The organism is Latilactobacillus sp., from assembly GCF_033176295.1.
Lineage (GTDB): Bacteria > Bacillota > Bacilli > Lactobacillales > Lactobacillaceae > Latilactobacillus > Latilactobacillus sakei.
Window position 1 is genome coordinate 56,533 of record NZ_JAMQEX010000001.1, and the last position, 57,671, is coordinate 114,203.

Sequence of the window (57,671 nt, forward strand, 5' to 3'; positions counted from 1 at the left end):
ATTCCTATATTGAAGGGTTGGACAAGCAAAATGAAACTAGATAAGTATGCAGTTGGACAACGCTATGCAAAGGCCTTATTTTCCCTTGCAGAACAAGAGCAACAATTTGAAAGTATCCATGATGAGATACAAGCACTCGAGACCATTTTCAATGACAATTCAAAATTAGGCACAGTTTTAACAGATACAACCTTATCTGGGTTGAAACAGCGTAACTTATTAAAATCATTGAGTAGTGATTTTAGTACTTTAATGCAACACTTTTTGAGCTTAGTTTTTGACTATCAAAGAATGGCTGAAATGCCTTATATTATCGCAGCTTATGAAGATCTCTATGATCAACATAAAGGGATTGCACACGCTAAGGTGACTTCAGCAGTTGCTTTAGACGATGATCAATTAGCTAAGATCAGTCAATCTTTCGCCAAACGCGAAGGCTTAAACGAAGTGTTAATCGAAAGTGTCGTTGATCCAGATATTATTGGTGGTATCGTGCTTGAATCGAACCATAAGGTAATCGATGGAAGTGTCAAACACGGCTTAGACCAAATTAAGTCGTTATTATTGAAATAGTCAATCGTTGATAAAGAGGTGAACCTGATGAGCATTAAAACTGAGGAAATCAGTGCATTAATTAAACAACAACTAGCAAATTATAATGAAGAATTAGCCGTTGAAGAAGTCGGTACTGTCACTTATGTTGGTGATGGGATTGCACGTGCTCACGGTTTAGAAAATGCCCTCTCAAGTGAATTGTTAGAATTCTCTAACGGTTCATACGGTGTGGCACAAAACTTGGAAACAAATGATGTTGGTATCATCATCCTCGGCGAATACGAAAATATTCGTGAAGGGGACCAAGTTAAACGGACAGGTCGGATCATGGAAGTACCTGTTGGCGATGCTTTAATCGGTCGTGTTGTTAATCCTTTGGGTCAACCAGTGGATGGACGCGGCGAAATTAAAACAGACAAAACACGTCCTATCGAAAAGAAAGCACCCGGCGTTATGGCTCGTCAATCTGTTTCAGAACCTTTACAAACAGGTTTAAAAGCGATTGATGCCTTGGTGCCAATTGGTCGTGGCCAACGTGAATTAATCATCGGGGATCGTAAGACTGGTAAAACATCAGTTGCGATCGATACGATTATTAACCAAAAAGGTCAAGATATGATTTGTATCTACGTTGCCATTGGTCAAAAGGAATCAACTGTTAGAACACAAGTTGAAACCTTACGGCGTTATGGTGCAATGGATTATACAATTGTTGTCGAAGCTGGCCCTAGCCAACCCGCACCACTCTTGTACATTGCCCCTTATGCTGGTGCAGCAATGGGTGAAGAATTCATGTATAACGGCAAGCACGTTTTAATCGTCTATGATGATTTAAGTAAACAAGCTGCTGCTTATCGTGAAATCTCATTACTTTTAAGAAGACCTCCAGGCCGTGAAGCTTACCCTGGTGATATTTTCTACTTACATTCACGTTTACTAGAACGTGCTGCTAAGTTAAGTGATGAATTAGGTGGCGGTTCAATGACTGCTTTACCTATCATCGAAACACAAGCTGGTGATATTTCAGCTTATATCCCAACTAACGTTATCTCGATCACAGATGGTCAAATCTTCTTGGAAAGTGATTTATTCTATTCAGGAACACGTCCAGCTATCGATGCTGGTTCATCTGTTTCTCGTGTTGGTGGGGCAGCTCAAACCAAGGCTATGAAGAAAGTTTCTGGGACATTACGTCTTGACCTTTCATCATACCGTGAACTAGAAGCCTTTACGCAATTCGGTTCTGATTTAGATGCCGCAACACAAGCCAAACTAAATCGTGGTAAACGGACTGTTGAAGTCTTGAAACAACCATTGCATAAACCATTACCATTTGAACAACAAACGGTAATCCTATATGCCTTAACACACGGTTTCATCGATGATGTACCTGTTGATGACATCATGCGTTATGAAAGTGGTTTAAATGATTATCTAGAAAGTAACGCTAAAGACTTGATGGATGAAATCCGTCAAACAACTAAATTGCCAGACACAGACAAACTTGATGCTGCTATTAAAGCCTTCACAGAAGGTTTTGTACCAGAACAAGCTGCCGATGACAAAGACTCAGATAAGTAAGGGGTGAATTAATTGGCTGAATCTTTAATGGATATCAAACGAAGAATCGCCTCTACTAAAAAAACTGGGCAAATTACAAGTGCTATGCAAATGGTTTCTGGTGCTAAGCTTTCTCAAATCGAAAAGAACTCAGTTGCTTACCAAGTTTATACTGATAAGATTCGAGAAATCGTGACGCATCTAGCTGCAAGTCAATTAATTGACATTGCTCGTCAAAAGAGTAGTTTACAAGCAGAACCTGCTGATTCAACTATTAAAAAGGCGATCAAGCACGAAGTAACGTTGAGTAATTTGTTAGTGGAAAGACCAATTAAGAAAACTGGTTACTTAGTTATTACAAGTGATCGGGGCTTAGTTGGTGCATATAACAGCTCAATCCTAAAAGCAATGGTCCAAATGATTTCAGAAACGCATCAATCACCTGACGAATACGCAATTCTTGCGGTCGGCGGGACTGGTGCTGATTTCTTTAAAGCACGTGGCATGAACTTAACTTACGAATATCGTGGTGTCAGTGATGTCCCTTCTTTTGAAGAAGTTAAACAAATTATTAAAACGGCCGTTGCGATGTATGATAATGGCGTTTACGATGAGTTGTACGTTTGTTACAACCACCATGTTAACTCATTAACATCTGGCTTTAGAGCTGAAAAAATGTTACCAATTACCGACTTAGATGTTTCAGAAGTTGCTGATCAAAATCTAGAATACATTACGGAACCTTCCGTGGATGATGCCTTAGACGCAATTCTACCGCAATACGCCGAAAGCTTAATTTATGGCGCAATGTTAGATTCTAAAACAGCAGAACATGCTGCTTCAATGGCAGCAATGAAGAGTGCGACCGATAACGCGAATAATTTAATTTCAGAATTATCAATTAAATATAACCGTGCACGTCAAGCTCAAATTACAACTGAAATCACCGAAATCGTCGGTGGTGCGGCAGCATTAGAATAAAAATGCGGGAGGAAGAAACAACTATGAGTATGGGAAAAGTTGTCCAAGTTATTGGTCCCGTTGTCGATGTCGAATTTTCTTTAGATACGGATTTACCAGATATCAATAATGCCTTAACAGTCGATAAAGGTAATGATGAAACTGTCGTTTTAGAGGTTGCTCTAGAATTAGGCGACGGGGTAATGCGTACAATTTCAATGGAATCTACTGACGGTTTACGTCGTGGCATGCCTGTTGAAGATGCTGGACGTGCAATTAACGTACCAGTCGGTAAAGAAACTCTAGGACGTGTTTTCAACGTCTTAGGCGAAACAATCGATGGCGGCGAAGAATTTCCTGCAGATTTTAGACGCGACAGTATTCACCGTTCTGCGCCTAAATTTGAGGAATTAAATACAAGTTCAGAAATTCTAGAAACAGGGATTAAGGTTATCGATTTACTTGCCCCTTATGTGCGTGGTGGTAAAATCGGTTTGTTCGGTGGTGCCGGTGTTGGTAAAACCGTCTTAATCCAAGAATTAATCCATAATATCGCTGAAGAACATGGTGGTATTTCTGTCTTTACTGGTGTTGGTGAACGAACACGTGAAGGTAATGACTTATACTTTGAAATGAAAGAATCAGGCGTTTTGGAAAAGACAGCCATGGTTTTCGGTCAAATGAATGAATCACCTGGTGCACGTATGCGTGTTGCCTTGACTGGTTTAACAATTGCTGAATACTTCCGTGATGTTGAAGGCCAAGATGTGCTATTGTTCATTGATAATATCTTCCGTTTCACGCAAGCTGGTTCAGAAGTTTCTGCCCTATTAGGACGGATGCCTTCAGCCGTTGGTTACCAGCCAACATTGGCAACAGAAATGGGTCAATTACAAGAACGAATCACATCAACTAAAAAAGGTTCAGTTACATCTATCCAAGCCATTTATGTGCCTGCTGATGATTATACTGATCCTGCGCCTGCAACAACTTTCGCGCATTTGGATGCCACAACTAACTTGGATCGTAAGTTAACACAACAAGGTATTTACCCTGCTGTTAACCCACTAGAATCATCTTCTAGTGCGCTTGATCCTGAAATTGTTGGCCAAGAACATTACGAAGTTGCTTCTGAAGTACAACACGTCTTACAACGTTATCGTGAATTACAAGATATCATCTCTATCTTAGGTATGGATGAATTATCTGATGATGAAAAGATTATCGTTGCACGTGCTCGTCGGATTCAATTCTTCCTATCACAAAACTTCCACGTTGCCGAAGCCTTCACAGGCCAAGCCGGTTCATACGTGCCAGTTAAGGATACTGTTTCTGGTTTCAAAGCCATCCTTGCGGGTGACTACGATGATGTCCCAGAAGAAGCATTCCGTCTTGTTGGGAACATTGACGCTGCATTAGCAAAGGCAAAAGAAATGGGCTATACACAGTCTGAAAAGGCTGTCGATCAAGACTAGAAAGGGGCGTTAATGATGGCAGAAGAGCAAAAGGTATTAACCGTTAATATCGTAACTCCTGATGGTGTCGTTTATGATCACCATGCTTCAATGTTGGTTGTACCAGCAATGGCAGGACAACTCGGTATTATGGCTAATCATGAGCCAATTATTACCCCTCTAGAAATTGGTGAAATTCGTGTTAAGCGGACGGATAACCCAGGGCATGAAGACGCCATTGCAATTACTGGCGGCTTTATGGAAGTGAGTCATAACATCGCTTCAATCGTTGCTGATGGTGCTGAACGTGCGCGCGATATTAACTTATCACGTGCCCAACGTGCTAAACAACGTGCTGAAGACGCTATTAAGACGGCTTCAGAAAAACATGATTCAGACGAATTACGTCGGGCTCAAATCGCACTTCAACGCGCGATGAACCGGATTGACGTCAAAAATCATTTACAATAGTTATTGCAAGAAGCCCTCACGGCAAAAGTCGTGGGGGCTTTTTTTATTGTGTTATAATACAATCCAATCTTCTTTTATTAAGAAAACAGCTAAATACAGACAAGTGACTTTTCTGTGTGTTACAATGTCCCTATATCCATTCATAGAGGGGCGTTATTGAAGTGCAATCAATTGGATCACAAGCAGTTGTTACCATTATTAGTCATATCGGCTTTATCGTTCTTAGTTTTTACGGTCTACAGTCTTTACGACTTGAACAGCTTTTTAAACCGAATCATATTCGACAGATTCAGATTGTCCTCATGTTTACAGCCATCGTAATGGGTTATTTAGTGAGTCAATTCTTTTTAGAAATTATCGCGCAAGCGCGCAATATCATTTTTTTAGTCCAATAAATTAGCAGTCATATCGGAGGGAAACTCTTGGAAAAATTGATCATACAAGGCGGACAGCCATTAGTTGGTGATGTCCACATCGAAGGTGCTAAAAATGCAGTCTTACCAATCATGGCAGCAGCACTTTTAGCCTCTAAAGGACCAGTTGAATTAACGAACGTGCCAATCTTATCAGATGTTTTTATGATGCAAGATGTTTTGAAGAGTCTGGATGCACGTGTTAAATTTGATGAACAACGTAACTATCTAATGATTGATGCCAATCAACCACTAAACTTTGAAGCGGCATTCGAATATGTTTCAAAGATGCGGGCCTCAATTGTTGTCATGGGACCATTATTAGCAAGATTGGGTCATGCCCGAGTTGCCATGCCAGGTGGCTGTGCAATTGGTTCAAGACCAGTTGACTTACACCTCAAGGGTTTTGAAGCACTCGGCGCAACGATTACACAAAGTCATGGTTACATAGAAGCCAAGGCCGACCAATTAGTCGGTGCAAACATCTATTTAGACTTTCCAAGTGTTGGTGCAACGCAAAATATCATGATGGCAGCAACCTTAGCTAAGGGCACAACAGTCATCGAAAACGTTGCCCGCGAACCAGAAATCGTTGATTTAGCTAACGTCTTGAATAAGATGGGCGCCAAAGTTTTCGGTGCTGGGACTGAAGAAATTCGGATTGAAGGGGTTACTGAATTAAAGGGGACCGAACACAGTATTGTGCAAGATCGAATTGAAGCAGGTACCTTCATGATTGCCGCAGCAGCTACTAAGGGTAATGTTTTAGTTGAAGAAGCTATTTCTGAACATAATAAACCTTTATTGTCTAAACTAGCTGAAATGGGCGCACAAGTCATCGAGGAAGAAAATGGCATCCGGATTATCGGCCCTGATGAATTGAAACCAAGTAATATCAAAACCTTGCCATATCCTGGTTTCCCAACGGATATGCAAGCACAAATGACCGCTTTACAATTGATGGCTCATGGGACGAGTGTCATGACTGAAACAGTCTTCGAGAATCGTTTCATGCACTTAGAAGAATTACGACGTATGAATGCCGATTACCAAATCGAAGGCCAATCTGTCATCTTATACGGTCCTACTGAATTAACGGGTGCTGAAGTGGCCGCTTCTGATTTACGAGCAGCAGCAGCACTAGTGATTGCTGGTTTAGCGGCCAATGGTGAGACGCTTGTCACAAACTTACAATACATGGATCGTGGTTATTATCACTTCCATCAAAAATTACGGGCATTAGGTGCACATATCAGTCGTGCTGATTTTGATGAAGCCGGTCATCGTAAAACAACTCAAAAATTAGCTTAATTAGCAGTGATTAAAGAATGATATTCGTTTTTAGACGGACGTCGTTCTTTTTTAGTGTTAATTTCGTAAACGAAACTTATATTTTATTGATATTAGGCTTGTGGTATAATTGACTATTGAATATGGTTTCTGGAAGGAGCAACACTAAATGGCTAAAGATATCGGAATTGATTTAGGGACAGCCAACGTCTTAATTAACGTTATGGACAAAGGCATTGTTCTTAATGAACCTTCAGTCGTTGCGATCGATACTAAAACAAAAAAAGTATTAGCAGTTGGTTCTGAAGCATACAGCATGGTCGGTCGGACACCCGGCAATATTTTGGCAGTGCGCCCACTTAAAGATGGTGTGATTGCTGATTTTGATATGACCGAAGCAATGCTTGCTTATTTCATTAATAAATTAAACGTCAAAGGTTTTCTATCAAAACCAAACATCTTAATTTGTTGTCCAACAAATATTACATCGATTGAGCAAAAGGCAATTGTAGAAGCTGCAGAAAAATCTGGCGGCGGTAAAGTTTTCTTAGAATTTGAACCTAAGGTTGCGGCCGTGGGTGCTGGGATGGATATTTTCCAACCACGTGGTAACATGGTGATCGATATTGGTGGTGGGACGAGTGATATCGCCGTACTATCAATGGGTGAAGTTGTGACAAGTCGGTCATTACGGCTTGCTGGTGATCGCATGAATGCTGAAATCGCAGCATACGTTAAACGTAAACATAACTTATTAATCGGTGAACATACTGCCGAAACAATCAAGTTGAAGATTGGTAGTGTTTGGCACGCCGATGCAAGTGAACAACTAGAAGTCCGTGGCCGTGATATTGTCGGTGGATTACCAGTGTCAATCACGATTGGTGCGGATGAAGTTGAACTTGCCTTGCACGAAACAATGATGGCCATCGTTGCCGCTGCTAAAGAAGTGCTTGAAGTGACACCACCAGAATTAGCCGGCGATATTATTGATCGCGGGATTATGTTAACCGGTGGGGGTGCGCTATTACGCAATATTGCCAACCTCTTTTCTGAACACCTTAAGGTCCCAGTTGTCTTAGCTGAAAAGCCATTGGACGCGGTTGCCTTAGGTACGGGTGTTTTATTAGAAAATATTGCCCAAAAACGAGCACACTAAATCAGAAGTAAGGGATTGTGAATATTGTGTATCGATCAAATTTTGAAGAGCACGTCAAACCAGTTCTTAAAAAGATCTTACTAGTCATTGTTTTAATGATTTTTGCTGGGTTAATTGGCCAAATGATTGGTTTTGCAATGGGTGGTCGAAACCCATTTGCCGTCTTTTTACCAAGTACCTGGAGTCACATTATTAATTTCTTGCAGTAGGTCAAGATAAGTGGTGATTGCATGCAAAAGATATTAATTGCACTTGTGCGGTTTTACCAAACTGGTATTTCGCCATTCTTACCACCGAGCTGTCGGTATTATCCGACTTGCTCTAGTTATATGATTCAAGCCATTCAAAAGCATGGCGCTATTAAGGGACTGATTATGGGTATCGGCCGTATTTTGCGGTGTCATCCATTTGTAAAGGGTGGTTATGATCCCGTTCCGGACCATTTCACAGTGTTTCGGAATAAGTCTGTTAATGACTAATGTTACAAAATAAGGAGTTTCAAAAAATATGTCTAAAAAAGAACAACGCGTAGAAGTCACAATTGATGATATTAACCGTAACGGCCAGGCAATGACGAGTGTCAAAGTTGGTAAAAATGAAGTCGGTGTTATTGTCGAAGACAGTGCTAAAAAACGGTTCGAAGCAACTGTCGAAGGTACTGGCCAAAGCATCATTACTAAAACACACGACGATGCTGTTAACGAATTACTACGGGAGTATCACTTACACCAAGGTTAATTCTTAAGAATTAATTAGCTTTAGAGTAACCCGGCAGATTTTTGGCCGGGTTATTTTATAATTAAGACAGTTTTTAGTTGAAGGAGACTTAACATGCCAAAGGAATTAGAAAAAGTCGACGATACTTCGCGTGTAGATTACGGGATTGTTTTTTCCGTCTTCATGTTAGCGTTAGTGGGTTTAATGTCGATTTATGTCGCGGTAACGCATGATACAAGTAGTGCCAGCTCAACGCGAGCTGTGCTGATGCAGGCGGCTTGGTACGTCATTGGTGGGATCGCAATTGTGGCCATCATGCAGTTTGATTCGGAACAGCTCTGGCGAGTTGCGCCGATTGCTTATGGCATTGGGATTTTTCTCTTAGTTGCCGTTTTATTCTTTTATAATCGGGTAGTGGCGATTCAAACTGGCGCTAAGAGTTGGTTCTCGTTAGGGCCGATTTCGTTCCAGCCTTCCGAAGTGATGAAGCCGGCTTATATCTTAATGATGAGTCGGGTTGTCACTAAGCACAATACCGAGTATCCAGAACACACGATTAATGCGGATTGGTTATTGTTAGGCCGATTATTAATTTGGACATTACCAGTTATGGTACTTTTGAAATTACAAAATGATTTTGGGACATTATTGGTGTTCGTCGCAATTTTGGGTGGCATTATCTTAGTGTCCGGGATTACTTGGAAGATTCTAGCACCTGCAATGGCGATAATGGCGGCCATTGGTGGGACGGCTTTGACCTTGGCGGTAACAACCCCAGGGCGGGCGATTTTAACCCACTTAGGCTTTAAAACCTATCAATTTAACCGAATTGATGCCTGGTTACATCCGTTTGATAATACGGCCAGCACAAGTTTGCAATTATCCCAAAGTTTAAAGGCCATCGGGTCTGGTCAATTATTTGGTAAAGGCTTCAATCAGATTCAGGTTAACGTACCCGTTCGTGAATCCGATATGATTTTCTCCGTAATTGGTGAAAACTTCGGCTTCATCGGTTCTTGTTTAGTCATTTTATTGTATTTCTTGTTGATCTACCAAATGATTCGGGTCACATTTGATACCAAAAATGAGTTTTATGCCTATGTTTCAACGGGTGTTATCATGATGATCCTTTTCCATGTTTTTGAAAATATTGGGATGAGTGTTGGTCTATTACCATTGACCGGTATTCCATTACCGTTTATTTCACAAGGTGGTTCATCGCTATTGGGGAACATGATGGGGATTGGTTTTATCATGTCGATGCGGTACCATTATAAGAGTTATATGTTCAGCGAATCTGAAGATACTTTCTAGGAGTGAAAACAATTGACAATGAGTAACAATGATTATTTTTGGACAGAAGAAATCGCAGCTTCAATCAGACGAATTGGTTTGACTAAGGGTGCGCAAAATGAATTTGGGTTAATTAAATTTGTAGATGTCCCAGTTGAAGGGCAAAAGATGGCACTTGATATGCCACTTGTTGCAATTGAAGCTGAAAAAATGGTTCAAGAGTTAGATAGTCCTTTAGCGGGTGAATTAGTCAACGTCAATACTGATTTAGCTGATAATCCCGAATTATTAAATGCGGATAATGAAAAAGATGCGTGGATTGCCGATATTCGAATTTCAGATAATTAGACTTGACATCTGGCGTCTGATTAATTAAGATAAGAATTACTTAATACAAGCGATGAAAAGATGAGTAGATAACTTAGTAGCATTTTAAGAGAGTCCGGTCAGGTGCAAGCGGATAATGCGAACGATTTTCGAATATGGTCTTTGAGCAAATTCATTTGGTAAGGTTTAACTGAGCCGAATGCGGGGGTTGCCCGATATAGCGAACGAGTATCGATCCTGGTACTTTGTAAGGCGATTATTGTGAAGTAGTCGTGAAATTAAGGTGGTAACACGCAAATTGGCGTCCTTTCTCTCATTTATTTGAGAGGGAGGACTTTTTTTGTACATTTTTAGTCAAAGGGAGAGAATGCAATGTTAGAACTAAAGCAAGTCGGTAAGGTTTACCAACGGGAACAACAGACATTTACAGCACTCAGCGATATTTCATTGAAAATTGAAGCGGGTGAAATTTATGGGATTATCGGCTATTCAGGCGCTGGTAAGAGTACGTTAATTCGATTATTAAACGGTTTAGAAAAACCAACTAGCGGGGATGTCTTGGTCAACGGTCAATCAATCGTTGGTTTGAGCGAACAAGCAATGCGACCAATTCGGCAGAAGATTGGCATGATTTTTCAACACTTCAATCTACTCTGGTCAAAAACAATTCTTGAAAATATCGCCTTACCGCTTAAATTAGCGGGGGTTGGCAAGAAGGAACGCTTAGCTAAGGCCAAAGAGATGTTGGCATTAGTTGAGCTAACAGACTTGGGTGCCGCTTATCCTAGCGAACTTTCAGGGGGCCAAAAGCAACGGGTTGCGATTGCCCGTGCGTTAATCAGCGAACCGGCCATCTTATTATGTGATGAAGCAACCAGTGCTTTGGATCCTAAAACAACGAATTCAATTTTAAGTCTTTTAGCTAAGATTAATCAGGAAATGGGCATCACGATTGTGCTGGTAACCCACGAAATGGATGCGGTACGCCGGATCTGCCAACGAATCGCAGTGATGGCAGCCGGTCGGGTAATTGAAGAAGGCACAACACAAGCCATCTTCGAAACGCCACAGGCAGAAGTGACGAAAGCCTTTGTCTCAGAATCATTGGTGATTACGCCTAGTGAAACAGCCGCTTCAATCGAACAGTTGTTGACGCGGGTACCAGAGGGCACGATCGTCAAACTCCGGTTTAACGAAGAACAATCCAGTCAACCGGTCATCGGCCAATTAATGCGCCGCTATCCAAGCGTTGAAGTCAGCGTGATTAGTGGCAGTTTACAACAAACGATTAATGGTGCCCTGGGGTATTTATATATTCAGATTCAAGCTAGTCCAGACGATTTAAAACAGGCATTATCCGACTTAAGTCAACAAACTATCGAAGTAGAGGTGTTAAGACATGGCTAATATCAACGGATTTCAATCTTATTTTCAATTTAAACAAATCGACTGGCCAACGATGTGGGAAGCAACAGTCGAAACGGTTTGGCTAACGGCTGTCAGCGTCTTGCTAGTCGCAATTCTCGGTTTCTTGTTAGGGTTAGTTTTATATCAAACAAACGGTAAAATGGATTTTATGAGTCGGTTGTTAAATGGGATTGTCGCTTTATTCGTCAACGTTTTCCGTTCAGTACCGTTCATCATCTTGATCGTGCTTTTGATTCCCATGACTAAGGAATTGATGGGTACCATGATTGGTCCCAAAGCTGCAATTCCAGCATTAATCGTTTCGGCAGCACCATTTTATGCGCGGTTAGTTGAATTAGCCTTTCGTGAAGTTGATAGCGGGGTGATTGAAGCGACCCGCGCACTAGGCGCTTCAAAATGGCAAATTATCTGGCAAGTCCTTTTACCAGAAAGCATGCCCGCACTGGTTTCCGGATTAACCGTCACCGCGATTTCATTACTTGGTTACACGGCAATGGCCGGTGTGATTGGGGCCGGTGGCTTGGGGAACTTAGCCTACACTGAAGGCTTTCAAGCAAACCAAAATACAATTACGTTAGTGGCGACAATCATTATTTTAATCATCGTGTTCATTTGTCAAAAAGCCGGTGACATTATCATCGCTAAAATTGATCATCGTTAAAACAGAGGGAGAAAAGTAGATGCAAAAAAGATATTTAAGCGTACTCGCCGGGCTTTTAATTGTTGGCGTACTGTTGACTGGCTGTCGCGCTAAAAAAACAGATCCCAATACGATTGTGATTGGCGCATCAACCATTCCGCATGCCGCCATTTTAAGACACATTAAACCCGAATTAAAAAAAGAAGGCATCACATTGGATGTCAAAGCGTTCAGTGATTATGTATTACCTAATAAGGCTTTAGCCAGCGGTGAATTGACCGCCAACTATTACCAACATATTCCGTTTATGAAAAAGGCAAACCACGATAATGGCTATCATTTAGTGAGTGCTGGTGGGATTCATCTTGAACCACTGGGCCTTTACAGCAAGCGAGTTAAAAAATTAAGTGCCGTCAAAACCGGCGCCACTGTCCTCGTTTCAAACAGTCAAACTGATTGGGGCCGAGTCCTCTCGATTCTAAAAACGGGCGGCTTGATCACCTTGAAACCAGGGGTCAAAGTTGAAAATGCAACCTTTAATGATATCGCCAAAAATCCGAAGAAGCTCAAATTCAAGTACACGTTTGAGCCGAAGTTAATGCCTGAATTGTTGAAAAATGATGAAGGCACGCTGGTTGCTATCAATTCAAACTATGCAGTTCAAGCCGGCTTCACACCGGAAAAAGATGCAGTGGCAATCGAAAGCCTCTCATCACCATACGTGAACGTCGTCGCTGTTAATAAAGGCGACGAGAACAAACCCGCAATCAAGAAGTTAATCAAAGCACTCAAATCAAAATCAACCCAAGCCTGGATTAAAAAGCAATGGCACGGGGCGGTATTACCAGTTAAATAATGAAGGAAAGGCTCATATGGATGGGCTTTTTTTATTGTGCATAATTTAATTAAGTTGGAAAATAAGCGCTTAATTAGCTATACTAACGGTAATGGTGATTAAGGGGGAGTTAGTATGGCGAAAACATATAATATCGGACTAGATATTGGTACAAATTCAATTGGGTGGGCAGTCGTTGATGACCAGAACCACTTAATGAGTATTAAAGGAAAGTACGGTTATGGTGTTCGATTATATGATGAAGGAAAAACAGCCGAAGAACGTCGGAGTTTTCGAACAACACGTCGTAGATTAAAACGGCGTAAATGGCGATTGAGTTTATTAAGAGAAATTTTTGAACCACAAATCACGCCGCTTGATAACACATTTTTCTTACGTCAGAAACAATCAAGTCTAAGCTCAAAGGATAATCGTAAATTATATCCAGAAATGAGTCTTTTTAATGATCGAACGGATACTGATTTTTATACACAATATCCAACAATTTATAATCTGAGCCGCGATTTAATGACTAAGAATAAGCAATTTGATATTAGAGAAATTTATTTAGCAATGCATCATATTGTGAAATATCGGGGACATTTTTTGAATGAATCACCGGTATCATCATTTAAAAGTAGTGAAATTAAATTAGCTGAAAATTTTGAAACTTTAAACCAAATATTTAACGAACGATTTAATGAATCCATGTTCCAATTAGCTGTAAATGATTTTGATGATTTGAAAGCATTATTGCTAAATGACCAACAAAGTGCTAGTAATCGACAGAAAAAAGCATTGGGAATGATTTATGTTCCAAACGAAAACAAATCACTTGAGAAGCAAAATAAGGCAATTGCCACTGAGTTATTAAAAGCGATTCTAGGCTTAAAAGCAAAATTTAACGTCCTAACCGGAATTGAAGTCGATGACGCGAAGCCATGGACATTATCATTTAACTCTGAAAGTTTCGATGAAGATATTGATAAGGCAGCAACCAATATTGATGATGACAGCCGGGAAATAATAGCAATCTTACAGGGCCTTTATTCGGGTATCTTATTAGCAGGTATTATACCTGAAAATCAATCATTATCGGAAGCGATGGTCGAAAAATATGACCAGCATGCTGCTCATTTAAAGCAATTAAAGTCAATCTACCCACTGTTGAGTATTTCTGATAAAAAAGCAATTCAACAGGCCTACAATTATTATATTGATGGGCAAGATAATGCTAAAGCTTACAGCAGAGAAGATTTTTATGCAGCAACTACTAAAGCATTGAAATCATATCAGGATAACGAAACGATTGCTGAAATTCTAAAGTTAATCGAACTTGAACAATTTATGCCAAAGCAACGAACAAAAGATAATGGTGCAATCCCACATCAGTTGCACCAACAAGAGCTAGAGCGGATTATTGAAAACCAACAAAAATATTATCCTTGGTTGGCAGAACTTAATCCTAACGAAAGTCGGCGTAAAATTGCTAAGTATAAATTGGATGAGTTAGTGGCATTTAGAGTGCCTTATTATGTTGGGCCATTGATCACGTCTGAACAGCAACAACAAAGTTCGAATAAAAAATTTGCGTGGATGATTCGAAAAGCAGAGGGTAAGATTACACCGTGGAATTTTGATGAAAAAGTGGATCGACAAGCATCGGCAAATGAATTTATTAAACGGATGACAACCACTGACACCTATTTATTGGCAGAAGATGTTTTACCTAAACAAAGTTTGGTATATCAACGATTTGAAGTGCTAAACGAATTAAACGGTATTAAGATTGATGATGTACCGATTACAGTTGAACAAAAGCAACGGATTTTTAACGATTTGTTCATGATGCAAGCAAGTGTTTCGGTTAAAAATATTCAAGATTATTTGGTTTCGAAGGGTTATTTTGCTAGTCGGCCTGAAATTACGGGATTATCTGATGAAAATAAGGTTATCAGTAGGTTGAGTACGTACCATGATTTGAAGGCAATCTTGGGCGGAATTGTTGATGAAGCCAACAAACAAGCTGATCTAGAAAAATGTGTTGAATGGTCAACAATTTTTGAAGATGGTAAAATTTTTGTCGAAAAATTAAATGAAATTGAATGGTTAACAGATGAACAGCGGAAACGATTATCTTCTAAACGTTATCGGGGATGGGGCCGTCTTTCCAATAAATTATTAAATCAGATTGTTAATGAAAACGGTCAGAGAATAATGGATTTATTGTGGGATACGACAGACAATTTTATGCGGATTGTTCATTCAGAGGAATTCGATAAATTAATTAGTGCTGCTAACCAAACGTTATTATCCAAAAATGATGTTCAAGATGTGATTAATGATTTATATACGTCACCTCAGAATAAAAAGGCATTACGCCAAATTCTATTAGTGGTATCTGATATTCAAAAAGCAATGAAGAATCAAGCGCCAAGTAAAATTCTAATTGAGTTTGCCCGTGAGGATGAGGCAAATCCACGTTTATCTGTTCAGCGGAAACGGCAAGTCGAGCAAGTTTATCAAAATATTAGTAAGGATATCCTTAGTGATTCTGATGTTAAGGCGGAATTAAAGGATTTAACTAACACAGCATTAGCAAATACGCGATTATTCTTGTACTTTATGCAGGGTGGTCATGATATGTATACTGGAGAAACTTTAAATATTGATCGCTTATCAGAATATGATATTGATCATATTTTACCGCAAGCCTTCATTAAAGATAATTCTTTAGATAATCGGGTTTTGGTATCTGCAAAAATGAATCGGAGCAAATCTGATCAAGTACCGTTAAATGACTATACTGAAGAACGATTTGGCTCAAAAATGCGTGTTCAATGGGAACAAATGTTACGAGCAGGATTAATAACTAAACGAAAATATGATAATTTAACGTTAAATCCCGATCGAATTAGTAAATATGCTATGAAGGGGTTTATCAATCGACAATTGGTTGAAACACGACAAGTGATTAAGTTAGTAACTAACTTATTAATGGATCATTATGAAGATGATGAGGTCCAGTTGATTACAGTTAAAAGTGGTTTGATACATCAAATGCGTGAGATGTTTGATTTTCCTAAAAATAGAAATTTAAATAACCATCACCATGCATTTGATGCTTATTTAACGGCTTTTGTGGGAATCTATCTTCTTAAACGTTACCCTAAATTAACGCCATTTTTTGTTTATGGAAGCTATCAAAAGAATAATACCAATGATAAGTGGCGTAATTTTAATTTCCTTAACGATTTAAAAAAGGAAGAAGTAATAGATTCAGATTCTCACGAGGTTATCTGGAATAAAGCGCAAGGACTTGCTGAGTTGGATAAAATTTATCAATTTAAGAAAATCTTAGTGACCCGTGAAGTCCATGAAAATACAGGTGCACTATACAACCAAACGCTGTATTCTGCTAAAGACGATAAGGCTAGCGGTCAAGGTGGTAAACAGTTGATTCCTGCCAAGCAGGACCGGCCAACTGCATTATACGGTGGTTACTCGGGCAAGACGGTTGCTTATATGTGTATTGTCCGGATTAAGTCTAAGAAAGAAGATACGTATAAGGTTTGTGGTGTTAAGACGAGTTGGGTGGCAGAATTGGAGAGACTATCTGATTCTAATGAACAATTAGCTAGTCTTAAGGCAAAATTGATGCCTAAATTTACGAAGAATAAAAAACAAAAAGGAAAAACAATTCAAGTTACCGAAGATTTTGAAATCATTGTTCCTAGGGTATTAATTAATCAACGGTTTTATGATAATGGACAAGAAATAACTCTAGGATCAGCAACTTATAAGCATAATGAACAAGAATTAATGCTAAATAAAAAGGCAGTTAAACTATTGAATGGTCAATTATCGTTAGTTGAGGCCGAAACATTAGCACCGCAAGTTTACGATGAGATTTTAAAACAAGTGATGAAATACTTCCCACTGTATGATACCAATCAATTTAGAACAAAGTTGAAGATGGGTAAGGAACAATTCATCAAATTACCGTGGAAGAATAAATGGGACGGTAATAAATTGATTCATGTGGGCCAACAAACAGTATTAGATCGCATTTTAATTGGATTGCATGCAAATGCAGCGGTGAGTGACTTAAGTACCTTAAAGGTAACAACACCATTTGGTAAATTACAACAACCATCTGGAATAGCACTTTCCCTAAATACGAAAATTATCTATCAATCTCCAACTGGCTTATTTGAACGACGAGTTGCTTTAAGGGGTTTATAATATAAAAGCTAGCCTGTCATTAGAGTCGATGACAGGCTAGCTTTTTGTTTTGAAGGCATAAAAAAAGGCCTCATAAGAGGCTCAGAATAGAAAACTTGGTCAAAAGACCTTGTTTGATTTTAACTCAGAGTATCAAATCAATGAGTATTTCGGTTGAGTGTATCAAGCTCAACAACGAAATTATAGCATGCATTAAAGTTTAAAACAAGTATGAAGCAAAAATTGGGAGGCGTTTCTATGGGATGGCGAACAGTCGTTATTTCTCAACATGCAAAAGTATCATATTCAGGGCGGAAAATTGTAGTACAAACAAAAGATGCCACACATCAAGTACCTATCGATGATGTTCAGATTTTGTTAGTGGCGACTACGCAGGCAGTAATTACCGCCTCTGCAATTACCGAGTTGAGTGAATCGGGAGCAAAAGTTATTTTTACCGGACGAGATGGTAACCCAAGCTGTGAAACGATGACGGATTATCCTGGTAATCGCAGTTTAGGCTCTATTAAAAAGCAAGTTGAATGGCCAACGGAATTACGTGGAATGGTCTGAACAGAAATTGTTAAAGCGAAAATTGCAATGCAGATTCAATGTGCTCGACAGTTGGGAAAGGAAGTAACGACGTTAGAGAAGGAGGTACGTGCCATTGAATTTGATGATCTAAGTAATCGAGAAGCAGTCGTTGCTCGAAAATATTTCCAATTAATTTTTGATAAAACATTTGTACGAACTGAATTTAATCCAATTAATGCGGCTTTAAATTATGGTTATAGTATTTTATTATCAGCAGTTAATCGTGAGATTGTATGTAATGGTTATTTAACGCAGTTTGGTATTCATCACCATAGTGGTGTTAGTGATTTTAATTTAGGCTCAGATTTAATGGAACCATTTCGACCAATCTTCGATTATTGGATAGCACACCAGCGTTTTAATGAATTGACAACGGATATTAAATTTGGACTAATTGAACTTTTGAATATCGAGCTTCAATACAATGGACAAACAACGATTCTTAGAAATGCACTCACTAAACACGTACAAAATTGCTTAAATTTTATGGCGAATCCAAAGAATGAGTTTGAAGTAAGGGTGGTTATGACAAATGAGGTACCGAATAATGCGATTATTGGTCATGTTTGATTTACCCACGGAAACAAGTGAGGATCGAAAAGCTTACCGCCATTTTAGAAAGGCATTACTTAATGAGGGCTTTTTGATGATTCAATATTCTGTCTATGTGCGAGTTTGTGTTAGTAAACAGTCCGCTCAGTATATTGAAAATAGAATTGCTGGTTACACACCTGCAGCTGGACTTGTCCAGACCCTGATGGTGACAGAACAACAGTATAATAAAATGCATTTCTTAGTTGGAAAGTCTAGTGATGATATACGTAATTCAGCCGAAAGGACATTAATTTTATGAATATTACTTATTATCCGTATGAACCCTTTAAAGTTAACAATAGTAAAATAACGATTCTGAGCACGAGTAGTCCGTCTGTATATACTAAATTAATCGCAGGGGCCTCTGGTCAAGATGATACACTTCATTTAAGCGATGACCATTATCGGTTACTAGAATATATCAAAGGGATGATTTGGATTGGTGAAATTTCAGCGGTTGATTTAAATCATCTTTTTCAAAATAAGTTGATCAAAAAATTTACAGCCGATCTAACGGATGAACAACGACAAAAGGTAGTTAATCTGAATAATGAATTACGAGCCACTATTTTAGAAGCCGCGTTTATGTATGAATTAGCTTTAGATATTGACCATGAGTTAGATTTGCAAAAGTTAATTAAATTTTGCAATTTAAAATTTTCGAATGATGTTCAAGATGATCCATATGGTATAATAGAAAGCATAGTACAAACTGCTATAGAGTTACAAGAAACAAGAATTATCACGTTGATCAACGTTTCGCACTATCTTAGTATCAACCAGTTTAATGAACTGGTAAGACTAGTTGCGACATTGGATGTGAAACTCTTTATCATTGAATTTTCAGAATTGGCAACGCCTGACAGGTACCAAGAATGCTGTTATTATCACATTGATAATGATTATGTTGAATGGCGTTACGAATAAAGTGAGTATTTGATGAAAAAACATCGGTTTTAGAAGAGTATCAAATCAATGAGTGGTTCAACTCAGCCAATGCGTCATAATCAGCTTGCGAGGTTTTAGAAGAGTATCAAATCAATGAGTGGTTCAACTATCCAAGCGATAGTGTACTATTACTTATAGTTTTAGAAGAGTATCAAATCAATGAGTGGTTCAACTTGGCCAAGCATTGAAGCCGTTAAAAGCTAGTTTTAGAAGAGTATCAAATCAATGAGTGGCTCAACTGGGGTCTAATCCATCGTAAGCTTCTTTTAGTTTTAGAAGAGTATCAAATCAATGAGTGGTTCAACGTGCCAATAAGGATCTTGCACGCAAAAGGAGTTTTAGAAGAGTATCAAATCAATGAGTGGTTCAACTTGGTTGAGTTTTTAGAGGCTTATGAGCACGTTTTAGAAGAGTATCAAATCAATGAGTGGTTCAACATGCTCACATGTTGGAAGAAGAACGTATATGTTTTAGAAGAGTATCAAATCAATGAGTGGTTCAACTTAAACGTATTATTGGTATACCACCGCATCGTTTTAGAAGAGTATCAAATCAATGAGTGGTTCAACTTCTTTGGTGGAAAAGATAAATGATTTGGCGTTTTAGAAGAGTATCAAATCAATGAGTGGTTCAACTTACGTCGACCTTTTTAGCAACTTCTTCTTGTTTTAGAAGAGTATCAAATCAATGAGTGGTTCAACAACGGCAATTGGTACGCCTACGACAAAGAATGTTTTAGAAGAGTATCAAATCAATGAGTGGTTCAACAGCGCAACAACAACGCTGATAAGCACGATTGTTTTAGAAGAGTATCAAATCAATGAGTGGTTCAACTGTTAGACCGGTTTGGCGGGTATTATCGTAGTTTTAGAAGAGTATCAAATCAATGAGTGGTTCAACTTACTTCGTTTGTAGACTATAATGAGCTTTGTTTTAGAAGAGTATCAAATCAATGAGTGGTTCAACACAAACATTTGTTTAATTGGATTGTCATAAGTTTTAGAAGAGTATCAAATCAATGAGTGGTTCAACTAACAATGGCATTTTTAACAACAGATTATAGTTTTAGAAGAGTATCAAATCAATGAGTAGTTCAACTGAATACTACGGGTAACCGTTTAAAGACGTGTTTTAGAAGAGTATCAAATCAATGAGTAGTTCAACTGTGCTTCAACCTTGTCCAGGCGGTGCTTAGTTTTAGAAGAGTATCAAATCAATGAGTAGTTCAACAATCTAACGTTTGACTTGGCATTACAGTAAGTTTTAGAAGAGTATCAAATCAATGAGTAGTTCAACTGGTGTTATCGGTGTAAGTCCAAATTGTCCGTTTTAGAAGAGTATCAAATCAATGAGTAGTTCAACACGCGCAATAATAGACACACTTTCGCGCTAGTTTTAGAAGAGTATCAAATCAATGAGTAGTTCAACTTTAATATCTTTGTTAAAATCTCGATAATGGTTTTAGAAGAGTATCAAATCAATGAGTAGTTCAACACAAACCATTGTTAACCACTGCCGTTTTAGGTTTTAGAAGAGTATCAAATCAATGAGTAGTTCAACTTTTATCATCCCAAATTAAACTATTCCATTGTTTTAGAAGAGTATCAAATCAATGAGTAGTTCAACAAGGCCTATAAGTCTAGCGAACGCAACTATGTTTTAGAAGAGTATCAAATCAATGAGTAGTTCAACCAATTGTCGAATATGATAATAAACTGCACGGTTTTAGAAGAGTATCAAATCAATGAGTAGTTCAACAAGAAGTTATTACAATCTGGGACAACGACAGTTTTAGAAGAGTATCAAATCAATGAGTAGTTCAACAGAATACTATTTCACGCCTTAAAGGATTGGGTTTTAGAAGAGTATCAAATCAATGAGTAGTTCAACGCTAATTTATTGGCAGATTCTAGATCAGTAGTTTTAGAAGAGTATCAAATCAATGAGTAGTTCAACATTAAATGGGATTTTTTAAACCGGTGAACAGTTTTAGAAGAGTATCAAATCAATGAGTAGTTCAACGTTTACAGAATAACGCTGGTTACAAGGTTAGTTTTAGAAGAGTATCAAATCAATGAGTAGTTCAACCCTACTATCATTTAACTGGCGACGTTGGGTGTTTTAGAAGAGTATCAAATCAATGAGTAGTTCAACTGAACAGTTTGATGGGTCAGTTAGGATGATGTTTTAGAAGAGTATCAAATCAATGAGTAGTTCAACTGTTCAGGATTAATCTCGCCGCCTTTCGCAGTTTTAGAAGAGTATCAAATCAATGATTAGTTCAACACGGTTCAAGAAGATTTTACAAAGTGGTTTGTTTTAGAAGAGTATCAAATCAATGAGCAGTTCGATCACGCTAATAATCGTAAATTCTTTTAATTTAAGTTTGGGGAGTACCTTTAAAGGGGTACTCTTTTTTATTAGATTTAATGCATATCCTTGATTGATATTTCACGATTCGACTATTGAAAAGCGTTCTCATTTAGCTTAGAATTAAGTCAGCAACAACGTGCTATAATGCGATTTTTGGAGGGTCAGTAATGTCTAAATTAGAAATTATCGATTTACACGTCGGAATTGACGGTAAAGAAATTTTAAAAGGTGTTAACTTAGAAATGAATACGGGTGAGATTCACGCCATCATGGGACCAAATGGGACCGGGAAATCAACCCTTTCAGAAACCATCATGGGTAATCCTAAATACGAAGTGCTTCAAGGTGAAATTAAATTAGACGGTCAAAATATTCTTGAAATGCCAGTTGATGAACGGGCGCGCGCTGGCTTGTTCTTAGCGATGCAATATCCATCTGAAATTCAAGGGGTTACAAACGCTGAATTTATGCGGGCTGCTATCAATGCGCGCCGGGCTGAGGATGATCAAATCTCAATCATGGCCTTCTTGAAAAAATTAGATCAACGCATGGCTGTCTTAGATATGACAGAAGAAATGTCTGAACGTTACTTAAACGAAGGCTTTTCTGGTGGTGAAAAGAAACGAAACGAAATTCTACAATTAATGATGATTGAACCTAAATTTGCTATTTTAGATGAAATTGATTCTGGTTTAGATATCGATGCCTTACAAGTTGTTTCTAAAGGGGTCAATGAAATGCGCGGCGATAACTTCGGTTCATTGATTATCACGCATTATCAACGTTTATTGAACTACATTGTGCCTGATTTCGTGCACATCATGCTGGGCGGTAAAATCGTGACGACTGGTGATGCATCATTGGCCAAACGTCTAGAAGACGAAGGTTACGCCGGTATTCGTGATGAATTAGGGTTAGACATTAAATTAACTGACGATGAAAGTAAATAGGGGGCAGCTTTGATGAAAAAGAAATTAGCCATCACACCTGAACAAGTTGCGGCTTTTTCAATTGCCCATCAAGAACCAGATTGGTTTGCAGCCTTACGCCAAACAGCCCTAGGCCAAATTGAAAAGCTCGACTTACCTATTTTCGAAAAGATTAATTACAAACATTGGCCAATTATGGCTGCGAGTGCGCCGACTTTAACAACTTCTGCGACTGATACACTACCCGAAATGGTCGCTGATTTAACTGCGGATCAACCTTACGTCGTGCAAGTTGGGCAAACAATTGCCAAATTAAATCTGCCTAGTGAATTGGCAGAGCAAGGGGTCATCTTTACCGATATCTTCACTGCTTTACAAGACTATCCTGAATTAGTTCATGAATACTATATGCAAGTGACGGTTAAACCGGATGAAGATCGTTTGACGGCCTTTCACACAGCCTTGATGAACAGTGGGATGTTCTTGTACGTGCCGAAGAATGTGGTGATTAAGCAACCGATTACGGCTTATTATGTCCAAGATAGCACACAGGCCACTGATTTTATTCATCACGTTTTAATTGTGGCGGAACAAAACAGTGAGTTTAGCTATCTAGAAAATCTACAAACAATGGGTGATCACAAGAACCTAGCTAATATGGTGGTTGAAGTGATTGCTAAGGATAATAGTCACGTGCATTTCTCAGCTGTTGATGCGTTTGGTAAGTCTGTTACGACTTATCTGAACCGTCGGGGGCACTTAATGCGGGATGCTCGGATTGATTGGGCACTGGGCTTCATGAATGACGGCAATATCATTGGCGACTTTGATTCTGATTTGGTCGGCGATGGTTCGCATGCTGAAACAAAAGTGGTCGCTATTTCAACTGGGAAACAAATTCAAGGAATCGATACGCGGGTGACGAATATTGGGCCGCGTTCAATCGGCCATATCTTGCAACATGGTGTTATTTTAGAAGATGCGACCCTGACTTTCAACGGGATTGGGCACATCATCAAAGGCGCTAAGGGTGCTGATGCACAACAAGAAAATCGGGTTTTGATGTTATCACGAACGGCCCGTGGGGATGCCAATCCGCTATTATTAATCGATGAAAATGACGTTCAAGCCGGTCATGCTGCCAGTGTTGGCCGTGTTAATGAACAACAAATGTACTATCTCATGAGTCGGGGCTTGTCTAAAGAAGTTGCACAACGCCTAGTCATTCGTGGGTTCTTAGGCGCCGTCCTGACTGAAATTCCGGACAAAAATGTTCGTCAACAATTAACGGACACGATCGAGAGGAAGTTAATTGATGGGCAAAAGTCTGAACACTAGTCGGCAAGATTTTCCAATTTTAGAACAATTGGTTAATGATGAACCCTTGGTTTATTTGGATAACGCAGCGACAACGCAAAAGCCACAAGCGGTGATTGACCAAATAGTGAGTTACTACCAACATGATAATGCCAATGTTCACCGGGGCGTGCATACGTTGGCGGAACGGGCGACTGCGCAATACGAAGCTGCTAGAGTTAAAGTTCAACAATTTATCAATGCCGCTTCTTCAGCGGAGATTGTCTTCACAAAAGGCACCACGCAGAGTTTAAACTGGATTGCCGGTAGTTTTGGGCCAACAGTTGTCCAAGCTGGCGATGAAATCGTCATTAGCTATATGGAACACCATAGCAACCTAGTCCCTTGGCAACAACTTGCTAAAAAGACGGGGGCCAAACTACGCTACATCGATCTATTGCCAGATGGTCAGTTAGATTTAGACGCTGCTAAGCAGGTCATTGGTCCACGGACTAAAATCGTCAGTTTAGTGCATGCTTCTAACGTTTTAGGCGTTGTCAATCCAGTGAAGACGATTGCGGCACTAGTCCACGTACAAGGTGGCTATATGGTCGTTGATGGCGCACAAGCTGTCCCACATATGCCAGTTGATGTGCAGGCGCTCGATGCAGATTTTTATGCCTTTTCAGGGCATAAAATGTTGGGGCCAACAGGAATTGGTGTCTTGTATGGTAAGCAGGCCTTACTCGAACAATTATCACCTGTTGAATACGGTGGTGAGATGATCGATTTTGTTGGCTTACAAGAATCGACCTTCAAAGAACTGCCTTGGCGCTTAGAAGGTGGAACCCCCAATATTGCTGGCGCGATTGGATTAGGAGCTGCGATTGATTATCTGAATCAGATTGGGATGACCAACATCCAGGCACATGAGCAGGCTTTAGTCGCCGAGGCATTACCGGCCTTACAAGCGATTGACGGGTTGACGATTTATGGCCCGCAAGAAGCTAGTCAGCGAACCGGTGTGATTGCTTTTAATCTCGATAATCTCCATCCGCACGATTTAGCAACAGCCCTCGATATGGAAGGGGTCGCTGTTCGCGCTGGGCATCATTGCGCACAACCACTGATGCAGTGGCTAAACGTTGTGGCAACGGCTCGCGCAAGTTTCTACCTCTACAATACGTCAGAAGACGTACAAGCCTTAGTGGCCGCGATTCAAGCAGCAAAGGAGTTTTTCCAAAATGGCACTCTCTAAATTAGACAACTTATATCGACAGGTCATCTTAGACCATTCGCAACATCCGCACCATCACGGTCATTTAGACACTGTCGATCATGAAATTGAATTACGTAACCCAACTTGTGGCGATGTGTTGCAGTTGGAGATTGCGCTTGAAGATAACCGGATTAGCCAGATTGCTTTTTCAGGGGAAGGCTGCACAATCAGCCAAGCCTCTGCCAGCATGATGACCGATGCGGTCTTGCATAAGACACCTGCTGAAGCTGAAGTAATGATCGAACGCTTTTCGGACATGGTGATTGGTGATCGCGATGAAGATTGGACAATTCTAGAAGATGCGGCCATCTTGCAGGGCATTCAACAATTTCCAGCGCGGATTAAATGTGCCACGCTTGCTTGGAAGGCGCTCCACAAAGCGCTCAATAGCGATACCAACACAGCGACAACGGGTCAAATTGTGAACCATGCAGAAACGGAGGGAACAGATTAATGACAGAAGAGACGACGATGCCCCAATTTGAGAACTATGATTACGGCTTTAGCGATGATGTTGAACCCGTCTTTTCAACCGGCCGGGGCTTAACTGAAGATGTTGTACGTGCAATTTCGCACGAGAAAAAAGAACCCCAATGGATGTTAGACTTCCGTTTAAAATCATTTCATGCTTACGAAAAAATGCCAATGCCCGATTTTGGCCCAGATTTATCCGGTCTTGATTTAGAGCATATGTTGTATTACCAAAAGGCAACTGATAAACAATACCGCGATTGGGAAGATGTCCCTGATAAAATCAAGGATACTTTTGACCGCTTAGGGGTTCCAGAAGCTGAACGGAAATACTTGGCTGGTTCAAGTGCGCAATATGAATCAGAAGTGGTTTACCACAATATGCGCGATGAATTTGAAAAGCTGGGGATTATCTTTACCGATATGGATACTGCCTTGCGCGAATATCCCGATATCGTGAAGGAATACTTCAGTACTTTGGTTAAACCAACCGACAATAAATTTTCAGCGCTCAACTCGGCTGTTTGGTCTGGTGGGACCTTCATCTACGTGCCAAAAGGTGTGCGGACAGATATTCCAATCCAATCATACTTCCGGATTAACGCTGAAAACTCAGGTCAATTCGAACGGACATTGATCGTTGTTGATGAAGGCGCCAGCGTGAATTACGTCGAAGGCTGTACTGCGCCCAGTTATTCAAGTGATAGCTTGCACGCGGCGGTCGTTGAAGTCTTCGTTAAACGGGATGCTTATTGCCGGTACACAACGATTCAAAACTGGTCGAAGAATGTTTATAGTTTGGAAACCAAACGGGCCCAAGCCATGGAAAATGCGACAATGGAATGGGTCGATGGGAACCTGGGTTCTAAAATGACTATGAAATACCCAAGTGTCTACCTCGATGGCGAAGGCGCACGGGGCACAATGCTATCAATCGCTGTTGCCGGCGAAGGCGTTGACCAAGACAGTGGCGCCCGGATGATTCACGCCGCACCAAATACGTCGTCATCAATCGTTTCGAAATCGATTGCCAAAGATGGTGGCGCCGTTGATTATCGAGGCACTGTTCGTTTTGAACGCGACAGTGACGGTTCTTTTGCCCACGTCGAATGTGATACGATTATTATGGACGATAAATCCAGTTCCGACACGATTCCGTATAATACAATCTTAAACGGAAATGTCTCAATGGAACATGAAGCCAAGGTCTCTAAAATTTCAGAAGAACAACTCTATTACTTGATGAGCCGTGGTATATCGGAAGCCAAAGCAACCGAAATGATCATCATGGGCTTCGTCGAACCATTCACCAAGGAACTCCCAATGGAATATGCGGTGGAATTGAATCGATTGATTAGCTATGAAATGGAAGGGTCTGTAGGATAATAAAAAAAGGCTAGTGACCTAAAACTTTTAATGTAGCCATCAAAAAAGCCCTCATTTGAGGGCATTTTTTTAGGTTATTAACGTGCCATGTTATTGATATTAGCAAATAATTTAATACAGTATAGCGCGCTTAGTCCAACTAGGACATAAACAATTCGTGAAATAATAGCTGCTTGGCCGCCAAATAGCATAGCCACAAGGTCGAATTTAAATAAACCAACAAGTAGCCAGTTTAAACCACCTACGATTAATAAGGTAAGAGCGATATTGTCTAAAGTCTTCATATTCAACACCTCCTTCTTTAACTTAAAAATAACATCTTCAAGAAGTCGGGACAATGTAATTGCTCACAATGTTTATTGGAGCGATTTTAGAAATCTCGTGTGATTAAGGTGCATGTCAAGAATGTTATTTAATTTTTTTCTGTTGTAAGATATTAGCAGTAATAAAATGTCAGGAGCGAGTTGAATGAAACAATTTGAACCAGCACGAATTAATGATCAGTATTCTTTAACGTTAAATGAGACAGGCAATGTCATGTTGTCTAAAGTAGGCGTTGGTATTGTGGGACAGATGAGTTATTATTACACGCGTAACGATTTACCGTTGTTTATTTGTCGTCACGAACCACGTGCGGATCTGAAAACGATTCATGATGTGATGGTTCAATTGGACGCACAGCTGGCAGAAATGGTCGGTTGCGGCTGTTTAATGGTTGGTGGTCAGAACGTGGCACAACAATGTAAAATGGTCTAATTAAAAGAGGACACACTATCTAATGGATAGTGTGTCCTCTTTTGTAGAAAGCTATTTATCTTGTCAAATGTAAAATCGGATATGGTTTATCAAAGCTATCTCGCTGACTTCGTGATGCAACTGTAAAACCGTGCTTTAAGTAGAACGCTTTGGCGCGCTGATTTTGTTCGTTCACATCAATTTTATTAATCTGTTGATTATTGATTAGCCAGTCTAAGATTTGATGGCCATACCCGCCACCAATGTAATGAGGATCGAGAAATAGCATCTCTAATTCTTGACCGTTGGTACCACTAAACCCGATTGGCTGGTTATCTAGTGACCAGATTCTGAGAACCGTTTGAGCCAGAAAATGGGGAATTTGTGTTTTATAAAAAGTTACGTCTTCAGGTTGTAAGAAATTATGCGTCGCTAAAACGGATCGTTCCCAAATATCGGGGACTAGCGCATAGTCAGAGGTGGTTGCTAATTGATTCAATAACATTTTATGACCTACTTTCAGTTTATTGATAGATTAAATTAAATGATTCTCGAAGTCAATTGTGTGACTAATAATGTTCTTTTTAGTTATTTTTAAAAATATGAATGCTGCTTAACCCTTTCGGTTAGGCAGTATTTTTTTATTGGGGAAATGCGCTGATATATAATGATGAGAGAACGACATCATTTTATGCAGTTTTATTTAAGATTGTCAACTTTATGAATTGTGAGATAATGATGAAAATTATGAACGAAATCTCGTCAATTTAAATATTTAGCGTCATTATTCGAATTAATTCCGTATATTTGTGATAAAATATTAGCCAAAGAACGGTTATTAGGAGGCGGAATGATGTATCATATTAAAATTAATAATATGCAGTTTCATTCGCATATTGGTGTTTTTCAAGCTGAGAAGGATCTAGGGCAGCGAATTGAAATTGACTTAAAGGTGGCAATCATGACGCCTTATCAAGGAGACGAATTAACGGATACAGTCAGTTATGCGGATTTCTATGAAGTGATTGCCCAATTAATCGCCAAATCACGTGCTAATTTGGTTGAAACTATCGCTCATGAGATTATCCAGGCAATTCACGCCCTTGATCCTGATCGGATTGGCTCAGTCGCGGTTAAGGTGCGCAAGATTGCGGTGCCGATTGAAGGTATTTTTGACCATGTCGAAATCGAGATGGAGGGTTGAGTTTGAACAATCAAGTTTATATTAGTTACGGCAGTAATATGGGTGATTTAAAGGCGAATATTAATCAGGCGCTAGCCCTTTTGACAGCTGATCCGAAAATTCAAATTGAACGGCAGTCGGCCTTTTACCAAACCGCGCCGGTGGGTCCAGTTGAACAGGCCGATTTTATCAACGGCGCTTTAAAAATTAGTACCGATTATACGCCGGATCAGTTGTTGGTTGTCTTACATCAAATTGAGCAGGCGTGTCGGCGGGAACGAACAATTCACTGGGGACCGCGGACTTTGGACCTAGATATTATTTTCTTTAATGAGCTGGTCTTACAAAGTGATACGTTAGTAATTCCCCATCCAGAAGCCTTCAAGCGGTTATTTGTGTTAGTGCCAATCTTAGAAATCTGTGGGGCCGACTTTTATCAAAAAGCTGCGATTGAAATCCAGATTGATGTCTTGAAGCAGGATCAAACCCAGACGATTAAACGAATAGAAGAGGTAAACGATGACAGAACAAACAAATCAGCAAATTGAAAAAGATGTACGCGATATTTTGAAGCAAGTTGGCGATGATCCTGAGCGTGCTGGCGTGTTAGAAACCCCACAACGAGTCGCTAAAATGTACGGAGAAGTTTTGGCCTATCAGGGGGAAACCATTTTTAAGGACTATAAGTTATTCGAAACTGAAGAGACCGACAATGATCAGATGGTGATGATGCAAGACATTCCGTTTTATTCAATGTGTGAGCATCATATGTTGCCTTTTTTTGGTCAGGTTAGCGTGGCCTATTTACCAGCAAACGGCCAGATTATCGGCTTGAGTAAAATTCCCCGGTTAGTGGATTTCGTTTCAAAAAGATTGAGTGTTCAGGAGAATTTAACGCGTGATATCGGCCAAATTTTGAATCAAATATTAAAGCCATATGGGGTTGCGGTTCAAGTGACGGCGCGCCATATGTGTGTTGAGATGCGCGGCATTAAGAAGGCCAATAGTCAGACCCATACGACTTTTTACAGCGGCAATTTTAAAACTGACCGCCAATTACGCAGTGAATTTCTACAACTATTGAAATAGGGGATTTTAGTATGCAAGATGAGGAAATGGTCACGCAATTACCAAGGATGTTATATGGTGAAGACGAACGGGTGACGCTCTTGCGCCAGATTTTAAAAGCGATGGGGCAACCAGATCATGCTTTTTCGATTATTCATGTGTGCGGAACGAATGGCAAGGGCTCAACGAGTGCGATGATTGCGGCAATTCTGCAAGCATCCGGCTACTCCGTGGGGTTATTTACGAGTCCGCACATCATGGCAGTCGAGGAAAGTATTCAGATTAACCGGCAGTTGATTTCAAAAGCGCAGTTTGAGCGATTATTGGCGACGGTCCAAACCGTTTTGAAAAAACTCGGCTTTGATCCGACGACGGACTTATCGTATTTTGAAACTTTGGTATTAGTGGCGTTGGTCTATTTTAAGCAGCAACAAGTCGATTATGTCCTGTGGGAATGTGGCTTGGGTGGCGAGTTAGATGCAACCAATGCGGTTGATCGAGTGGCCTACACGCTATTTACGAAGATCAGTCTCGATCATATGGCACTATTGGGCGATACGATTGAAGCAATCGCTACGACTAAATCCAAAATTATCCGGCCACAGACCCCGGTTATTGTGGCCTCTGAACAAACGACAATAGCCTTAAACGTTTTAGAGGCTGAAGCTAAGCGGCAATCAGCACCGCTTCAGATTGCCCCTCGTGATTGGTTCGTGACAAGTTATCCAACCAGTGCTGGCCAAGAAGTGACGGTTAAATTACCAGAGCGTGAACCATTAACGGTTTCTTTGGCATTGGCGGGGACCTATCAATTAGAGAACCTGCTAACGGTATTGACGTGGTATCGGCAGTTTTGTCGTGATCAAGGGCACGCGGTAGACGAAATCGTCTTACAACGTGCTTTGGGGCAGGTCCGCTTACCAGGCCGCTTTGAGCGCCTGGCAACGGAACCGCTAGTCGTGATTGATGGTGCCCATAATCCGGATGGCATTCGGCAGTTTGTCCGGAGTGTCCAAGAACGCTACGGCGATTACGATTTAACGATTGTGACTGGCTTTTTAAAAGATAAGGCGGTTGCTGAATGCTTGCAGCTTTTAACGCAACTACCAGCGCGGTTTATTTTAACGACCCCCATCAATCAGGATGACCGACAATTACCAGTTGCTGAATTAGGGGCGCTATACACGCAGATAACAGGCCAAACAGCACCTGAATATCCAGCAATTGAAGCGGCTTTAAGGGCGGCTAGTCAACCTGCAACGGGGAATAAACCGCAAGTCATCTTAGTTGTAGGGTCATTTTATTTATTAAAGACAGTTCGGCAACACTTTTTGAGCTAGGGAGGATCATATGCAAATTAGCGAAGCACAACCTAATCAAGGAAATCATACGCTGTTAAGCTTTAGTGGGGATGCAGCTGAAATCGAGAAGCTTCAACGGCTTTGTCTAGATAGTCATTGTCTAATTCAGCAGTTGGACCAACAATGGCTTGGGCAATTTAGTCTTTTTCAACTAGCGGCGTTACGGCAAAAATGGGCACAATATTTTGGTCAGCCAAATGTGCAATTGACACAAATCTGGCGTACCAAGCAGATTTTATGGACCGGTCCTGGTTTCAAGTTCGATTTAACGGTTGATCCAATTGTCTACGCGATTATTAACTGTACACCGGATTCCTTTTATGATGGGCAACCCAGTCAAGCGCTAGGCCAGATTATGACGAAAATTGAGGCTGATTTGGCCAATGGTGCAGCGGTGATTGAAGTCGGTGGCAAATCGACGCGCCCAGGTTATCAAGAAATTACGCCTGATGAAGAATGGCAACGGATTGCACCCGTGATTGCGGCAGTGCAACAGGAATGGCCCAACGCGATATTGGCAGTTGATACCAATAATGCGGATGTTATGCAACGGGCAGTCGCAAGCGGCGTGCCAATTCTGAATGATATCGATGGTTTCGATAAACCGGCTAAGCTCGAAGTTGTCGCCCAACACCGGCCCGCAGTGGTCACGATGTATAATGGCCGCCATTATCAAAATGATGTTTTTGAAATACTCGATCAATTTTACCAAGAGACGTTAGCGAGTCTTGAGGCGGCCGGGTTAACACGCCAACAAATTGCTTTGGATCCAGGCGTTGGTTTTTCACACGCTAAAAATACAGCGTCACTGGATCTGTTTAAACTCAATAGCATTCAACCGACAATGAAGTATCGTGCGTCAATCATGGCGGGGATTTCTCGGAAAAGCTTTATGGAAAGCAAATTTGATTATCCGATGGCAGAACGCTTAACCTCAACGCTGTTATTGGAACAACTGATGATTGAACAGGGAGCCCGTATTCTGCGTGTGCACGATGTTTTAGCAACGCATAAAATGATTAACTTGTTCAAAGGCTATCAGCAAGCAGACCTGTTAATGGCGGCGCGCTCATGAACGATTTGTTAACGCAAATTCAGCGGCTAGCTGAGCAGTCAGCAGCGTTTAATGATCCGCAAAAGTATCAGACGATTAGTGAATTGATGGCCCAACAAAAACGGCCCCTTTATCGGGCGGTCAACGATCAATGTCATTTATCGGCTAGTGCCCTCGTATTTAAAAATAATCAGTTGTTGATGGTACGCCATCCGTACTTGCATCAATGGTTGTTACCGGCGGGACATGTTGAACTGTCTGAAACGCCAGTTCAAACAGCACTACGCGAGTTATTGGAGGAAACAGGACTAGTCGGGGAGCAAGCACAATTGGTGGATGCCAATTTGATCAAGATTCCGGATAACCCATTGAAAAAGCAAGCAGCCCACATGCACATTGATTATCGTTATTTAATCACTGCAAGCAAGCAGCCAAGTGCAGCGGCCGAGCTCCCCAATCAATGGGTTTCACAAGATGAAGTGCCGGCGGAATTTCAACCCTATTTTAAACTTCAATGAGGTGAGGGCTTATCTTTACCGATAAGCCAGATATTTTTTAAAAATTAAAAGAATTATTACTAGGAGAAACAAATGACGATTACAATTAGACATGAAGAAAAAGATTAAAGAGGGACTAAATAATTGGAGATTAGACGCTATCAGCCGGGGGATTGTCAAGCAGTCGCAGAGTTGTTTTATAAGAGTGCATACAGTGAATGCTGGCGATTATACGAAAGCGCAGTTGGCTGTATGGGCCACTGGTGAGCCTGATTTAAAGCAGTGGGATCAATCGCTGTAATCACATTTCAGTGTTGTTGCACTTGAAAATGATAACCTGATTGGTTTTGGAGATATTGATCAAGCTGGCTACCTCGATCGGTTATTTGTCCATGCCGATTATCAAAGAAGAGGCGTAGCGACTGCTATCTGTCATCAGCTCGAGCAGGCTGTTGCAGGCCGAGTTATCACGCATGCTTCGATTACAGCCAGACCGTTTTTCGAAAGTCGGGGCTATCAGGTGATTCGAGAACAACAAGTAGCACGGCAAGGTGTTTTATTGACCAACTTTGTTATGGAGAAAGAGCAATCATCAGTAGACTGAGTCACTTGATGATGATTTTAGTGAATAACCGCTTCCATCCGTGCTATAATGAAGCCATAATTGAATAACGCATCTGGGGTGCCTAAGAGCTGAGATTATACCCATTGAACCTGATATAGTTAGGACTAGCGCAGGGAAATGTCGTGTCGTTTGTTGATTAAACGTGCTTATTTTGGTACCCGTCAATTTTTAATTGGCGGGTATTTTGAGTGCTTGTCAAGTGGCCCCAGAAGTGAATTGATTTCAATTCGTACAGGAGGGGCAACATGTCATTTACAAGTATTGTTCGTAAAGAAGCTGCACCATATTGGCAAGGTAGTTTACGTCATCCGTTTATCGTTCAATTGCAAGCGGGGACGCTGCCAGAAGAAATATTTCGGTATTATTTGATTCAAGATCATTATTATCTTCGTCATTTCAGAAAGTTACATCAAATCGTCGCCGATCACTGTCAGGATCAAGAATTAAAAGCGTTGATGACACTAAGCGCAACTGGTTTGAAAGATGGTGAAATGATCGTTCGGGAACAATTCTTTGAAGCTTTAAAAATAACGGCTGCTGAGGTTCGAGCGACGCCCATTGCGCCGACAACTGATCACTATGTTGCTCATATGTATCGGCAATTATTTGCGGATAACCCCGCCATCGCGGCGGCTGGTTTATACCCATGTGCTTGGTTATACGGTGATATCGGAATGGCTTTAAGTCAACAGCCGGCTTCACCTAATCCATATTATCAACGCTGGATTGAAACCTACACGATGGCTGAATTGCAGGATGAAATTCAAATGATGGGCACTGTTTTAAATCGCTTGTATGCAGCCAGTTCAGCGGAAGATCAGGTTAAAATGGTGCAGGCGTTTGTTCGTAGCAGCCAATTGGAATATCATTTTTGGGAGATGGCTTATCGTAAGGAACAATGGTTGCGTGGGGACGAATACGATGAATAATAGACGAACGAAACGATTAACCATCCTTGCGATGATGATTGCACTAGATGTCGTCTTATCGCCGTTATTTCGCATTGAAGGCATGGCACCGATGTCGAGTGTTCTGAACGTTACAGCGGCAGTGTTGATGGGGCCAATTTATGCAACCGTGATGGCGTTAGTGACGGCCGTTTTAAGAATGATGTTACTGGGGATTCCACCTTTAGCCTTAACGGGGGCTTTTTTTGGCGCTTTATTAGCTGGCCTTGGTTATCGCTATGGCGGGCATATTGGCTGGGCAATTGCAGGCGAAATTTTAGGAACGGGTTTAATCGGCTCGTTACTTTCTTATCCCGTTATGATTTGGTTTACCGGTAGTGCTAGTGGTTTATTTTGGTTCGTTTACACACCACGCTTTTTTGGCGGCGCCATTTCGGGCAGCCTAATTGCTGGGTTATCCTGGCTTAAATTAAAGGAAACCACGATTTTTATAGGTAATAAAAAAGAAGAACAACGTTAAATGGCGTTGTTCTTCTTTAATTTGTAAAAGCTTATTTGAATTGTTCTGTTTTAGTTGTTGTTAGCCAGAAGGGTTGGGATGTGACCTTGAAGTGCATATCAAATGCGCGACTACCCATTTCTTCGCCATCGACTTGGCCAAATTCTAACGTTTGGGTTCGAATGACAAGATCATCAGTTCTAAAATGATGAACCGTCTTATAGCGGGTGTGTTTGCCCATTAGCATCATGATGAATAGGTAGCAGAAGAAGAAAACGTTCAACTTTTCAATCACCACGAGGTCGAGTTTTTGATCATCGACGCGGGCAGAAGGCATGATGGGAACACCACTGCCAAAGTAAGGATGATTCGTGGTTGTGACAAGAAAACCACGGCTAAAGTTTTTAACGGATCCGTTGGCCTTGACGGTCACTTGGAAAGCATCTTGCGATGTAAAGGCCTGGATTAGCGAGAAGACGTAAGATAAGGAGCCGAGATGGCATTTATTTAAGAAGCGTTTGCTTTTAGAGTTGTTAGTGATACTGACGACGGAAGCGTCAAAACCAATACCGACATTGTTGACGAAATAACCAGTCTCGTTCTTGAGAGCATCGTGATAGACACCCAAATCGATATTGACGGGGGCGGTAGCTGCAAGAATCTGTTCGAGCGCTTGTAGTGGATCGCTATTTAAGCCAATTCCACGCGCGAAATCATTACCAGAGCCACAAGGTAAATATGCGATGGGGATATCATGTTTACCGGCACTTTGGACCCCATTAATGGCTTGGTTTAAAGTACCATCACCGCCGACAATCAACAAAACTTGATTCGTTCGTTTAAAACGGGCAAATTGGTAGGCAATCCGAGTGGTATGACCGGGATAGCTAGAAATTTGTAATTCATATGAAATACCGCGTTGCTTGAGGGCAGTTTCGATTTGCGGCCAAATCTTCTGAGCTTGGCCAGTACCAGCAACTTGATTTAAAATAATATAAAAATGTGGCGTATCAGCCATTCGGATACCCCCTTTCAGAAAAGATATTCGGTGTATATTATAGCGGGAAATGACAAGTTTTACTACCTAAATTTTTGATAAGAATTAAAAAAAAGGGCGATACAAACGTGAGTTTGTATCGCCCTTAAAGGTTTTATTCATTACTTTGAATGATCATTGGTAAAATCATCGGATGGCGTTCCGTCTTTTCAAATAAGAAATCTTGAAGGCCATCGATGATTGCTTCTCGGACTTGGTTTTCAGTGACCTTGTCGTTAGCATTGAACGTGTTGACGATCATTCTGAAAACCCGTCGTTGGGCTTCGCTGATCAATTCACCAGATTCACGCATATAGACAAACCCCCGTGAAAGGATATCAGGACCGGCAAGAATGTTTTTCTCACCGAAGTTAATCGTTGCGACAACCACGACCAAGCCTTCTTCAGAAAGCATTTTACGATCGCGAAGGACAACGTTACCGATATCACCAATCCCGTTACCATCTACATAAACATCGTCGGCACTGAAATGGCCAGCAACATGTGCTGAGTCAGCGGTTAAGGCTAAGACATCACCATTTTCAAGGATGAAACAATTATCCGGTTCAACGCCACATTGTTGGGCGAGTTCGGTATGAATCTTTTGCATCCGGTATTCACCATGACAAGGCATGAAGAACTTAGGTTTCATTAAACGCAACATTAATTTTTGTTCTTCTTGGCCACCATGACCAGAAGTATGAATGTTGTTGACCTTACCATGAATAACTTCAGCGCCTGCTTCAGAAAGCTTATTGATAACGTGGTTAACGCTCGTTGTATTCCCAGGAATTGGATTACTTGAGAAAACAACTGTATCGCCAGGTTGGATTGAAATCTGACGGTGAGTACCGTTAGCAATCCGGCTCAAAGCGGCCATTGGTTCGCCTTGAGAACCCGTACAGATAATCATCACTTTATCAGCAGGTAATGAGTTAAGTTGACTTGCATCAACCAGTGCTTCATCAGGAATATTTAAATAACCTAATTCACGACCATTAACAACGGCAGCTTCCATGCTACGTCCGAAGACCGCAATCTTTCGACCGTTAGCAATCGCTGCATCGGTTGCTTGTGAGACCCGTGAAATATTAGAAGCGAAAGTTGCGAAGATAATCCGGCCTTCAATCCGTTCCACAATGTGGCGGATTGAATCGCCAACAAAACGTTCTGATTTCGTGAAGTTAGGCACTTCAGCATTGGTACTATCAGACATTAAGCAAAGAACGCCTTCTTCGCCAAGACGTGCCATCTTTTGAAGGTTAGGGGAAGGTTGATTACCAACTGGTGTTAAGTCAAACTTGAAATCACCAGTTTCAACAACGACCCCTTGAGGTGTATGAATCGCAACCCCTAATGTATCAGGAATTGAATGGGTTGTCCGGAAGAAATCAACACTGGTTTTGCGGAATTTAAGGACGGTATCTTCGTTTATTTCATGTAATTCAGTAGACCGCAAAAGGCCATGTTCTTCTAACTTACCGCGAATTAAAGCAAGAGCTAAAGGACCTGCATAAACAGGAACGTTTGGCACTTGTTGTAAAAAGAAAGGTAACCCACCAATATGATCTTCATGACCATGAGTAATCACAAGGGCTTTGATTTTTTGTTGGTTCTTTTGAAGATATTGATAATCGGAAATGACATAGTCAATCCCTAATAATTCATCTTCTGGAAACTTGATGCCGGCGTCAATAACGATAATTTCATCTTGGAATTGAACACCGTACATGTTCTTACCAATTTCGCCAAGACCCCCTACGGCAAAAACGGCTGTTTCATTGTTTTTTATATTGAGTTTCATTTATTTAGAACTCCGTTAATTTGAAGTCTTCTGATTCTTGTTCGTAAGCTAAGTGTTCACCAGTAAGCTCTTGTACAAATTCAATATTGTAGGGTGTATTGTCTTCAACAAGTTGACGTGCTTCAACGGCACTGTTAGCTTCAAGATAGAGGGATTTAGTTGCCTCGCGTAGAGGGCTTTGTGTTTTGTCTGCTTGGAAAAGTACTTTATAAATCAATTGTAAAACTCCTTTGATATTCATCTTATTTTTAAACGAAAGTTTAACCGTCCAGAGGTTGATTACTCAACATTTAAGAATATTTTAGCATATCTTTTGTTTAAAGTATACATTGAGCAATGGCCTCGTAATAGCGAGTTTACTCTAATTCGGTTATAATTATGACAACCGTTACAAATAGAAAGAGGGGGTTGCCATGTTGATTTGGTTATTACTACTAGTCTTAATTGGATTGGTGGGCGGTCTAGCTTGGTTCATTCATCGTATTCGTCGACAAAGAGCCATGCGGATTTTACAAAGTAGTAGTCAAGAAACGGTAGACGAGATTGTCAATATTGCGTATCAAAGATTATTGAGCGTCCAACCGCAATTTTATACGAAACAAGCAACTTTGACTGCCAATTTACCAACAGAAGTTTGGGGCGGGAATGTGATGTTGTTTGAGTATCGCGTAAATGTTTTACAAACGGATGTGTCGTTAAAACCGATTACAGAAACGTTAGCGCAGACTTTAAATGAGGTTGCAGATGAGCGACGAATTGCCTCCGTTAATCCTAAATATCCAGCGTTAGTGATTACGGATGCTTGGTTATTGGACCAGGAGTACCATTTTGATGTGGCGTTTATTGTCAATCGGGAAACGATTGAATACGTCAAGGATATGGCACGTGTGATGGACTAAATTTGAAACAAGAAGGAGTTAGCACCTATGAAATTAATGTGGCGCTATACCATTCGCTATAAAAAACTACTATTTTGGAATTTTATTTGCGTATTTGGGTTTATTTTAATTGAACTAGGATTACCAACTTTATTAGGACAAATTATTGATAAAGGTATCAACCGCCATACGGTCGGGCCGGTTTGGCAATATGGGACTTTAATGGTTGTTATTTCCTTAATTGGCTTGGTGGGGTTAATTGGCCTAGCCTACACGGGGAGTCGCTTAACCACTAATTTAACACGTGATATCCGGAACGATATTTTTAAAAAGACGATGCAATTTTCACATCATGAATATGGTGAATTTGGCGTGTCTTCCTTAATTACTCGGACGACCAACGATGCGTTTCAAGTGACGCAATTCATGGTGCAAGTGTTACGAACTGGGTTTATGACCCCGATGATGATCGTTGCCAGTGCGTTTATGATTGTGCGGACGAGTCTGTCGTTATCATGGATTGTTTTTGCAGCCATTCCGATTTTATTAGTTGGGGTGGTCATCATTGGTTGGTTATCCGAACCAATGTCTGCAGAACAACAAAAAAACTTAGATGCAATCAATTTAAACTTACGTGAAAATTTAACTGGGATTCGTGTTATTCGCGCATTTGTGCGTGAAAAATTCCAGAGTATGCGTTTTAGAAAAGTTAATGAAGCCTACAGTCAGAGTTCAATCAAACTCTTTACATTAGTAGCCCTCGCACAACCTGGCTTTTCATTTATCTTCAATATTGTGTTCGTGTTAATCATTTGGCAAGGGGCGGTTCAAATTAACACGGGTCACTTGGCAGTGGGGACGTTAATTGCCTTTATTGAATACATTTTCCACGTACTATTTTCATTCATGCTCTTCGCAAGTGTCTTCATGATGTACCCTAGAGCGGCTGTTTCAGCAGAACGGATTGAAAAAGTCCTTAATTCACCCGTAGATATTACGGATGATGACCAAGGGATTCAAACCACGACTACCCAAGGCGAATTGGCTTTTGAAAATGTGTCGTTTGCTTATCCTGGTCCGACAGAAAGTCCGGTCATTCGGGATGTCAGTTTTAAAGCCCATCCAGGGGAAACCGTCGCCTTCATCGGTAGTACGGGGAGTGGTAAATCAACCTTAATCCAATTGATTCCACGCTTTTTCGATGTGACACGGGGTCAAGTGATGATTGATGGTTACGATGTTCGTGATTATCAATTGAAAGCATTACGCCAAAAAATTGGTTTTATTCCTCAAAAAGCAGTCCTCTTTACCGGCACGATTGCGGATAACTTGCGCTATGGTAATCCGGAAGCAACGGATGCTGAATTATGGGATGCTTTAACGATTGCCCAATCCAAAACATTTGTGGCGGAAAAACCAGAGGGACTCCAAACGTATTTGGCCGAAGGGGGCAACAACTTATCAGGTGGGCAAAAGCAACGGCTAGCGATTGCCAGAGCAATTGTTCGTCGGCCAGACATTTACGTCTTTGACGATAGCTTCTCAGCTTTGGATTATCAAACTGATGCGGCTTTACGGGGCGCTTTAAAATCGATTACGAAAGATGCGACGGTCTTAATTGTCGCCCAACGTGTAGGGACGATTATGAATGCGGATCGAATTGTCGTCTTAAATGAAGGCCAAGTTGTGGGCATCGGGACCCACAAGGAATTACTTAAAACAAATGAGGTTTATCGGGCCATTGCCGCCTCACAGTTATCAAAGGAGGAGCTCAATGAAGAATATTAAGGTGCTCAAACGCCTGATGCGCTATATTGGGCCGTATAAAATAACGTTCTGGTCAGCAATTACTGCAACGGTGATTTCCGTTTTAGCGAATGCGCTATGGCCATTTATCATGGGACTAGCAGTGACTGAAATTAGTCAAAACTTAGCGCAACACGTCGCCGTTAACTTTAGTTACATTACTAAAGTGATTGCGATGATTCTCAGCTTTGCATTACTTTATCAAACGATGATGTTTCTGGGATCGTTTTTAATGACGCGTGCCGTCCAACACGCAATGCGTGATTTACGGCGGGATATCAATCTACAGATGAACGCTTTGCCAGTCCGTTTCTTTGATTCACAACAACAAGGCAATATCTTGTCGCGGGTTACTAATGATGTTGATGCAATTACCAATGCCTTGCAACAGAGTTTAATCCAAGTGGTGACCTCAATTTTGGGGATCATCATGGCGGTTGTCATGATGTTGACGATTAATTTATGGATGGCATTACTATCCTTAATTATGATTCCGACCTCACTTTTGATTTCTAAAGCAATCATCAAAAAGTCACAAGTTTACTTCCAAGGGCAACAAAATACCTTGGGTGAGATGAACGGCTATGTTCAAGAAAACTATGGTGGCTTCAGTGTCTTGAAGTTGTATGGTCAAGAAGAACGAGCAGTTGATGAATTTGCAGCGATTACGGATCGATTGACTGAATTTGGCTTCAAAGCGGCCTTTATTTCAGGGATTATGATGCCATTAGTGGGTTTGACGACTAACTTGACTTACGCTGGGATGGCAACCTTGGGTGGTTACTATGTCTTGCACGGTGTCATTACGGTTGGTAACTTGCAGGCCTTTATTCAATATATTTGGCAGATTAATCAACCGATTTCGCAAATCACACAATTATCCGGTGTGATGCAAGCCGCTGCCGCTGCGACACAACGAGTTTTTGAAATCTTAGATGAACCGATTGAACCAACTGATCAAGAAACGGCTGAATTACCGGCTGATGTTCAGGGGAAAGTTGAATTTAAAGATGTCAGCTTTAGCTATGATCCAGCCAAACCGTTGATTCGTGATTTAAGTTTCACTGCTAATCCGGGCGATAAAATTGCGATTGTTGGGCCAACTGGGGCCGGGAAAACGACGATGATTAATTTATTAATGCGTTTTTACGATGTCAGTTCTGGTCAAATCCTGATTGATGGCGTCGATACCCGCCAATTGAGTAAACAGACAGTTCGCTCACTCTTTGGGATGGTGCTGCAGGATGCTTGGTTGTACCACACAACGATTACGGAAAATATTCGTTTTGGGAAGCTAGATGCCACTGAATATGAAGTCGTGGATGCTGCCAAAACGGCTAATGTTGATCACTTTATCCATACATTGCCAAATGGCTATCAGATGACAATTGATGAAGAAGCGGATAACGTGTCGTTAGGACAAAAGCAACTCTTAACGATTGCTCGGGCAGTGATTGCTAATCCTAAAATTTTGATTTTAGATGAAGCAACCAGTTCAGTCGATACGCGCTTAGAAAGCTTATTACAAAAGGCGATGGAAAAAGTGATGCAAGGACGAACAAGCTTTGTGATTGCCCATCGCTTATCAACAATTCGGGATGCTAACTTAATTTTAGTGATGGATCACGGTCAAATTGTTGAAAAAGGAACGCATGATGACTTATTAGCCGCTAATGGTGTTTATGCTAAGCTTTATAACAGTCAATTTGCAGAAGCAAAATTAAATGCATAGAAAAAAGGTTAAGCCCAATTTGGGGCTTAACCTTTTTTCGTTAGTTCATTATTCAAGAATAATCATATCATCCGGTGCGGCAAATGGATTTTCTTTGTTGATGTGGTCAAAGAAAAGAATACCGTTTAAATGATCGATTTCGTGTTGGCAAACAATTGCGGGATAGTTTTTAAGACGAATCTTATGACTAACACCTTCAACGTCTTGATAACGTAATGTAATTCTGTCGTGCCGGGGCACATAACCGGGGACTTCGCGGTCGACTGATAGGCAACCTTCACCTTCGGCTAAAGCAGCGTCTTGAACAGAGTGGCTAATAATCTTAGGATTAATAATTACGTCCTTCAAGATTGGGGCTTCGCCTTCAGGGCCTGGGACTAAAACGGCTGACATTTGTTTTGAAACATCGACTTGTGGAGCGGCTAAACCAACACCGGCGCGTAATTGATATTTCGCAGCAATTTCTGGATCTTGGCTATTTTCCAAGAATGTCATCATGTCAGCGGCAAGTTGCCGATCTTCGTCAGATAATGGGAATGAAACAGGTTGTGCAATTTCTCTAAGTGTAGGATTACCTTCGCGGATAATATCTTTCATTAATATCACAGTTAAGACCTCCGATTAATTCATCATAGGTTATTCTAGCACAGAATTAAAAAAAACGGAACAAATGGGTTGACCCACCTATTGATAACCAGTAGAATGGGTATATAGAGATATCGCTTTTCCGTTAGGTGAGGCTCCTATATGAACATACGCTGCTACTCAGAAACATCGAGAGATGCCAATTGAGTCAACAAAAACTGCCAATGAAGGCTTTTTCTAACGTAGCTGAACATGGTTTCTACGTCATATAGTGCTAAAACTGAACGATTGGGAACGCCATGATGTTATGGATGACGCTCAATTGTTGTGCGTCTTTTTTTGTACAACTAAGTGCGATCTCTAAAATTAATTAGAAAGTCTGGTGAGTAAAATGTTGCAAACAGCTGAAGGTCCGTTAAGTAGTAGCGATAGTGATCATCCGAGGTGGTCTGTCTTTTTACTGCCAGCATTAGGCTAGCAGTGTTACGACGACTTCCTCAAAAGGGAAGGAGTGTCGAACGCGATGCACAAGAATTTAAAGCAAGAAACAACATTAAACGCAATCACAAGCAGCGGGATGTTAATGCGTTTGTTGGCAACTCGTCCAAGCGGGTTAACAACGATTGAAGCTGCAAAACGCGCATCGTTAGTTGCCGATTCAAATCAGATGGCAAGTGTTGTGCGTGATGGTTTTCTACGTGAAATTGGTGTTGATCAAATTGTAGCAGGTGACATCTTAGTATTAAATGCGACAGAAAAAGCACCAGTTGCCGTAGCGACAATTGATAAAGAAATGGCGGTCATCAAAGCTGGTACAGTTGTTAAAACTGGTACCAGAGGTGTCGTGTTGAATGAAACACTATCACCTAAGGATGATATCGCTAAGGTTCGCCTAGGAAATGCCTTCTTAATGGCAGTGGCAGCACTTGTATCATTCTTTGCGGTCCTTGCAGTCAACGAATTTGCTTTTGTTGGTGTGACAATTGGCTTAGCAATTTGTACTGCAGTTATGATGATGCGTGTTACAAAAACAGGGCAATTCAAAAATTTACTTGTTTTTGTAAGTATCGGTCAATTACGGATGCGCCTACTAGTTAATCTTCACCGTCTAATGACTCATTTAAGAGTTGAACCAGTTTGGGCGGATGTTCAACGCTTCCTAGTACATGCTGGGAACGCTGAAATTCCCCAACCGGTCTTGGCGTGAAGTACCCCAACAAATATAATTAACAAGCGTTTAGTACAGACGATGGTTTGTACTAGCGCTTTTTTTGTGCATTGATCCGGTTGTTATTATATAACAGAATTTAAATATATTATATAACAGAGGAAGCTTTTAGCGGATGCTAATCAGTTGGTGACTAAATTCACATATACATAAAACGATAAGCGCAAGGTGTTTGATGATTAGTTATGTAAAACGCTTGCATTTAGTGCTGTAAAATGCTAAATTATATTTGTGAAGAAGCTTAATTGATACAGATATAAGCAAACATTAAAACAGTTTAGTGAAGAGGAGAATGAATATTATGGCCAATAATAAAGCTGCAGTTAATTTTGATAAACTACTCGGCGATGAAAGCCAAGATTTTAAAACAGTTCAGATTCTAGATGAAACTGGCCAAGTTGTAAATCCTGATATCATGCCAGATCTAAGTGATGAACAACTTGTTGAATTGATGAAACAGATGGTTTGGTCACGTGTGTTAGATCAACGTGCAACTGCCTTAAATCGTCAAGGCCGTTTAGGTTTTTACGCACCAACTGCCGGACAAGAAGCGAGTCAATTAGCAAGCAATTTTGCGATGAACAAGGATGATTTCTTATTCCCTGGTTATCGTGATGTACCACAATTGGTGCAACATGGCTTACCTCTATCACAAGCTTTCTTATGGTCACGTGGTCATATTGAAGGTAACAAGTATCCAGAATCACTCAAAGCAATGCCACCACAAATTATTATCGGGGCACAATACATTCAAGCAATGGGTGTTGCTGTCGGGATGAAGAAACGTCAGTCCAAGAATGCCGTTTATGTTTATACGGGTGATGGCGGTACTTCACAGGGTGATTTCTATGAAGGCATTAACTTTGCTGGTGCTTTTAAAGCCCCTGCAATCTTCGTTGTTCAAAATAACGGTTTTGCTATTTCAGTTCCTCGTGAAAAACAAACAGCCGCAGTGACATTAGCCCAAAAGGGGGTTGCTGCCGGGATTCCTGCTATCCAAGTAGATGGGATGGATCCACTAGCCGTTTATGAAGTCATGAAAGAAGCTAGAGATTTCACAACCGCTGGCAACGGACCTGTTTTAATTGAAACCTTAACTTATCGTTATGGACCCCATACACTCTCCGGGGATGACCCAACTCGTTATCGGACAAAAGAAACAGATGATATTTGGTTGAAACGTGATCCACTAGTTAGGATGCGTCGTTTCTTAACGAATAAGGGCCTCTGGTCAGAAGATCAAGAAAATGAATTAATTGATCAAGTTAAAGCAGCTATTAAAGAAGCAATCAATGAAGCAGATGCTATTCCTAAACAAAAGGTAACTGACTTCTTAAAAGTAACATTCGAAGAACAACCACAAAATATTCAAGAACAAATCACAGAATACAGTGCAAAGGAGTCGAATTAAGATGGCACAAAAAACAATGATTCAAGCAATTACAAATGCGCTGGATTTAGAACTAGCAAGTGATGAAAATGTCTTAATTTTCGGGGAAGATGTCGGCAAAAATGGTGGTGTTTTCCGTGCGACTGAAGGCTTGCAAGCTAAACATGGCGAAGAACGCGTTTTCGATACACCTTTAGCTGAATCTGGGATTGGTGGTTTATCAATCGGGTTAGCTTTGGAAGGTTTTAGACCCGTTCCGGAAATTCAATTCTTTGGTTTTGTTTTTGAAACATTAGATTCAATCGCCGGTCAAATGTCACGGACTCGTTATCGGATGGGTGGCACACGTAATATGCCAATTACAATCCGGGCACCATTTGGTGGCGGTGTGCATACTCCTGAAATGCATTCAGATAACTTTGAGGGTATGATTACCCAAATTCCTGGGATTCGAGTAGTTGTCCCAAGCAATCCATACGACGCTAAAGGCTTATTGATTGCGGCGATTCGTTCAAATGATCCTGTTTTATATTTGGAACATATGAAACTTTATCGCTCATTCCGTGAGGAAGTGCCAGACGAATCTTACACAGTGCCACTTGATAAAGCTGCTGTCACATTGGAAGGTTCAGATGTTTCAATCATCACTTACGGCGCAATGGTTCGCGAGGCTAAGAAAGCGGCTGAAAATTTAGCTAAAGATAATATTTCAGTAGAAATCATCGATTTGCGGACCATCGCCCCATTAGATATTAAAACCATTATTGCATCAGTTGAAAAAACCGGTCGCGTTGTCATTGTGCAAGAAGCACAAAAACAAGCGGGTGTTGGGGCACAAGTGGCTTCTGAAATTTCAGAACGCGCTGTCCTTTCATTAGAAGCACCAATTGGTCGCGTTTCAGCACCAGATACACCATTCCCATTTGGGCAAGCTGAATCAACATGGTTACCAAACGCAACTGATATTGAAAATAAAGTTAAAGAAGTTATTAACTTTTAGTCGATAACGAAGGAAGGGACGACATAAGCATGGCATATCAATTTAAATTACCAGATATCGGTGAAGGTATTGCAGAAGGCGAAATCCAAAAATGGGCAGTCGCAGAAGGCGATACAATTGCGGAAGACGATACATTACTAGAAGTCCAAAATGATAAATCAGTTGAAGAAATCCCATCACCTGTTAGTGGTAAGATTGTTAAAATCTTAGTGGGTGAAGGCGAAGTTGCAACAGTGGGTCAAGTCCTCGTTGAAATCGATGCACCAGGAGTTGAAGGTAACGATGCACCAACAGCAGAAACAACTACGCCAGCAGCAGAACAACCTGCAGCGCCAGCAGCCAGTGAAGGTGTTTATCAATTTAAGTTACCAGATATTGGTGAAGGGATTGCAGAAGGCGAAATCCAAAAATGGGCAGTCGCAGAAGGCGATACAATTGCAGAAGACGATACCTTATTAGAAGTCCAAAACGATAAATCAGTTGAAGAAATCCCATCACCTGTTAGCGGTAAGATTGTTAAAATCTTAGTCGGTGAAGGCGAAGTTGCAACAGTCGGGCAAGTGCTTGTTGAGATTGATGCACCAGGCCACAATACTGCAACAGCTTCAGCGCCCGTAGCAACAACGCCAGCACCTCAGGCGGCAGAAACACCAGTAGCAACTAATAATAGTAGTGACACAAGCGTGGTTGCCATTAGTGATCCAAATCGGAAAGTATTGGCAATGCCATCTGTCCGTCAGTTTGCGCGTGAGAATAACGTGGATATTAGCCAAGTGCCAGCGACTGGTAAACACGGTCGTACGACGAAAGAAGATATTCAAAACTTCATGCAAAATGGTACTGCACTAGTTGCTTCAACGACAACCACTGACACTAAGAGTGCCCCTGTAACCACAGCGACACCTGAACCAGCAGTAGCCGTTAAACCTTATGAATCAGCAACACCAGAACTTGAAACACGTGAAAAGATGTCACCAACACGAAAAGCAATTGCTAAAGCAATGGTGACAAGCAAGCATATTGCACCGCACGTGACATTATTTGATGAAGTTGAAGTTTCTAAATTAATGACCCATCGTAAGAAATTTAAGGATGTTGCTGCTAAGAAAGATATTAAGTTAACCTTCTTACCATACATTGTTAAGGCTTTAGTAACTGTTTTACGTGATTTCCCAACGTTGAACGCCTCAATTGACGACACAACAAGCGAAATTGTTTATAAACACTACATTAATGTCGGCATCGCAACCGATACTGATCACGGCCTTTATGTACCAAACATTAAAGATGCCGACAGCAAGAGTATCTTTGCCATCGCTAAGGAAATTGGCGAAAACACGCAAAAAGCTTTGGATAATAAGTTAAAACCTGCTGAAATGAGTGGCGGTTCAATGACGATTAGTAACATCGGATCAATCGGTGGTGGTTGGTTTACACCAGTTGTTAACTACCCTGAAGTGGCTATCCTAGGGGTTGGCCGTATCGGCACAGAACCAATTGTTAACGAAGATGGCGAACTTGCAGTTGGTAAAGTCTTAAAATTATCATTATCATTTGATCACCGTTTAATTGATGGTGGGACTGCGCAACGTGCGATGAACGAATTAAAAGAATTATTAGCTGATCCAGAGCTACTATTGATGGAAGGATGATTTAAAAATGGTTGTAGGTGATTTTGCAATTGAATTAGAAACTGTCGTTATTGGTTCTGGACCTGGGGGCTACGTTGCTGCCATTCGAGCAGCTGAAATGGGTCAAAAAGTAACGGTTATTGAACGTGAAAATATCGGTGGGATTTGTTTGAACGTCGGCTGTATCCCTTCTAAAGCGTTAATCTCTGCAGGTCATCGTTTGCAAGAAGCTAAGAATTCCGAAGTTTTCGGTGTTTCAACAACGGGTGCAACGCTTGATTTTGCAAAGACGCAAGACTGGAAACAACACCAAGTTGTCGAAAAATTAACGGGCGGCATTTCAATGTTGTTTAAAAAACACAAAATTGATGTCTTAGACGGTTCTGCCTTTTTAGTTGATGAACATAGCTTACGGGTCATTAAAGAAGAAAGTGCACAAACTTATAGTTTCAAGAACTTAATCATCGCAACTGGTAGTCGCCCAATTGAAATTAAGGGCTTCAAGTTCAACAAACGCGTGATTGATTCAACTGGTGGTTTAAACTTAACGGAAGTGCCTAAGGAATTAGTTGTGATTGGCGGGGGTTACATCGGTTCTGAATTAGCAGGTGCTTACGCTAACTTGGGTGCCCACGTCACCATTCTTGAAGGAACGGATTCAATTTTGCCAAACTTCGAAAAAGACATGGTGCAACTTGTAACGAAGAACTTCAAGACTAAGGGTGTCGATGTGATTACCGGTGCTATGGCTAAAGAATCAATCGAAACAGATCAAAACGTGACTGTTAAATACGAAGTTGGCGGCAAGGAAGAACAATTGGTTGCCGATTATGTCATGGTAACTGTTGGTCGTCGTCCTAATACTGATGATATGGGCTTGGAACAAGCTGGTATCAAGATGGCTGATCGTGGTTTAATCGAAGTTGATCAACAAGGTCAAACTAATATCAAAGGCATCTATGCTATTGGTGATATTGTTTCCGGTGCTGCGTTGGCTCATAAGGCCAGTTATGAAGCTAAAATTGCTGCCGAAGCAATCGCTGGTAAAAAAGTGATTGTGGACTACAAAGCGATGCCAGCGGTTTGTTATACTGATCCAGAATTGGCAACCACTGGTTTAACGGTTGCTGAAGCAAAAGAAAAAGGCTATAACGCCAAAGGTTTTAAATTCCCATTTGCTGCTAACGGTCGTGCGTTGTCGTTGGCTGAAACTGACGGTTTTGTACGCTTAGTAACGAATACTGACGATAATACGTTGCTTGGTGCACAAGTAGCAGGCGTTGGTGCTAGCGACTTGATCTCAGAATTAACCTTAGCAATTGAATCAGGGATGAATGCGGAAGATTTAGCCTTAACAATTCACCCACATCCAACATTGAGTGAAGCAATTATGGATGATGCTGAATTAGCATTAGGCCTACCAATTCACATCTAACACTGAAGGGTTCGTCATGAATTGTGACGGCCCTTTTTGTATACACTTGCTAAAACGATTCGACAGTTCCTAAAAAAATGCGCTATAATGATTGATATTAAAAACGTCAATTTTGCTTAAATTGACTTAAATTTAGGAGTACTTATGCAAACTAACTATAGCTATCCTTTAGAATCAGATTGGACACCAGAAGAAGTGGTTCAAGTCATGCATTTATATAATCTTGTTGAACAAGCTTATGAATTTGGCGCTAAAGTTGAAGATTTAAACGCGGCCTACCGTGATTTTAAACAAGTCGTTCGAAGCAAGATGATTGAAAAACAACTTGATAAAGCTTTTACGGAAGCTTCTGGTTATTCAATCTACCGTTGTATGCAAACTGCTCAAAAGAGTGGCCGGGCACAAATTAAGATGACGACTAATAATTGAAAGTAGATGAAAAAAGATGGAACAAGAGGCGCTATATCAATTAAGTCGTTCATTACAAAAGTGGGTACTTGAAGCAGCCGCTGAAACACGCAAAAAGATGACACAACCTTTAGAAATTATGACTAAATCAAGTCGTAATGATTTAGTGACCAACGTCGACTGCGCGAACCAAGCCTTTTTCGCAGAACAAATCAAAGCGGAATATCCAATGGCGCAATTAGTCGGAGAAGAAGGGGCCAATGTCGGTGCTGGCGATTGGCATAACGGTCTAACTTTTTTCGTTGATCCAATTGATGGCACAATGAATTTTGTTAAGCAACAGGAAAATTTTGCGATTATGATTGGGGTCTACGAAGATGGACAAGCCTTATTCGGGATTATTTACGATGTGATGGCTGATCAACTTTTCTGGGGTGGTCCGCAATTAGGAATTTTCCGCAATGAACAAGCCTTAGAACAGGCAGCGGATCAACCGCTATCAGAAGGCTTAATCTGCGTTAATACACGCATGTTGGTGACGAATGAACGACAATTACAACAGGTCTTCGTTCAAAGTTCAGGTGTGCGTATTTATGGCAGTGCCGGCATTACCTTTGCGCAATTGTTAAGAGGGAATGCGCAAGCTTATATTTCAAAGTTAGCACCATGGGATATTGCTGCGGGACGCGTTTTAGCCGAGACACTTGGTTTTCAGATTTTAAATTTCGATGGTCAACCAATTTCAATGGTTGCCAAAGAAGGGATGATTATTGCACCAAAGCAAGCGATGCAAGAAATTATCGCCATTATGGCCCATTCAAAAACGGCCGAATAATTAGATTTTCATGAAAAAGTCTTGCGTATTTTCAAAAAATCGCTAATATAAGAAGCATAGCCCTGTTTATTATGGTAAAATAATAGCTTGTATACATGAGACAAACAACACTAGTTAAGTCACTAGCGAGAGGAAGCTGAAACACTTGAAAAAAAGAGAAGACATTCGCAATATCGCAATTATCGCCCACGTTGATCATGGTAAAACAACCTTAGTTAACGAAATGTTAAAACAATCAGATACATTGGATGGCCATGCAGAAATTTCTGACCGTGCAATGGATACAAATGATATCGAAAAAGAACGTGGGATCACAATTCTTTCAAAGAATACTGCTGTTAAATATAACGGCAAACAAATCAACATCTTGGATACACCAGGACATGCCGATTTCGGTGGTGAAGTTGAACGTATCATGAAGATGGTTGACGGTGTATTATTAGTCGTTGATGCTTTTGAAGGTACAATGCCACAAACACGTTTTGTTTTGAAAAAAGCTTTAGACCAACATTTAACACCAATCGTTGTTATCAACAAAATTGACCGCCCAGGCTCACGTCCTGAAGAAGTGGTTGATGAAGTGCTTGAATTATTCATCGAACTTGGTGCTGACGAAGATCAACTTGAATTCCCAGTTGTGTACGCAAGTGCTATCAACGGGACATCAAGTCTTGAATCAGACTTAGACACACAAGCTCACACAATGGTTCCTATCTTTGACACAATCTTAGATACAATCCCAGCACCAGTTGATAATAGTGACGAACCACTTCAATTCCAAGTGGCTATGTTAGATTATAACGACTATGTTGGTCGTATCGGTATTGGCCGCGTTTCTCGTGGGACAATCAAAATCGGTGATCAAGTTTCTGTTCTTAAACTTGACGGTTCTGCTAAGAACTTCCGGGTTACGAAGATTTTTGGTTTCATCGGTTTAGACCGTGTTGAAATCCAAGAAGCTAAAGCTGGCGATTTAATCGCTGTTTCAGGTATGGAAGATATCTACGTTGGTGAAACTGTCACACCAGTTGACCATCAAGAAGCATTACCAATTTTACGGATTGACGAACCAACTTTACAAATGACATTTGCTGCTAATGATTCACCATTTGTTGGTCGTGAAGGTGATTTCGTTACTGGTCGTAAGATTGAAGAACGTTTACGTCATCAATTACACACTGACGTTTCACTTCGTGTTGAAGATACAGATAAAGCCGGTGCTTGGATTGTTTCAGGTCGTGGTGAATTGCATCTTTCAATCTTGGTTGAAGAAATGCGTCGTGAAGGCTTCGAATTACAATTATCACGTCCAGAAGTTATCTATCGTGATATTGACGGCGTTACTTGCGAACCTTTTGAAATGGTTCAAATCGATACACCTGACCAATATACAGGCTCAGTAATCGATTCAATGGCCCAACGTAAGGGTGAAATGCAAAACATGGAAAGTGATGCTAATAACCAAACACGGATGACTTTCTTAGCACCTTCACGTGGTTTAATCGGTTATTCAACAGAATTCTTAACGATGACTGGTGGATACGGGATTATGAACCACACCTTCGAAAAATACATGCCAGTGATTAAAAACTGGGAACCAGGCCGTCGTAACGGTGCATTAGTTTCAATCAATGCTGGTTCATCAACAACTTATAGTTTACAATCAGTTGAAGATCGTGGCCAATTATTCATCGGCGCTGGCGTTGATGTTTATGAAGGGATGATCGTTGGTCAAAACAGCCGTGATACAGATATCGCCGTAAACGTTACTAAGGGTAAAAACTTAACGAATACTCGTGCTTCTGGTAAAGATCACTCAGCTGCTATCAAGACACCTAAAGAAATGTCACTTGAAGAATCAATTGAATTCTTAAACGATGATGAATACTGTGAAGTAACACCAACTTCTGTTCGTTTACGTAAGAAGATTCTTGACACAGGTATGCGTACTAAAGCTGACAAGAAGCGTAAACGCGGATAATAAGCTTAAAACTATATTAAAAGGTAGCCTAAGACACTTTAGGCTACCTTTTTTTAGTGTCAGATATGGTATAATAACCTGCAGAGTGTGCATTACTATAACAGTTTAAGTGGGCGTTAAATGATGATTAAACAAGAAACAATCGGGTATATGACTTTAAAATCAGACGCAGCTAAAATTGAAGCGTTATTGACGAAGCAATTCGACGCGCTTTGTTTAAGTCAATGTCCCATCATTGAAGAAATTATTGATACACAACTGTTTGGTTTTACAAAAGAAGTTGATTTTGCCAAAAGAGTTCGGTTAATTAGTGACCAAGAAGGATCGCAATTAGTAAATGAACTTGAAACGCGTATTAATCAACTTTATTTAGAGATTTATCAAACGCAAGCTCAGAATGAAGTTCATAGAAATTAGGTGTAAGTGTGTGGCATAAGCTTCGAGATAAAGCGCAGTATTTAGATTATTGGTTATTAATTCCGTACGTTATTTTATGTGCGATTGGGGCCTTGATGGTCTATTCAGCGAGTTCGGATTTAATGTCGATTCATGGTGCTAAGCCGGATGCTTATTTTACTAAGCAATTAATTTATATCGGCCTTGGCTTTGGATTATTACTATTTTCCTTCTTTTTAAAGTTAAATCTATTAAGGAAACCTAAGTTTTTAATTGGTGTGACAGTCGTCATTTTATTGGCGCTCTTTTACCTATTGGTGTTAAGTCGGATTAGACCGGACGCTGCGATTAATGGGGCAACTGCTTGGATTAATCTAGGACCCTTTAGCATTCAACCAGCAGAATTTGCTAAGTTATTAATTGTTTTATACTTGGCTAACATGTTATCCAAACGTGAAAAGAATCTGTCGGAGCATTGGCGTGACAATGTTAAGTTGTTTTCCGCACCCGTGATTTTGGTGGCCGTCATTATCGCCTTTGTATTGGTACAACCTGATACTGGTGGTGCGGCAATTCTAGGGATTATTTTATTGGTATTACTATTTGCCAGTGGCATCTCTTTTTGGTGGGGGATTTCAATCATCAGTGCAACCTTAGCTGTTATTACTGCGGCGATTGCCGGATTGAGTCGCTTGAATTTAACGACCGGGGTCAATTATCGGTTCAACCGAATTCTAGCCTTTTTAGAACCATTCAAACTCGAAAATATGGGTGGGAGTCAACTCGTTAATTCCTATTATGCGATTAATAACGGTGGTTGGTTTGGTATGGGGCTTGGTAATAGTATTCAAAAACGAGGCTATTTGCCTGAACCTTATACCGATTTTATTTTATCGATTACAACTGAAGAACTCGGCGTTATAGGGGCCCTTTTTATTTTAGGGCTACTCTTTTTACTGATTTTTAGAATTTTTACCATCGGAATTAGAGCGCGTCAAACCTATAATGCCTTAATTTGTTATGGGATAGGCACGATTATTTTCGTCCAAAGTTTGTTTAATATTGGTGGTCTGTTAGGCCTGCTACCAATTACCGGGGTGACCTTACCCTTCATTAGTTATGGGGGGTCAAGCATGCTAGTGTTAGCGACAGGCCTGGGCTTAGTCTTGAACGTCAGTGCTCAGGAAAAAAAGGCGCTTAAAATGAAACAATCGTGAGGACTCACAAATGAAAAATTTGGGGCGTTTTTTAATCGCATTGGGGGCATGGTTAGTCTTATTATATGCATGGCCCGTTATGCATCATGCTCAGCCAACAGCTGATTCAACGCAGAGCCGGGTTAAACGGCATACAAAATTGACGCATCCGCAAAACCCGTTATTAAAGACGCAGGGTCCGGCGAAGTTTATTAATCAACCTGCGACGAAATTGGTAGCGCAATATGGGCAACCTGTTAAACAGTCGGTAGAAGATGGCCTGCAGAGCCGATGGTTATTTCAATTAAATAGCCGGCATTATGTTGAAGCAACGATTGACGATCAAACAGGGACAACGCAACAATTAGTGGTGATTGGTCAAGATAACGCGATTAAGCCGTTTGAATTTGGGCAGTCGTTAAAGGCAATTACTCAGATTACGACGATTCCAGCCAATTATGAGCTTAATTTACATGAACAAAAATTTCAAATTGAGTTGAACGAAACGCAACAACGGCAGCGACCACTGATTGCATTTAAGAATAAAACCTATGCGATTTTGGTAATGCAAAAAGGTGGCGTGGCGACGGTGGTTTATTTAAATGCCAATTGCTTGTTGCAATCGAACTTATATCCAGTAACCTCAATGACGCCAGTACCGGTGCCAGAAGTCGCAACAGGTCAATCACAACAAGTTGATGATGAGCGGCAATTGGCATTATTACAGTATTGTCAGACGATACGGCTCAACGCCAAGCTACCTGAGTTACGGAGCGACGTATTACTGGAAGCTGATCAACTATTTCTAAAGACGCTGGAAGAGGCACCTAAGACGTTGTTAACTGATTCTGGAAAACGACGATTGAAGCGTGCTAAACAACAACGACAAACGGCCTTACCACAAAAATTAACTGAAGCAGATTTTACCGCGAAGGCTTTAGCAGATTATCAACTAACTAAACAACAGCTCTTTTATTTTGATCAGCCAGTCAGTGTGCAACAGCTCATTTTTGAACGGCAGACCAATCCAGCATTTTACCGAGCAATTCACGACCAAGCCTACCAGCGGATTCAAATTATCTGTACAGAGGGTCATACCTTGGTTGTGATTGGTGAATAAATTACAAGATAAGGACTGATAAAATGGCATTAGAAATGACGCAACGACAAGGCATTGTTGTTTGGCTGTATTCATTACGGCAAGTCAAACAATTGCGACGTTACGGACTTGTGTATTATACGTCTAAACGAATGAAATACGTTTATTTATACGTTGATGCGGACCAAGCACCGGCGGTTATCGAACGATTAAAGAAACTACACTATGTTAAACGAGTAACGCGTTCGCAACGCCCCATGCTCGATATGGAATTTGGCGCATTAGCCGAATTAGCGAATCAAGAGACCGCTACTAAAGCGGCATTAAAGGAGTAAAGAGATGCGGATTATTGCAGGAGAATTTGGTGGCCGTCGCTTAAAGGCGGTCCCCGGAATGAAGACCAGACCCACAACGGATAAAGTGAAAGAAGCCATGTTCAGTATGCTGGGGCAATTTTTTGATGGTGGTCAAGCGCTTGATTTATACGCTGGTAGCGGTGGCCTCGCGATTGAGGCTGTTTCGCGTGGTATGGACCATGCTTATTTAATTGATCGCCAATACGCGGCAATTCAAACGATTCAAGATAACGTAGCAGTGACAAAGATGCCTGAATGTTTCACAATCTGGAAGATGCCAGCTGAAAAAGCACTGTTAAAACTAGCAGATGCAAAAGAACAGTTTGACTTAATTTTGTTAGACCCACCCTATAAACAACAACAAATGTTAGTCGAATTACAACAATTTGTGAAGATGGATCTCTTAAAACCAGGGGCGATTATTCTTTGTGAAACAGACACGAGTTTAACGTACCCTGAAGAAATCCCACATTATACATTGAAACGCCAACAAAACTATGGGATTACTGAAGTGGCAATTTTCGAATTTATCGGTTAAGGAAGTGGTCGGATGACTGAAAGAATCGCATTATTTCCAGGCAGTTTTGATCCTTTTACCAAAGGACATCTAGATACAGTTGAACGGGCAAGTCGGTTATTTGACCGCGTGATTATTGCAGTCATGACTAACGCAGCGAAGAAGCCATTATTTGATGGTCCCACTAAAGTCGCATTGATTGAAACCGTCATTGCCGATTTGGACAATGTGAGTGTGGTAGCGCAACCTAAAACGTTGACCGCTAATTTTGCGCAAGCAGTTGGGGCCCGCTATCTGATTCGGGGCATTCGGAATGCTAATGATTTCGAATACGAACGGGATATTGCAGCGCTCAATCAAACGCAAGATGCACAATTAGAAACCGTGTTGTTATTAGCAAAACAAGAATTTTCGTTTATTTCATCTAGTATGGTTAAGGAAATCGCTGCTTTTGGTGGTCAAGTTGATCAATTAGTGCCACCAGCAGTCGCAGTTGCACTTCAAGAAAAATTAAAACACGGAAGAGATTAGCATGCCAAAAAATAAGAAACTGACAAAACGATTAATTGTAATTGTGGTTTTAATCATTGTTGCAGTTGTTTGTTTAATGCCCACTGGCTATTATATTGAAGGTGCCGGGACCGCAGAAAATACCAGCCAATATGTTAAGGTCGACGGTAAACATGATCATCAAAAAGGCCATTTTATGCTGACAACTGTTGGTGTCAGAGGTCCAGTAACACCGTTGCAATTATTATTGTCCAAGACGCAACCTTTTACGGAAATTGAAAGTCGTGACGAATTGATGGGCAATGAAGATACCGAAGCTTACGAACAGATTCAAAAGTACTATATGGATAGTTCAATTAACGCTGCCGTTGAAGCCGCCTATAAAAAAGCTGATAAGGCCTACCATACGAAGTATCTGGGCGTTTATGTGATGTCGATGTTAGGCAACTCCACTTTTAAAGATGATTTAGCAGTCGGTGATACGATTACCGCGATTGATCATCATCAATTTAAAAATGCCAATGCTTTTGTAAAGTATGTCCAAGGTTTGAAAGTTGGTCAAAAGGTCACGGTTAGTTACGATCATGGTCAAAAACATCAAACGGCAACGCATCGTTTGATTAAATTACCAAGGACGCATCATCCGGGCCTCGGGATTACGTTAACAGATCATTCTAAAATCGAAACCAATATCCCGGTTAAAATTGATGCCGGTGATATTG

57 protein-coding genes, 2 pseudogenes, 1 CRISPR repeat array and 2 riboswitches (2 of these 62 only partly in view) are annotated in these 57,671 nt (G+C 40.7%); of the genes and pseudogenes, 53 read left to right on the forward strand and 6 right to left on the reverse strand.

The window, feature by feature from the left end; genetic code table 11:
- The 26 genes and pseudogenes from atpF to sufB form a co-directional block, all read left to right on the forward strand.
- Positions 1-44, forward strand: partial view of a F0F1 ATP synthase subunit B gene (atpF, locus tag NDN60_RS00320; RefSeq protein WP_056947854.1) — the end only. 478 nt of this gene lie to the left of the window's left edge; the window shows 44 of its 522 coding nt (coding positions 479-522); the start codon falls outside the window, past its left edge; its stop codon occupies positions 42-44.
- Positions 31-573, forward strand: a complete 543-nt coding sequence (gene atpH, locus NDN60_RS00325; protein ID WP_056947852.1) for an ATP synthase F1 subunit delta — start codon at positions 31-33, stop codon at positions 571-573. The genes atpF and atpH overlap by 14 nt, the downstream gene beginning before the upstream one ends.
- A 27-nt stretch (positions 574-600) precedes the next feature.
- On the forward strand, positions 601-2,136 hold the full coding sequence (gene atpA / locus NDN60_RS00330) for a F0F1 ATP synthase subunit alpha (RefSeq protein ID WP_011374827.1): 1,536 nt from the start codon (positions 601-603) through the stop codon (positions 2,134-2,136).
- A gap of 12 nt (positions 2,137-2,148) precedes the next feature.
- Entirely contained in the window at positions 2,149-3,096 is a 948-nt protein-coding gene (locus NDN60_RS00335) for a F0F1 ATP synthase subunit gamma (protein ID WP_011374826.1), read from the forward strand.
- A 23-nt stretch (positions 3,097-3,119) separates the two neighbouring features.
- The gene (gene atpD / locus NDN60_RS00340; RefSeq protein ID WP_016265262.1) at positions 3,120-4,550 is read left to right on the forward strand and encodes a F0F1 ATP synthase subunit beta; all 1,431 of its coding nucleotides are present in this window, start codon (positions 3,120-3,122) and stop codon (positions 4,548-4,550) included.
- A 15-nt stretch (positions 4,551-4,565) separates the two neighbouring features.
- A complete protein-coding gene (locus tag NDN60_RS00345) occupies positions 4,566-5,000 on the forward strand; it encodes a F0F1 ATP synthase subunit epsilon (protein ID WP_025016451.1) in 435 nt (144 codons plus the stop codon).
- Positions 5,001-5,161: 161 nt separating this feature from the next.
- Complete coding sequence (locus NDN60_RS00350) at positions 5,162-5,395, forward strand: DUF1146 family protein (RefSeq protein WP_016265261.1); 234 nt, start codon at positions 5,162-5,164, stop codon at positions 5,393-5,395.
- A gap of 27 nt (positions 5,396-5,422) precedes the next feature.
- The gene (gene murA / locus NDN60_RS00355; RefSeq protein WP_056947851.1) at positions 5,423-6,724 is read left to right on the forward strand and encodes a UDP-N-acetylglucosamine 1-carboxyvinyltransferase; all 1,302 of its coding nucleotides are present in this window, start codon (positions 5,423-5,425) and stop codon (positions 6,722-6,724) included.
- A 148-nt stretch (positions 6,725-6,872) separates the two neighbouring features.
- On the forward strand, positions 6,873-7,862 hold the full coding sequence (locus NDN60_RS00360) for a rod shape-determining protein (protein WP_016265259.1): 990 nt from the start codon (positions 6,873-6,875) through the stop codon (positions 7,860-7,862).
- 26 nt (positions 7,863-7,888) lie between these two features.
- A complete protein-coding gene (locus NDN60_RS00365; protein WP_056947885.1) occupies positions 7,889-8,071 on the forward strand; it encodes a DNA-directed RNA polymerase subunit beta in 183 nt (60 codons plus the stop codon).
- Positions 8,072-8,092: 21 nt separating this feature from the next.
- Positions 8,093-8,341, forward strand: a complete 249-nt coding sequence (gene yidD, locus NDN60_RS00370; protein WP_025016453.1) for a membrane protein insertion efficiency factor YidD — start codon at positions 8,093-8,095, stop codon at positions 8,339-8,341.
- A 28-nt stretch (positions 8,342-8,369) separates the two neighbouring features.
- Positions 8,370-8,600, forward strand: a complete 231-nt coding sequence (locus tag NDN60_RS00375; protein ID WP_056947848.1) for a DUF2969 domain-containing protein — start codon at positions 8,370-8,372, stop codon at positions 8,598-8,600.
- A 93-nt stretch (positions 8,601-8,693) separates the two neighbouring features.
- Positions 8,694-9,893: an FtsW/RodA/SpoVE family cell cycle protein gene (locus NDN60_RS00380; RefSeq protein WP_056947845.1), complete on the forward strand. Its 1,200-nt coding sequence runs from the start codon at positions 8,694-8,696 to the stop codon at positions 9,891-9,893.
- Positions 9,894-9,911: 18 nt separating this feature from the next.
- The gene (locus NDN60_RS00385) at positions 9,912-10,220 is read left to right on the forward strand and encodes a glycine cleavage system protein H (RefSeq protein WP_025016454.1); all 309 of its coding nucleotides are present in this window, start codon (positions 9,912-9,914) and stop codon (positions 10,218-10,220) included.
- A 351-nt stretch (positions 10,221-10,571) separates the two neighbouring features.
- On the forward strand, positions 10,572-11,606 hold the full coding sequence (locus NDN60_RS00390) for a methionine ABC transporter ATP-binding protein (RefSeq protein ID WP_016265253.1): 1,035 nt from the start codon (positions 10,572-10,574) through the stop codon (positions 11,604-11,606).
- The gene (locus NDN60_RS00395) at positions 11,599-12,288 is read left to right on the forward strand and encodes a methionine ABC transporter permease (RefSeq protein ID WP_056947839.1); all 690 of its coding nucleotides are present in this window, start codon (positions 11,599-11,601) and stop codon (positions 12,286-12,288) included. Before NDN60_RS00390 ends, NDN60_RS00395 begins: the two co-directional genes overlap by 8 nt.
- 19 nt (positions 12,289-12,307) lie before the next feature.
- Positions 12,308-13,123, forward strand: a complete 816-nt coding sequence (locus NDN60_RS00400) for a MetQ/NlpA family ABC transporter substrate-binding protein (protein WP_056947832.1) — start codon at positions 12,308-12,310, stop codon at positions 13,121-13,123.
- Between the two features lie 114 nt (positions 13,124-13,237).
- Positions 13,238-17,347, forward strand: coding sequence for a type II CRISPR RNA-guided endonuclease Cas9 (gene cas9, locus NDN60_RS00405; RefSeq protein WP_099947667.1), 4,110 nt, complete (start codon positions 13,238-13,240; stop codon positions 17,345-17,347).
- Between the two features lie 237 nt (positions 17,348-17,584).
- Positions 17,585-18,490 (forward strand): annotated as a pseudogene (cas1, locus tag NDN60_RS09330) (type II CRISPR-associated endonuclease Cas1).
- Entirely contained in the window at positions 18,468-18,773 is a 306-nt protein-coding gene (cas2, locus tag NDN60_RS00420; protein ID WP_056947817.1) for a CRISPR-associated endonuclease Cas2, read from the forward strand. The pseudogene cas1 and the gene cas2 overlap by 23 nt, the downstream one beginning before the upstream one ends.
- Positions 18,770-19,441: a type II-A CRISPR-associated protein Csn2 gene (gene csn2 / locus NDN60_RS00425; protein WP_056947810.1), complete on the forward strand. Its 672-nt coding sequence runs from the start codon at positions 18,770-18,772 to the stop codon at positions 19,439-19,441. Before cas2 ends, csn2 begins: the two co-directional genes overlap by 4 nt.
- 26 nt (positions 19,442-19,467) lie before the next feature.
- Positions 19,468-21,814: direct repeats of the CRISPR family, unit length 36 nt; unit sequence GTTTTAGAAGAGTATCAAATCAATGAGTAGTTCAAC.
- Positions 21,815-22,002: 188 nt separating this feature from the next.
- Positions 22,003-22,785 (forward strand): Fe-S cluster assembly ATPase SufC, encoded by a 783-nt coding sequence (gene sufC, locus NDN60_RS00430; RefSeq protein WP_099947666.1) that lies wholly within the window; start codon positions 22,003-22,005, stop codon positions 22,783-22,785.
- Between the two features lie 12 nt (positions 22,786-22,797).
- A complete protein-coding gene (sufD, locus tag NDN60_RS00435; protein WP_076632590.1) occupies positions 22,798-24,102 on the forward strand; it encodes a Fe-S cluster assembly protein SufD in 1,305 nt (434 codons plus the stop codon).
- Positions 24,080-25,318, forward strand: a complete 1,239-nt coding sequence (locus NDN60_RS00440) for a cysteine desulfurase (protein WP_099947358.1) — start codon at positions 24,080-24,082, stop codon at positions 25,316-25,318. The genes sufD and NDN60_RS00440 overlap by 23 nt, the downstream gene beginning before the upstream one ends.
- A complete protein-coding gene (sufU, locus tag NDN60_RS00445) occupies positions 25,305-25,793 on the forward strand; it encodes a Fe-S cluster assembly sulfur transfer protein SufU (RefSeq protein WP_096584844.1) in 489 nt (162 codons plus the stop codon). Before NDN60_RS00440 ends, sufU begins: the two co-directional genes overlap by 14 nt.
- Positions 25,793-27,196, forward strand: a complete 1,404-nt coding sequence (gene sufB, locus NDN60_RS00450; protein ID WP_016265247.1) for a Fe-S cluster assembly protein SufB — start codon at positions 25,793-25,795, stop codon at positions 27,194-27,196. Before sufU ends, sufB begins: the two co-directional genes overlap by 1 nt.
- Before the next feature lie 77 nt (positions 27,197-27,273).
- Here sufB and NDN60_RS00455 read toward each other — a convergent pair whose 3' ends face one another.
- A complete protein-coding gene (locus tag NDN60_RS00455; protein WP_056946720.1) occupies positions 27,274-27,480 on the reverse strand; it encodes a DUF378 domain-containing protein in 207 nt (68 codons plus the stop codon).
- Positions 27,481-27,664: 184 nt separating this feature from the next.
- Here NDN60_RS00455 and NDN60_RS00460 point away from each other — a divergent pair, with 184 nt between their 5' ends.
- Complete coding sequence (locus NDN60_RS00460) at positions 27,665-27,952, forward strand: hypothetical protein (protein ID WP_011374804.1); 288 nt, start codon at positions 27,665-27,667, stop codon at positions 27,950-27,952.
- 55 nt (positions 27,953-28,007) lie between these two features.
- Here the strand turns inward: NDN60_RS00460 and NDN60_RS00465 are convergent, their stop codons facing one another.
- Complete coding sequence (locus NDN60_RS00465) at positions 28,008-28,436, reverse strand: GNAT family N-acetyltransferase (RefSeq protein WP_099947357.1); 429 nt, start codon at positions 28,434-28,436, stop codon at positions 28,008-28,010.
- A gap of 348 nt (positions 28,437-28,784) precedes the next feature.
- Between NDN60_RS00465 and folB the strand changes: the two genes are divergently transcribed.
- From folB to thiW, 8 genes and pseudogenes are all read left to right on the forward strand, one after another.
- Entirely contained in the window at positions 28,785-29,135 is a 351-nt protein-coding gene (gene folB, locus NDN60_RS00470) for a dihydroneopterin aldolase (protein ID WP_011374802.1), read from the forward strand.
- A 38-nt stretch (positions 29,136-29,173) separates the two neighbouring features.
- Positions 29,174-30,203 (forward strand): annotated as a pseudogene (gene folE / locus NDN60_RS00475) (GTP cyclohydrolase I FolE).
- Positions 30,204-30,214: 11 nt separating this feature from the next.
- The gene (locus NDN60_RS00480; protein ID WP_056946709.1) at positions 30,215-31,522 is read left to right on the forward strand and encodes a bifunctional folylpolyglutamate synthase/dihydrofolate synthase; all 1,308 of its coding nucleotides are present in this window, start codon (positions 30,215-30,217) and stop codon (positions 31,520-31,522) included.
- A 10-nt stretch (positions 31,523-31,532) separates the two neighbouring features.
- Entirely contained in the window at positions 31,533-32,618 is a 1,086-nt protein-coding gene (gene folP / locus NDN60_RS00485) for a dihydropteroate synthase (protein WP_056946706.1), read from the forward strand.
- Positions 32,615-33,115, forward strand: a complete 501-nt coding sequence (locus NDN60_RS00490) for an NUDIX hydrolase (protein WP_056946702.1) — start codon at positions 32,615-32,617, stop codon at positions 33,113-33,115. The genes folP and NDN60_RS00490 overlap by 4 nt, the downstream gene beginning before the upstream one ends.
- Positions 33,116-33,449: 334 nt before the next feature.
- Entirely contained in the window at positions 33,450-33,698 is a 249-nt protein-coding gene (locus tag NDN60_RS00495; RefSeq protein WP_231952383.1) for a GNAT family N-acetyltransferase, read from the forward strand.
- A gap of 64 nt (positions 33,699-33,762) precedes the next feature.
- Positions 33,763-33,852: riboswitch (TPP riboswitch) on the forward strand.
- Between the two features lie 112 nt (positions 33,853-33,964).
- On the forward strand, positions 33,965-34,648 hold the full coding sequence (gene tenA / locus NDN60_RS00500) for a thiaminase II (RefSeq protein WP_011374795.1): 684 nt from the start codon (positions 33,965-33,967) through the stop codon (positions 34,646-34,648).
- Positions 34,641-35,147: an energy coupling factor transporter S component ThiW gene (thiW, locus tag NDN60_RS00505; RefSeq protein ID WP_056946699.1), complete on the forward strand. Its 507-nt coding sequence runs from the start codon at positions 34,641-34,643 to the stop codon at positions 35,145-35,147. Before tenA ends, thiW begins: the two co-directional genes overlap by 8 nt.
- A 31-nt stretch (positions 35,148-35,178) precedes the next feature.
- Here the strand turns inward: thiW and NDN60_RS00510 are convergent, their stop codons facing one another.
- The 3 genes from NDN60_RS00510 to NDN60_RS00520 form a co-directional block, all read right to left on the reverse strand.
- The gene (locus tag NDN60_RS00510) at positions 35,179-36,144 is read right to left on the reverse strand and encodes a diacylglycerol/lipid kinase family protein (protein ID WP_011374793.1); all 966 of its coding nucleotides are present in this window, start codon (positions 36,142-36,144) and stop codon (positions 35,179-35,181) included.
- Positions 36,145-36,277: 133 nt separating this feature from the next.
- On the reverse strand, positions 36,278-37,966 hold the full coding sequence (gene rnjA / locus NDN60_RS00515; protein WP_011374792.1) for a ribonuclease J1: 1,689 nt from the start codon (positions 37,964-37,966) through the stop codon (positions 36,278-36,280).
- Positions 37,967-37,970: 4 nt separating this feature from the next.
- Positions 37,971-38,183: a DNA-directed RNA polymerase subunit epsilon gene (locus NDN60_RS00520; protein WP_011374791.1), complete on the reverse strand. Its 213-nt coding sequence runs from the start codon at positions 38,181-38,183 to the stop codon at positions 37,971-37,973.
- Between the two features lie 196 nt (positions 38,184-38,379).
- On the opposite strand from NDN60_RS00520, the gene NDN60_RS00525 reads away from it, so the two are divergent.
- The 3 genes from NDN60_RS00525 to NDN60_RS00535 are packed head-to-tail and all read left to right on the forward strand — an operon-like array spanning position 38,380 to position 42,382.
- Positions 38,380-38,865 (forward strand): hypothetical protein, encoded by a 486-nt coding sequence (locus tag NDN60_RS00525; protein WP_011374790.1) that lies wholly within the window; start codon positions 38,380-38,382, stop codon positions 38,863-38,865.
- 27 nt (positions 38,866-38,892) lie between these two features.
- Positions 38,893-40,632, forward strand: coding sequence for an ABC transporter ATP-binding protein (locus tag NDN60_RS00530; protein ID WP_056946696.1), 1,740 nt, complete (start codon positions 38,893-38,895; stop codon positions 40,630-40,632).
- A complete protein-coding gene (locus NDN60_RS00535; RefSeq protein WP_056946693.1) occupies positions 40,619-42,382 on the forward strand; it encodes an ABC transporter ATP-binding protein in 1,764 nt (587 codons plus the stop codon). The genes NDN60_RS00530 and NDN60_RS00535 overlap by 14 nt, the downstream gene beginning before the upstream one ends.
- 48 nt (positions 42,383-42,430) lie before the next feature.
- Here the strand turns inward: NDN60_RS00535 and def are convergent, their stop codons facing one another.
- Positions 42,431-42,988, reverse strand: a complete 558-nt coding sequence (gene def / locus NDN60_RS00540; RefSeq protein ID WP_011374787.1) for a peptide deformylase — start codon at positions 42,986-42,988, stop codon at positions 42,431-42,433.
- 113 nt (positions 42,989-43,101) lie between these two features.
- A riboswitch (M-box (ykoK) riboswitch) is annotated at positions 43,102-43,267 on the forward strand.
- 223 nt (positions 43,268-43,490) lie between these two features.
- Between def and NDN60_RS00545 the strand changes: the two genes are divergently transcribed.
- From NDN60_RS00545 to NDN60_RS00615, 15 genes are all read left to right on the forward strand, one after another.
- Positions 43,491-44,174 (forward strand): hypothetical protein, encoded by a 684-nt coding sequence (locus NDN60_RS00545; protein ID WP_011374786.1) that lies wholly within the window; start codon positions 43,491-43,493, stop codon positions 44,172-44,174.
- A gap of 322 nt (positions 44,175-44,496) precedes the next feature.
- Positions 44,497-45,606 carry a pyruvate dehydrogenase (acetyl-transferring) E1 component subunit alpha gene (gene pdhA, locus NDN60_RS00550; RefSeq protein ID WP_056946690.1) on the forward strand — a complete coding sequence of 370 codons (1,110 nt, stop codon included), beginning with the start codon at positions 44,497-44,499 and terminating at the stop codon, positions 45,604-45,606.
- Position 45,607: 1 nt separating this feature from the next.
- On the forward strand, positions 45,608-46,585 hold the full coding sequence (locus NDN60_RS00555) for an alpha-ketoacid dehydrogenase subunit beta (protein ID WP_041820853.1): 978 nt from the start codon (positions 45,608-45,610) through the stop codon (positions 46,583-46,585).
- Positions 46,586-46,614: 29 nt separating this feature from the next.
- The gene (locus NDN60_RS00560; protein ID WP_011374783.1) at positions 46,615-48,237 is read left to right on the forward strand and encodes a dihydrolipoyllysine-residue acetyltransferase; all 1,623 of its coding nucleotides are present in this window, start codon (positions 46,615-46,617) and stop codon (positions 48,235-48,237) included.
- A gap of 7 nt (positions 48,238-48,244) precedes the next feature.
- Complete coding sequence (gene lpdA / locus NDN60_RS00565) at positions 48,245-49,651, forward strand: dihydrolipoyl dehydrogenase (RefSeq protein WP_011374782.1); 1,407 nt, start codon at positions 48,245-48,247, stop codon at positions 49,649-49,651.
- A 144-nt stretch (positions 49,652-49,795) separates the two neighbouring features.
- Positions 49,796-50,080: a UPF0223 family protein gene (locus NDN60_RS00570; protein ID WP_011374781.1), complete on the forward strand. Its 285-nt coding sequence runs from the start codon at positions 49,796-49,798 to the stop codon at positions 50,078-50,080.
- A 16-nt stretch (positions 50,081-50,096) separates the two neighbouring features.
- On the forward strand, positions 50,097-50,894 hold the full coding sequence (locus tag NDN60_RS00575; protein ID WP_011374780.1) for an inositol monophosphatase family protein: 798 nt from the start codon (positions 50,097-50,099) through the stop codon (positions 50,892-50,894).
- A 145-nt stretch (positions 50,895-51,039) separates the two neighbouring features.
- Complete coding sequence (gene typA / locus NDN60_RS00580) at positions 51,040-52,875, forward strand: translational GTPase TypA (protein ID WP_011374779.1); 1,836 nt, start codon at positions 51,040-51,042, stop codon at positions 52,873-52,875.
- Between the two features lie 120 nt (positions 52,876-52,995).
- The gene (locus NDN60_RS00585; protein WP_011374778.1) at positions 52,996-53,292 is read left to right on the forward strand and encodes a YlaN family protein; all 297 of its coding nucleotides are present in this window, start codon (positions 52,996-52,998) and stop codon (positions 53,290-53,292) included.
- Positions 53,293-53,300: 8 nt separating this feature from the next.
- Positions 53,301-54,488: an FtsW/RodA/SpoVE family cell cycle protein gene (locus NDN60_RS00590; protein ID WP_011374777.1), complete on the forward strand. Its 1,188-nt coding sequence runs from the start codon at positions 53,301-53,303 to the stop codon at positions 54,486-54,488.
- 10 nt (positions 54,489-54,498) lie between these two features.
- A complete protein-coding gene (locus NDN60_RS00595) occupies positions 54,499-55,587 on the forward strand; it encodes a CAP-associated domain-containing protein (protein ID WP_011374776.1) in 1,089 nt (362 codons plus the stop codon).
- 23 nt (positions 55,588-55,610) lie between these two features.
- On the forward strand, positions 55,611-55,901 hold the full coding sequence (locus tag NDN60_RS00600) for a YlbG family protein (protein ID WP_011374775.1): 291 nt from the start codon (positions 55,611-55,613) through the stop codon (positions 55,899-55,901).
- Between the two features lie 4 nt (positions 55,902-55,905).
- Positions 55,906-56,460, forward strand: coding sequence for a 16S rRNA (guanine(966)-N(2))-methyltransferase RsmD (gene rsmD, locus NDN60_RS00605; RefSeq protein ID WP_011374774.1), 555 nt, complete (start codon positions 55,906-55,908; stop codon positions 56,458-56,460).
- 12 nt (positions 56,461-56,472) lie between these two features.
- A complete protein-coding gene (gene coaD, locus NDN60_RS00610; protein ID WP_011374773.1) occupies positions 56,473-56,970 on the forward strand; it encodes a pantetheine-phosphate adenylyltransferase in 498 nt (165 codons plus the stop codon).
- Position 56,971: 1 nt separating this feature from the next.
- A protein-coding gene (locus tag NDN60_RS00615) for a SepM family pheromone-processing serine protease (RefSeq protein WP_056946687.1) crosses the window boundary here: on the forward strand, positions 56,972-57,671 show its 5' portion. The gene runs 347 nt beyond the window's last position; only the first 700 of its 1,047 coding nucleotides appear in the window; it begins with the start codon at positions 56,972-56,974; its stop codon lies beyond the right edge, outside the window.

Coding starts and splice junctions, on each gene's coding strand:
- atpH (WP_056947852.1), top strand. CDS start 31: ATGAAACTAGATAAGTATGCAGTTGGACAACGCTATGCAAAGGCCTTA.
- atpA (WP_011374827.1), top strand. CDS start 601: ATGAGCATTAAAACTGAGGAAATCAGTGCATTAATTAAACAACAACTA.
- atpD (WP_016265262.1), top strand. CDS start 3,120: ATGAGTATGGGAAAAGTTGTCCAAGTTATTGGTCCCGTTGTCGATGTC.
- NDN60_RS00345 (WP_025016451.1), top strand. CDS start 4,566: ATGGCAGAAGAGCAAAAGGTATTAACCGTTAATATCGTAACTCCTGAT.
- NDN60_RS00360 (WP_016265259.1), top strand. CDS start 6,873: ATGGCTAAAGATATCGGAATTGATTTAGGGACAGCCAACGTCTTAATT.
- yidD (WP_025016453.1), top strand. CDS start 8,093: ATGCAAAAGATATTAATTGCACTTGTGCGGTTTTACCAAACTGGTATT.
- NDN60_RS00375 (WP_056947848.1), top strand. CDS start 8,370: ATGTCTAAAAAAGAACAACGCGTAGAAGTCACAATTGATGATATTAAC.
- NDN60_RS00380 (WP_056947845.1), top strand. CDS start 8,694: ATGCCAAAGGAATTAGAAAAAGTCGACGATACTTCGCGTGTAGATTAC.
- NDN60_RS00385 (WP_025016454.1), top strand. CDS start 9,912: ATGAGTAACAATGATTATTTTTGGACAGAAGAAATCGCAGCTTCAATC.
- NDN60_RS00390 (WP_016265253.1), top strand. CDS start 10,572: ATGTTAGAACTAAAGCAAGTCGGTAAGGTTTACCAACGGGAACAACAG.
- NDN60_RS00395 (WP_056947839.1), top strand. CDS start 11,599: ATGGCTAATATCAACGGATTTCAATCTTATTTTCAATTTAAACAAATC.
- NDN60_RS00400 (WP_056947832.1), top strand. CDS start 12,308: ATGCAAAAAAGATATTTAAGCGTACTCGCCGGGCTTTTAATTGTTGGC.
- cas9 (WP_099947667.1), top strand. CDS start 13,238: ATGGCGAAAACATATAATATCGGACTAGATATTGGTACAAATTCAATT.
- cas2 (WP_056947817.1), top strand. CDS start 18,468: ATGCGATTATTGGTCATGTTTGATTTACCCACGGAAACAAGTGAGGAT.
- csn2 (WP_056947810.1), top strand. CDS start 18,770: ATGAATATTACTTATTATCCGTATGAACCCTTTAAAGTTAACAATAGT.
- sufC (WP_099947666.1), top strand. CDS start 22,003: ATGTCTAAATTAGAAATTATCGATTTACACGTCGGAATTGACGGTAAA.
- sufD (WP_076632590.1), top strand. CDS start 22,798: ATGAAAAAGAAATTAGCCATCACACCTGAACAAGTTGCGGCTTTTTCA.
- NDN60_RS00440 (WP_099947358.1), top strand. CDS start 24,080: ATGGGCAAAAGTCTGAACACTAGTCGGCAAGATTTTCCAATTTTAGAA.
- sufU (WP_096584844.1), top strand. CDS start 25,305: ATGGCACTCTCTAAATTAGACAACTTATATCGACAGGTCATCTTAGAC.
- sufB (WP_016265247.1), top strand. CDS start 25,793: ATGACAGAAGAGACGACGATGCCCCAATTTGAGAACTATGATTACGGC.
- NDN60_RS00455 (WP_056946720.1), bottom strand. CDS start 27,480: ATGAAGACTTTAGACAATATCGCTCTTACCTTATTAATCGTAGGTGGT.
- NDN60_RS00460 (WP_011374804.1), top strand. CDS start 27,665: ATGAAACAATTTGAACCAGCACGAATTAATGATCAGTATTCTTTAACG.
- NDN60_RS00465 (WP_099947357.1), bottom strand. CDS start 28,436: ATGTTATTGAATCAATTAGCAACCACCTCTGACTATGCGCTAGTCCCC.
- folB (WP_011374802.1), top strand. CDS start 28,785: ATGTATCATATTAAAATTAATAATATGCAGTTTCATTCGCATATTGGT.
- NDN60_RS00480 (WP_056946709.1), top strand. CDS start 30,215: ATGCAAGATGAGGAAATGGTCACGCAATTACCAAGGATGTTATATGGT.
- folP (WP_056946706.1), top strand. CDS start 31,533: ATGCAAATTAGCGAAGCACAACCTAATCAAGGAAATCATACGCTGTTA.
- NDN60_RS00490 (WP_056946702.1), top strand. CDS start 32,615: ATGAACGATTTGTTAACGCAAATTCAGCGGCTAGCTGAGCAGTCAGCA.
- tenA (WP_011374795.1), top strand. CDS start 33,965: ATGTCATTTACAAGTATTGTTCGTAAAGAAGCTGCACCATATTGGCAA.
- thiW (WP_056946699.1), top strand. CDS start 34,641: ATGAATAATAGACGAACGAAACGATTAACCATCCTTGCGATGATGATT.
- NDN60_RS00510 (WP_011374793.1), bottom strand. CDS start 36,144: ATGGCTGATACGCCACATTTTTATATTATTTTAAATCAAGTTGCTGGT.
- rnjA (WP_011374792.1), bottom strand. CDS start 37,966: ATGAAACTCAATATAAAAAACAATGAAACAGCCGTTTTTGCCGTAGGG.
- NDN60_RS00525 (WP_011374790.1), top strand. CDS start 38,380: ATGTTGATTTGGTTATTACTACTAGTCTTAATTGGATTGGTGGGCGGT.
- NDN60_RS00530 (WP_056946696.1), top strand. CDS start 38,893: ATGAAATTAATGTGGCGCTATACCATTCGCTATAAAAAACTACTATTT.
- NDN60_RS00535 (WP_056946693.1), top strand. CDS start 40,619: ATGAAGAATATTAAGGTGCTCAAACGCCTGATGCGCTATATTGGGCCG.
- NDN60_RS00545 (WP_011374786.1), top strand. CDS start 43,491: ATGCACAAGAATTTAAAGCAAGAAACAACATTAAACGCAATCACAAGC.
- pdhA (WP_056946690.1), top strand. CDS start 44,497: ATGGCCAATAATAAAGCTGCAGTTAATTTTGATAAACTACTCGGCGAT.
- NDN60_RS00555 (WP_041820853.1), top strand. CDS start 45,608: ATGGCACAAAAAACAATGATTCAAGCAATTACAAATGCGCTGGATTTA.
- NDN60_RS00560 (WP_011374783.1), top strand. CDS start 46,615: ATGGCATATCAATTTAAATTACCAGATATCGGTGAAGGTATTGCAGAA.
- lpdA (WP_011374782.1), top strand. CDS start 48,245: ATGGTTGTAGGTGATTTTGCAATTGAATTAGAAACTGTCGTTATTGGT.
- NDN60_RS00570 (WP_011374781.1), top strand. CDS start 49,796: ATGCAAACTAACTATAGCTATCCTTTAGAATCAGATTGGACACCAGAA.
- NDN60_RS00575 (WP_011374780.1), top strand. CDS start 50,097: ATGGAACAAGAGGCGCTATATCAATTAAGTCGTTCATTACAAAAGTGG.
- NDN60_RS00585 (WP_011374778.1), top strand. CDS start 52,996: ATGATGATTAAACAAGAAACAATCGGGTATATGACTTTAAAATCAGAC.
- NDN60_RS00595 (WP_011374776.1), top strand. CDS start 54,499: ATGAAAAATTTGGGGCGTTTTTTAATCGCATTGGGGGCATGGTTAGTC.
- NDN60_RS00600 (WP_011374775.1), top strand. CDS start 55,611: ATGGCATTAGAAATGACGCAACGACAAGGCATTGTTGTTTGGCTGTAT.
- rsmD (WP_011374774.1), top strand. CDS start 55,906: ATGCGGATTATTGCAGGAGAATTTGGTGGCCGTCGCTTAAAGGCGGTC.
- coaD (WP_011374773.1), top strand. CDS start 56,473: ATGACTGAAAGAATCGCATTATTTCCAGGCAGTTTTGATCCTTTTACC.